This window comes from Rhodococcus sp. IEGM 1307 (genome assembly GCF_030056915.1).
GTDB classification, from domain to species: Bacteria; Actinomycetota; Actinomycetes; order Mycobacteriales; family Mycobacteriaceae; genus Rhodococcus_F; species Rhodococcus_F opacus_D.
This window is the reverse complement of record NZ_JASHKW010000014.1, coordinates 171,788-223,592: the sequence shown is the minus strand read 5'-3', so window position 1 is coordinate 223,592 and position 51,805 is coordinate 171,788. Positions and strand designations below refer to the sequence as shown.

The 51,805-nt window shown below is 67.9% G+C and carries 48 protein-coding genes (1 of these 48 only partly in view); 16 read left to right on the top strand and 32 right to left on the bottom strand.

The features are described 5' to 3' along the window. Positions 1–360: 360 nt before the first annotated feature. On the bottom strand, positions 361–1,638 hold the full coding sequence (gene tyrS, locus QM841_RS26380) for a tyrosine--tRNA ligase (protein ID WP_280782467.1): 1,278 nt from the start codon (positions 1,636–1,638) through the stop codon (positions 361–363). 8 nt (positions 1,639–1,646) lie between these two features. After that, on the bottom strand, positions 1,647–2,318 hold the full coding sequence (locus tag QM841_RS26375; RefSeq protein ID WP_283334331.1) for a DNA-3-methyladenine glycosylase: 672 nt from the start codon (positions 2,316–2,318) through the stop codon (positions 1,647–1,649). A 39-nt stretch (positions 2,319–2,357) separates the two neighbouring features. Between QM841_RS26375 and QM841_RS26370 the strand changes: the two genes are divergently transcribed. From QM841_RS26370 to QM841_RS26360, 3 genes are read left to right on the top strand one after another with little or no spacing between them, the layout of a single operon-like run. Next, the gene (locus tag QM841_RS26370; protein ID WP_280782469.1) at positions 2,358–3,089 is read left to right on the top strand and encodes an ABC transporter ATP-binding protein; all 732 of its coding nucleotides are present in this window, start codon (positions 2,358–2,360) and stop codon (positions 3,087–3,089) included. Continuing rightward, positions 3,089–3,844 carry an ABC transporter permease gene (locus QM841_RS26365; RefSeq protein WP_280782470.1) on the top strand — a complete coding sequence of 252 codons (756 nt, stop codon included), beginning with the start codon at positions 3,089–3,091 and terminating at the stop codon, positions 3,842–3,844. Before QM841_RS26370 ends, QM841_RS26365 begins: the two co-directional genes overlap by 1 nt. Next, a complete protein-coding gene (locus QM841_RS26360; RefSeq protein WP_283334330.1) occupies positions 3,841–4,467 on the top strand; it encodes a TetR/AcrR family transcriptional regulator in 627 nt (208 codons plus the stop codon). Before QM841_RS26365 ends, QM841_RS26360 begins: the two co-directional genes overlap by 4 nt. A gap of 25 nt (positions 4,468–4,492) precedes the next feature. On the opposite strand, the gene QM841_RS26355 is transcribed toward QM841_RS26360, so the two are convergent. The 17 genes from QM841_RS26355 to infC all read right to left on the bottom strand — a co-directional run bounded on the left by QM841_RS26355 (position 4,493) and on the right by infC (position 22,922). Then, positions 4,493–4,705 (bottom strand): Trm112 family protein, encoded by a 213-nt coding sequence (locus QM841_RS26355; protein ID WP_005247353.1) that lies wholly within the window; start codon positions 4,703–4,705, stop codon positions 4,493–4,495. 38 nt (positions 4,706–4,743) lie between these two features. Further along, entirely contained in the window at positions 4,744–7,734 is a 2,991-nt protein-coding gene (locus tag QM841_RS26350; RefSeq protein WP_283334329.1) for an acyl-CoA synthetase, read from the bottom strand. A 106-nt stretch (positions 7,735–7,840) separates the two neighbouring features. Next, a complete protein-coding gene (argH, locus tag QM841_RS26345; RefSeq protein ID WP_280782473.1) occupies positions 7,841–9,259 on the bottom strand; it encodes an argininosuccinate lyase in 1,419 nt (472 codons plus the stop codon). Positions 9,260–9,261: 2 nt separating this feature from the next. Next, positions 9,262–10,461, bottom strand: a complete 1,200-nt coding sequence (locus QM841_RS26340; RefSeq protein WP_283334328.1) for an argininosuccinate synthase — start codon at positions 10,459–10,461, stop codon at positions 9,262–9,264. A gap of 47 nt (positions 10,462–10,508) precedes the next feature. Next, positions 10,509–11,093, bottom strand: a complete 585-nt coding sequence (locus QM841_RS26335) for an arginine repressor (protein ID WP_280782474.1) — start codon at positions 11,091–11,093, stop codon at positions 10,509–10,511. After that, positions 11,090–12,037 (bottom strand): ornithine carbamoyltransferase, encoded by a 948-nt coding sequence (argF, locus tag QM841_RS26330; protein ID WP_280782475.1) that lies wholly within the window; start codon positions 12,035–12,037, stop codon positions 11,090–11,092. Before argF ends, QM841_RS26335 begins: the two co-directional genes overlap by 4 nt. Next, on the bottom strand, positions 12,034–13,233 hold the full coding sequence (locus tag QM841_RS26325) for an acetylornithine transaminase (protein WP_280782476.1): 1,200 nt from the start codon (positions 13,231–13,233) through the stop codon (positions 12,034–12,036). The genes argF and QM841_RS26325 overlap by 4 nt, the downstream gene beginning before the upstream one ends. Next, positions 13,230–14,156: an acetylglutamate kinase gene (argB, locus tag QM841_RS26320; protein WP_283334327.1), complete on the bottom strand. Its 927-nt coding sequence runs from the start codon at positions 14,154–14,156 to the stop codon at positions 13,230–13,232. Before argB ends, QM841_RS26325 begins: the two co-directional genes overlap by 4 nt. Beyond that, on the bottom strand, positions 14,153–15,397 hold the full coding sequence (gene argJ / locus QM841_RS26315; RefSeq protein ID WP_280782477.1) for a bifunctional glutamate N-acetyltransferase/amino-acid acetyltransferase ArgJ: 1,245 nt from the start codon (positions 15,395–15,397) through the stop codon (positions 14,153–14,155). The genes argB and argJ overlap by 4 nt, the downstream gene beginning before the upstream one ends. Beyond that, on the bottom strand, positions 15,394–16,449 hold the full coding sequence (gene argC / locus QM841_RS26310; RefSeq protein WP_280782478.1) for an N-acetyl-gamma-glutamyl-phosphate reductase: 1,056 nt from the start codon (positions 16,447–16,449) through the stop codon (positions 15,394–15,396). Before argC ends, argJ begins: the two co-directional genes overlap by 4 nt. A gap of 68 nt (positions 16,450–16,517) precedes the next feature. After that, on the bottom strand, positions 16,518–16,916 hold the full coding sequence (locus QM841_RS26305; RefSeq protein WP_280782479.1) for a hypothetical protein: 399 nt from the start codon (positions 16,914–16,916) through the stop codon (positions 16,518–16,520). A gap of 44 nt (positions 16,917–16,960) precedes the next feature. Then, entirely contained in the window at positions 16,961–19,447 is a 2,487-nt protein-coding gene (gene pheT, locus QM841_RS26300; RefSeq protein WP_283334326.1) for a phenylalanine--tRNA ligase subunit beta, read from the bottom strand. A gap of 67 nt (positions 19,448–19,514) precedes the next feature. Beyond that, entirely contained in the window at positions 19,515–20,600 is a 1,086-nt protein-coding gene (pheS, locus tag QM841_RS26295) for a phenylalanine--tRNA ligase subunit alpha (RefSeq protein ID WP_283334325.1), read from the bottom strand. A gap of 94 nt (positions 20,601–20,694) precedes the next feature. Continuing rightward, a complete protein-coding gene (locus QM841_RS26290) occupies positions 20,695–21,504 on the bottom strand; it encodes a TrmH family RNA methyltransferase (protein ID WP_283334324.1) in 810 nt (269 codons plus the stop codon). Positions 21,505–21,560: 56 nt separating this feature from the next. Then, positions 21,561–21,950 (bottom strand): 50S ribosomal protein L20, encoded by a 390-nt coding sequence (gene rplT / locus QM841_RS26285; RefSeq protein ID WP_005247385.1) that lies wholly within the window; start codon positions 21,948–21,950, stop codon positions 21,561–21,563. Between the two features lie 63 nt (positions 21,951–22,013). Further along, positions 22,014–22,208 carry a 50S ribosomal protein L35 gene (rpmI, locus tag QM841_RS26280; RefSeq protein ID WP_005247390.1) on the bottom strand — a complete coding sequence of 65 codons (195 nt, stop codon included), beginning with the start codon at positions 22,206–22,208 and terminating at the stop codon, positions 22,014–22,016. Positions 22,209–22,265: 57 nt separating this feature from the next. Beyond that, positions 22,266–22,922: a translation initiation factor IF-3 gene (gene infC / locus QM841_RS26275; protein ID WP_080606194.1), complete on the bottom strand. Its 657-nt coding sequence runs from the start codon at positions 22,920–22,922 to the stop codon at positions 22,266–22,268. A 377-nt stretch (positions 22,923–23,299) separates the two neighbouring features. Here infC and QM841_RS26270 point away from each other — a divergent pair, with 377 nt between their 5' ends. Both QM841_RS26270 and QM841_RS26265 read left to right on the top strand, forming a co-directional pair. Further along, complete coding sequence (locus QM841_RS26270) at positions 23,300–23,683, top strand: DUF1844 domain-containing protein (RefSeq protein ID WP_009473626.1); 384 nt, start codon at positions 23,300–23,302, stop codon at positions 23,681–23,683. Between the two features lies 1 nt (position 23,684). Further along, entirely contained in the window at positions 23,685–24,098 is a 414-nt protein-coding gene (locus QM841_RS26265) for a DUF1801 domain-containing protein (RefSeq protein WP_283334323.1), read from the top strand. A gap of 7 nt (positions 24,099–24,105) precedes the next feature. Here QM841_RS26265 and QM841_RS26260 read toward each other — a convergent pair whose 3' ends face one another. Beyond that, a complete protein-coding gene (locus tag QM841_RS26260) occupies positions 24,106–24,807 on the bottom strand; it encodes a helix-turn-helix transcriptional regulator (RefSeq protein WP_283334322.1) in 702 nt (233 codons plus the stop codon). A 119-nt stretch (positions 24,808–24,926) separates the two neighbouring features. On the opposite strand from QM841_RS26260, the gene QM841_RS26255 reads away from it, so the two are divergent. Next, on the top strand, positions 24,927–25,673 hold the full coding sequence (locus QM841_RS26255) for an alpha/beta fold hydrolase (RefSeq protein WP_283334321.1): 747 nt from the start codon (positions 24,927–24,929) through the stop codon (positions 25,671–25,673). Between the two features lie 6 nt (positions 25,674–25,679). Here the strand turns inward: QM841_RS26255 and uvrA are convergent, their stop codons facing one another. Further along, positions 25,680–28,676: an excinuclease ABC subunit UvrA gene (gene uvrA, locus QM841_RS26250; RefSeq protein ID WP_283334320.1), complete on the bottom strand. Its 2,997-nt coding sequence runs from the start codon at positions 28,674–28,676 to the stop codon at positions 25,680–25,682. Positions 28,677–28,827: 151 nt separating this feature from the next. On the opposite strand from uvrA, the gene QM841_RS26245 reads away from it, so the two are divergent. The 4 genes from QM841_RS26245 (at position 28,828) to QM841_RS26230 (ending at position 33,474) form a co-directional block, all read left to right on the top strand. Further along, positions 28,828–29,517, top strand: coding sequence for an MBL fold metallo-hydrolase (locus QM841_RS26245; RefSeq protein ID WP_283334319.1), 690 nt, complete (start codon positions 28,828–28,830; stop codon positions 29,515–29,517). Positions 29,518–29,685: 168 nt separating this feature from the next. Next, positions 29,686–30,648, top strand: coding sequence for a DoxX family protein (locus tag QM841_RS26240; protein ID WP_280782487.1), 963 nt, complete (start codon positions 29,686–29,688; stop codon positions 30,646–30,648). Positions 30,649–30,808: 160 nt separating this feature from the next. Then, positions 30,809–33,091 (top strand): HelD family protein, encoded by a 2,283-nt coding sequence (locus QM841_RS26235; protein WP_283334318.1) that lies wholly within the window; start codon positions 30,809–30,811, stop codon positions 33,089–33,091. Continuing rightward, complete coding sequence (locus tag QM841_RS26230) at positions 33,088–33,474, top strand: DUF732 domain-containing protein (protein ID WP_280782489.1); 387 nt, start codon at positions 33,088–33,090, stop codon at positions 33,472–33,474. The genes QM841_RS26235 and QM841_RS26230 overlap by 4 nt, the downstream gene beginning before the upstream one ends. Before the next feature lie 13 nt (positions 33,475–33,487). Here QM841_RS26230 and QM841_RS26225 read toward each other — a convergent pair whose 3' ends face one another. The 3 genes from QM841_RS26225 to uvrB form a co-directional block, all read right to left on the bottom strand. Then, positions 33,488–33,940: a universal stress protein gene (locus QM841_RS26225; RefSeq protein ID WP_005247414.1), complete on the bottom strand. Its 453-nt coding sequence runs from the start codon at positions 33,938–33,940 to the stop codon at positions 33,488–33,490. A 188-nt stretch (positions 33,941–34,128) separates the two neighbouring features. Continuing rightward, entirely contained in the window at positions 34,129–35,001 is an 873-nt protein-coding gene (locus QM841_RS26220; protein ID WP_280782490.1) for an SCO6745 family protein, read from the bottom strand. A gap of 30 nt (positions 35,002–35,031) precedes the next feature. Beyond that, a complete protein-coding gene (gene uvrB, locus QM841_RS26215) occupies positions 35,032–37,194 on the bottom strand; it encodes an excinuclease ABC subunit UvrB (protein WP_280782491.1) in 2,163 nt (720 codons plus the stop codon). A 77-nt stretch (positions 37,195–37,271) separates the two neighbouring features. On the opposite strand from uvrB, the gene QM841_RS26210 reads away from it, so the two are divergent. Next, the gene (locus QM841_RS26210) at positions 37,272–37,790 is read left to right on the top strand and encodes a ribonuclease FAU-1 family protein (protein ID WP_105413716.1); all 519 of its coding nucleotides are present in this window, start codon (positions 37,272–37,274) and stop codon (positions 37,788–37,790) included. Position 37,791: 1 nt separating this feature from the next. Here the strand turns inward: QM841_RS26210 and coaE are convergent, their stop codons facing one another. After that, on the bottom strand, positions 37,792–39,006 hold the full coding sequence (gene coaE, locus QM841_RS26205; protein ID WP_283334317.1) for a dephospho-CoA kinase: 1,215 nt from the start codon (positions 39,004–39,006) through the stop codon (positions 37,792–37,794). Between the two features lie 170 nt (positions 39,007–39,176). Here coaE and QM841_RS26200 point away from each other — a divergent pair, with 170 nt between their 5' ends. Further along, entirely contained in the window at positions 39,177–39,395 is a 219-nt protein-coding gene (locus QM841_RS26200) for a hypothetical protein (RefSeq protein WP_283334316.1), read from the top strand. 148 nt (positions 39,396–39,543) lie between these two features. Here the strand turns inward: QM841_RS26200 and rpsA are convergent, their stop codons facing one another. After that, positions 39,544–41,028: a 30S ribosomal protein S1 gene (gene rpsA, locus QM841_RS26195; RefSeq protein WP_005260398.1), complete on the bottom strand. Its 1,485-nt coding sequence runs from the start codon at positions 41,026–41,028 to the stop codon at positions 39,544–39,546. A 249-nt stretch (positions 41,029–41,277) separates the two neighbouring features. Between rpsA and QM841_RS26190 the strand changes: the two genes are divergently transcribed. Beyond that, the gene (locus tag QM841_RS26190; protein WP_283334315.1) at positions 41,278–42,171 is read left to right on the top strand and encodes a class I SAM-dependent methyltransferase; all 894 of its coding nucleotides are present in this window, start codon (positions 41,278–41,280) and stop codon (positions 42,169–42,171) included. Positions 42,172–42,210: 39 nt separating this feature from the next. Here the strand turns inward: QM841_RS26190 and QM841_RS26185 are convergent, their stop codons facing one another. The 4 genes from QM841_RS26185 to QM841_RS26170 form a co-directional block, all read right to left on the bottom strand. Further along, the gene (locus QM841_RS26185; protein WP_005247428.1) at positions 42,211–42,972 is read right to left on the bottom strand and encodes an amino acid ABC transporter ATP-binding protein; all 762 of its coding nucleotides are present in this window, start codon (positions 42,970–42,972) and stop codon (positions 42,211–42,213) included. Further along, complete coding sequence (locus QM841_RS26180) at positions 42,969–43,952, bottom strand: amino acid ABC transporter permease (protein WP_280782602.1); 984 nt, start codon at positions 43,950–43,952, stop codon at positions 42,969–42,971. Before QM841_RS26180 ends, QM841_RS26185 begins: the two co-directional genes overlap by 4 nt. A 20-nt stretch (positions 43,953–43,972) precedes the next feature. Continuing rightward, positions 43,973–44,902 carry an ABC transporter substrate-binding protein gene (locus tag QM841_RS26175; RefSeq protein ID WP_050787246.1) on the bottom strand — a complete coding sequence of 310 codons (930 nt, stop codon included), beginning with the start codon at positions 44,900–44,902 and terminating at the stop codon, positions 43,973–43,975. Positions 44,903–45,050: 148 nt separating this feature from the next. Beyond that, positions 45,051–46,148, bottom strand: coding sequence for an isocitrate/isopropylmalate dehydrogenase family protein (locus tag QM841_RS26170; RefSeq protein ID WP_283334314.1), 1,098 nt, complete (start codon positions 46,146–46,148; stop codon positions 45,051–45,053). A 19-nt stretch (positions 46,149–46,167) separates the two neighbouring features. Here QM841_RS26170 and QM841_RS26165 point away from each other — a divergent pair, with 19 nt between their 5' ends. Further along, the gene (locus QM841_RS26165) at positions 46,168–46,689 is read left to right on the top strand and encodes a 2'-5' RNA ligase family protein (RefSeq protein ID WP_283334313.1); all 522 of its coding nucleotides are present in this window, start codon (positions 46,168–46,170) and stop codon (positions 46,687–46,689) included. Here the strand turns inward: QM841_RS26165 and QM841_RS26160 are convergent, their stop codons facing one another. Continuing rightward, positions 46,690–47,595, bottom strand: a complete 906-nt coding sequence (locus QM841_RS26160) for a DMT family transporter (RefSeq protein ID WP_283334312.1) — start codon at positions 47,593–47,595, stop codon at positions 46,690–46,692. Positions 47,596–47,786: 191 nt separating this feature from the next. On the opposite strand from QM841_RS26160, the gene QM841_RS26155 reads away from it, so the two are divergent. Next, a complete protein-coding gene (locus QM841_RS26155) occupies positions 47,787–48,788 on the top strand; it encodes a helix-turn-helix domain-containing protein (protein WP_280782498.1) in 1,002 nt (333 codons plus the stop codon). A gap of 73 nt (positions 48,789–48,861) precedes the next feature. Then, the gene (trxA, locus tag QM841_RS26150) at positions 48,862–49,230 is read left to right on the top strand and encodes a thioredoxin (RefSeq protein WP_005247443.1); all 369 of its coding nucleotides are present in this window, start codon (positions 48,862–48,864) and stop codon (positions 49,228–49,230) included. A gap of 19 nt (positions 49,231–49,249) precedes the next feature. Here the strand turns inward: trxA and polA are convergent, their stop codons facing one another. Further along, positions 49,250–51,805 carry the 3' portion of a DNA polymerase I gene (polA, locus tag QM841_RS26145; RefSeq protein ID WP_280782499.1) on the bottom strand. 189 nt of this gene lie beyond the right edge of the window, so the window shows 2,556 of its 2,745 coding nt (coding positions 190–2,745); its start codon lies off the right edge, out of view; its stop codon occupies positions 49,250–49,252.

Below are 51,805 nucleotides of genomic sequence, written 5' to 3'. Positions count from 1 at the left end.
AAGAACACGCACACACCATCACCACTGACACACTCGCCAGCCGCTCCGGGGCAACCGTTCCAACTTATCTCCTGCCGCTTCCCGGCGCAAACCGGGGCGATCAGGACATCTCGAAAACATCGAACCAAGTTCGGTATTCTCGGGAAGTTCAGGCGCCTGCGTCCAACCTCGTGTCCCCGGCCTCTCGGTCGGGGTTGGTGTCCGTGTCGCTCTGACCTGGAATAAGTTACGCGACGGGAAACGGAGCGTCAAATCCCCAGGTCACACGCATCCGGCAGGTAAAATCCGCTGGTGGCCCGCGCTGCGCGCGGGCCACCGGACCGGAGTCCGCCGAATTACGCCGGTGTGACCCGCCGCACGCTAGTTCGACAGCACCTTGATGCCGGCGAAGTTGCGCTTTCCCCGGCGAATCACGAGCCACGTTCCGTGCAGCAGATCGGTCGGTGCCGGGGTCCAGTCCTCACTCGAGATCTTCTGGTTGTTCACCGACGCGCCGCCTTCCTTGACAGTGCGGCGGGCCGCACCCTTGCTCTCGCACAATCCGCTGAGAACCAGAAGGTCGACGATGCCCGCGGGCTCCCCCGGCGCAAGTTCCGCGACGGACGCCTCGCGGAGGGCGGCACCGAGGGTCGGCTCGTCCAGGTCCTGCAGTTCCGCGCGACCGAACAGTGCCTGGCTCGCGAGCTCCACCGCGCGAGTGTTGGCTTCGCCGTGCACGAGCGTCGTCATCTCGGCGGCGAGCCTTCGCTGTGCCTCGCGTGCATGCGGCCGCTCGGCCGTCGCCGTCTCCAGTTCCGCCAACTCCTCGGCCGTGAGGAAGGTGAACCACCGCAGGTACTTGATCACGTCGGCGTCGCCGGTGTTCACGAAGTACTGGTACCACGCGTAGGGACTCGTCATCTCCGGGTCGAGCCACAGGCTTCCGCCGCCGGTCGACTTCCCGAACTTCTTGCCGTCCGCCGACGTGACGAGCGGGACGGTCAGACCGTGCACCGACTCGGCGTCGATGCGACGGTTCAGTTCGACGCCCGCGATGATGTTGCCCCACTGGTCGGATCCGCCGACCTGCAGCGAGCAGCCGTGACTGCGCCGCAGGTGCAGGTAGTCGTTGGCCTGGAGCAGCATGTAGCTGAACTCGGTGTAGGACATGCCGTCGGATTCGAGGCGCCGCTTGACGGTGTCTCTCGCGAGCATCACGTTGACGGAGAAGTGCTTGCCCACGTCGCGCAGGAAGTCGATGGCCGACAGCTTGCCGGTCCAGTTCATGTTGTTCTCGATAATCGCGCCGCTCGCCGAGTCGTCGAAGTCGACGAAACGTTCGAGCTGCCCCCGGATCCGATCGGCCCATTCGGCCACGGTGTCGGCGGAGTTCATCGTCCGCTCACCGACGTCGCGGGGATCGCCGATCAGACCGGTCGCTCCACCGGCCAGCACGATGGGGCGGTTGCCCGCACGCTGGAATCGCTTCAGCGCGAGCAGGGGCACGAGATGACCGGCGTGCAAACTCGGTCCGGTCGGATCGAAACCGGCATAGAGCGTGACCGGTCCGGCGTCGAGATCACGGCGCAGCGCGTCCAGATCGGTTGATTGGGCGATGAGCCCGCGCCAGGTCAGTTCATCGATGATGTTCTCAGTCACGGCTCCGATCATCCCATCTGCTCGTCGGCGGGCATCGCACGCGGGCTTCTCCGGTACGCGGACACGGCCGGCGACTCGGGAATCCAGAAGCGCCACGGCCGGTCGGCGGCCGTGCTGACACCGACCCGGGGGCCACTCACCCAGCCGTCCGACTCCCCGACCTCCAGTCGAACCGGTGAATCGGACTCGAAGAGTGCCGCACCGTTCTCCGCGAGGGTCACGCCGGTCGCGGACCCCAGGTTGCCGGGACCGCGCGCCCACTCCGCGGGTCGCGCGACGCGGGGCCTGCGCGCCTGGACCGTCGCGCAACCGTCGAGCACTTCGCCCGCCCGGAGCAGCACCCCGCCCGCGATTCCGACGGGCCCATACGACACGTTCATACAGAAGTGCATTCCGTAGCTGCGGTAGACGTACAGATGCCCGGCCGGTCCGAACATCACCTCGTTGCGCGGCGTCCTTCCCCGGTACGAGTGCGATGCCGGGTCGGGCCACGGGCCGTCCTTCTCCCCGCCGTACGCCTCCACTTCGACGATGCGGATGCGGACGTCTCCGACGATCAGCGTGGATCCGAGGACGATTCGCGCGGCGTCGACGGGTTCGGCCCGGTCAAGTCGATCGATGGTCACGTCCCGATTCTCCACAACCGTTGACGTCGCCACCCCGGCGGTCGCATAATTCATCAAGCAATGAATTCACCCAGTGATGAATTGAGGCCCGCCATGACCGGCAGCCCGGCGATCGACATCCGAGATCTGCACGTGCGAAGAGGCAAGAACGAAGTGCTGCACGGCATCGACGTCCAGGTGCCGAGCGGATCCATCACCGGCCTCCTCGGACCCTCCGGCTGCGGAAAGACCACGCTGATGCGGTGCGTGGTCGGCACGCAGATCGTGGAATCGGGGACGGTCACGGTGCTGGGCTCCCCCGCAGGCTCGGTCTCGTTACGAAGCCGCGTCGGATACGTCACCCAGTCCCCCAGCGTGTACGCCGACCTCTCGGTCAAGAAGAACGTGGCCTACTTCGCCGCGCTCTACGGCCAGCCCTCGGACGCGGTCACCGAAGCCGTCGACGCGGTGGGGTTGACCCGCTTCGCAACCCAGAAGGCCGCGGATCTGTCGGGAGGACAGCTGGGACGGGTCAGCCTCGCCTGCGCGCTGGTGGCACGCCCCGAGATCCTCGTGCTCGACGAGCCGACCGTCGGACTGGACCCACTCCTGCGCGTCGAACTGTGGGAACGGTTCGAAGCCCTCGCCGACGCCGGTACCACCCTGCTCGTGTCGAGCCACGTCATGGACGAGGCCGAACATTGCGCTTCGCTGCTCCTCATGCGCGACGGCTACGTTCTCGCGCAGGTCTCCCCCGGCGAACTCCGGGAGCAGACCGGTGAGACGAGCCTCGAAGACGCCTTCCTGAACCTCATTCGCGCATCACATGTCGGGAGCGAGAACTGATGAACGTCACGATCTTCGCGGCCACTGCAGGACGGATCCTCGCGCAACTGCGAACGGATCACCGCACTGTCGCCATGATTCTGGTGGTACCCAGTCTGCTGATGGTGTTGCTGTACTTCCTGTATCAGAACGTTCCGGCGCCGCCCGGTCAGCAGTCGCTGTTCGAGCGCGTCGCGATCACGATGCTCGGCATCCTTCCGTTCGTCGTGATGTTCCTCGTCACGTCGATCGCGATGCAGCGCGAACGGACGTCGGGAACACTCGAACGCCTGCTCACGACCCCGATGGGCAAACTCGACCTGCTCGGCGGCTACGCGGCGGCGTTCTCCACGGCCGCTGCCGCGCAGGCGGCGCTGGCGTGCGTCGTCTCGTTCGGATTCCTCGGCCTCACCACCGAGGGCAGCGTGACGTGGGTGCTGCTGATCGCCGTGCTGAACGCGATACTCGGCGTCGCCCTCGGCCTGTTGTGCAGCGCCTTCGCACGCACCGAGTTCCAGGCGGTGCAGTTCATGCCGGTGGTCGTGGTGCCCCAGCTCTTCCTGTGCGGTCTGCTCGTTCCGCGAGATCAGCTCCCCACGTGGCTCGAGTGGATCAGCAACGTCCTCCCGCTGAGCTACGCGGTCGAGGCGCTGCAACAGGTCGCCACCCATCCCGGGGCGACGGGGCTCATGTGGCGCGACCTGGCGGTGGTCGCCGCCTTCGCGCTCCTCGCACTGTCGCTGGGCGCCGCGACCCTGAGGCGTCGCACACCATGACCGGCCCCGCGACACGCGCGGACGCCACCCCGGGTCTGCGCACTGGACGACGCCCGGGCAACCCGGACACACGGTCACGAATCCTGGCGAGTGCACGGAAACTGTTTGCACAGAACGGCTTCGACAAGACCAGTGTGCGCTCGGTGGCCACCGGGGCCGGCGTCGACTCCGCCCTGATCCACCACTACTTCGGAACCAAACGAGAACTGTTCCTCGCCTCGGTGGACATTCCCGTGGATCCTACGCAGGTGATCGCCCCGGTGCTGGACATCCCGACGGGCGAGGTCGGCAGTCACCTCGCCCGGGCCGTCTTCTCCGTCTGGGAGTCGCCGCACAGGCCCGCCGTGGTCGCGGCGTTCCGGTCCGCGATGGCGGGAAACGAACCCAACCTGATTCGCACGTTCCTGCTGGAGGTCGTGCTCCGAGACCTCGGACCGCGCGTCGACGAGCCGCCGGGAACCGGGATGCTGCGCATGCAGCTGGTGGCATCCCAGATGGCCGGGGTTCTGGTGACGCGGTACATCCTCGAATTCGAGCCACTCGCGTCGCTGCCCGTCGACGACCTCGTCGCGATCGTCGGACCGACGTTGCAGCGCTACCTCACCGGCGCTCTGCCGGTGTGATCGGGCTCACCCGAGTCAGGTGTGATCAGGCCTCGCCGGCAGCCCGGGCGAGCAACGTCTCGTGCTCGTCCGCGCCGACGTCCCGGGCCTCGTCGATGAGGAGGACGGGAATCCCGTTCTCGATGGGATACGCCCGTCGCAGGCGAGGGTTGTAGAGCAACTCGTCGCCGACCAACAGCAGAGGACCCTTGTCCTGTGGGCACGCGAGAATGCCGAGCAACGTCGGATCAATAACCACGGAAGTCCTCTCCAACCGTTCGGGTGAGCAGTGTCAGGTTACCGCGCACCGGCAGGCACCCCGGCCGAGCCGTTCTGAAACTCCGCGGCCACCGCCTTCGTCAGTCGCTTGTACTGCTGCGATTCCGGATCGACGTACCACACACGGGTTCCCGGCTTGGGCAGTCCGGCCGCGCTCAGCGCCTCGGCGTTCGGACGGTACGAGGACCCCAGCGGGATGTCCTCCACCACCTGGATGATGTCGGGTCGCAGCGCGGGAGGAAGCACCTCGAAGGCGTCGGAGATTTCCGCCAGCCTCGGCGCCCGCCCTTCGCGGAGGGTGAACGCGGCCACGGCCAGTGTCCGGCCTCCGACCTCCACCCCGTAGGCAACAGCGAGGTCGACGCGATCGACGGACACGAGCGCATCGACGATCGGCTGGGTGAACACGGCTCCCCTCGGAGTCGCGATGACGGTCTTCCGGTGGTCGACCAGCCAGTAGTCCCCGTCGGCGTCGCGACGGAAGAGGTTCTCCGTCGGAATCCAGGCGTCGCCCGCGGCAAAGATCCCCCGCATCGCGCCGCCGGACATCTCGGCGTGCACGCCCGCCCTGCCGAGGAGCAGACCGACCTCGTCGTCCTGGCATTCCCGGATGAACCCCTGCTCGTCCTCCAGCAGTCGGCCGGCGATCGGGTCGTAGGCCGCGAGCCGGACCTCCGCGCTCCCCGGGAGGGGGCGTCCCTTTGCCCCGACCTTCGCGCCTGCGACGTTCGCGAGAACCACGTCGCCCTCGGTGGACGCGTAGAACTCGAGGACTTTCGCCGGTGCGAACCGCTCCGTCGTGCGACGCCACAACCCCTGCGGCATTCCGGATCCGATGAAGAGCCGGACGGGGTGACTGCCGTCGAGCGCGAGGTTCTCGGCGTCGAGGATTTCTCGCATCATCGTCCACGTGTAGCTCACCACGGTCACCCCGTAGCGGTGGACTTCCTCGGCGAACCGCTCGGGATCGACTCCGCGTGAGAGCGCGATCCGGGAGCCACCTGCCACGGCACCACCGATCGCTGCCAGCAGACTCGACGAATGATGCAGGGGTGCAAGGCAATATACGGTGTCGCCACGGTCCAGATCGGCGGCCGAGGCCGTTCCGAACGCCGACAGCGCCCACCGGTAATTGGTGATCTGTTTCGTCTCCCAATGGCCGTTGGACTCACTGCAGATGATGAATGCCAGTTCACGAGCCAGACCGGGATCGGGCCGGTACCAGCCCGGCAGTGTCACTGCGGCGGGGTCGATCTTCTCGAGGTCCACGACGTTCGCCGAGGGATCGACGTCGAGGTCGCGCTGGTCGCCACCGCCCAGAACCAGGACCTGCATCCCGGTCGCGATCGCCGCGTCGAGATTCTCCGGGTCGGTGACGATGCGTTCGACACCGTCGATGCGGATCGCGGTGTGGACCTCCCGGCCCGGGGGCAGGAGGACAGCCACGGCACCGAGACGGGACAGCGCCGCGATGGCGGCGAGCGCACTCGGGCGCGTCTGCATCACGACGCCGACGTGAGCGGCGGGACGGACACCGGCCTGGATCAGGCCGCGCACCACGTTGTCGATCCGCTGATTGACCGCCGCGTAGGTGTGGACGCGATTGTCGAAGAGGAAGCACTCGCCGCCCGGCGCCTTCCGCCCCTGTTCGGCCAGCAACCGGCTGAGCGAGATCTGGGTGTGGGGCTGGATCTGACCGAGCCGGGCCAGCCGTGGCAGCGCCCGCGTGGCCTCGCCGGACAGCTCCACCGTTCCCCGCAGCGCCCCCGAAGCGAAATCACTGATCCCCTTGCCGACACCGACGCCGACCTCGGCGACCGACGCCACGGTGTGAATGATGCGGTCGCTGATGGAGACTCCGGATTCGCTGCCGAAATGTTCGTCGTAGCGCATGAGCTCGATATTGGTGGGCCGTGGGCCGAGACCCTCGTTCCACAGCACCCATTTCCCGGTCGTGGGCCACGTGTGGGTCGCCGCAGCCGAACCGACGACGAGGCCGAAATGTCCTGCCCGCAAAGTTGATTCGTACACATTCGCCCGTGGGGCGGCCCGGCGGATACCGCGGACGGCCAACGGCTGACCGATGTCGTCGACTTCCCCGACGAACGCGAGGATGGGGCAGGTCAACTCCGCGAGCGACACGACCTGGTCCTTGATCACGAACCCGCCGGTCATCATGCGGTTGTGCACGATGAACTGCTTGAGCAAATCCGCAACAGCAGGACCGGACCACGCCACCCAGCCCTCCGTCGCGAGGAAGCGCCGCTGCTGCTCCCGCGGCAACAACGCTTCCCGGTCGTGCAACTGACGCAGGAAGTCGAGCCTCGACTTCAGTGTCTTGACGGGATCGAGAAGCTGAAAACCGGTGCGCGCCATCCACCCCGACACCGCGAGCCGGTTGAAGACGTGGTCCGCGAGGAAGCCGGCAGCGTCGGTGGCGAACCCCGCCGGGATGCCGAACGGCAGCCCGGCGAGCGTGTCGACCGGACTGCCGAACGTCACGAGGCCGGCGATGTTGCGACTGCGGCGATAGGCGGCGGCCTGGTAGGCGAACATGCCGCCCTGCGAGTATCCGGACAGGTAGACGTCGCGACCGGTGTGCGCCCGCACCTGGTCGATGATCTCGCTGATCGCGACGATGTGGTCGGCGAGATTCCGATCCCACCCGCCCTCTTCGGAATCCGGCGATCCGAAGTCGACCACCCACGGGTCGATCCCCATCGAGTGCAGGATGCCGACTGCGCCTTGATCCCGGGTCACGTCGTAGACGTCGGCCGACATCATCATCGGCGGGACCAGGACGATGGGGGGCCCGGCGTCGGCAGGGTCGGTGTCGGGGAAATACCTGCGGAGCCGATACATCGGTGCGCGTTCGACCACCTCGAACGGCGACGTGGTGAGATCCGTCTCGAGTCCGCCGAGGCGAACTACCTCCAACCCGTTCTGCGCCGTCGCCACCACGCGACGGATCGGGCCCATCACCGTTTCGGTATTCAGTCCCACGAACACTCTCCCAGACTCTCGAACCGTGACGCACGTCTCACTGCCGCCCGCCCTCACCCTACTGCGCTCGACGCGTCACACAGCCCCTAATCCGGGGCGTCCGACACGGGCGTCATCGACACCACTCACGCAGCGACTCGGACAGCTGACGGACCCCGCCCAACTGTTCGGCCACACGGATACCGGCCGTACCGCCGCGGGCGTTACGCGAGGCGATCGAGCCCTCGACGGTGAGCACCTCCCGCACGTCCGGAGTGAGCGCCGGATCGACCCCGGCAAGTTCGTCGTCGGTGAGATCCTCGAGTCCGACGCCCCGCGCCTCGGCAACGCGGACGCACGCCCCCGCCGCCTCGTGCGCGACCCGGAACGGGACGCCCTGACGAACGAGCCACTCGGCGATGTCGGTGGCCAGCGTGAATCCCGCCGGTGCCAGTTCCGCCATTCGGTCCGTGTGGAATTCGAGAGTGGAGACCAGTCCGGTGATCGCCGGGAGCAGCAACTCGAGCTGCGCCACCGAATCGAAGACCGGCTCCTTGTCCTCCTGCAGATCCCGGTTGTACGCGAGCGGCTGCGCCTTCAGGGTGGCCAGCAGACCCGTCAGGTTACCGATCAGCCGCCCGGACTTGCCGCGGGTGAGCTCGGACACGTCCGGGTTCTTCTTCTGCGGCATGATCGACGAGCCGGTCGACCAGGCGTCGGCGAGCGTGATGTAGCCGAATTCCGGAGTGCTCCAAAGGATCACCTCCTCGGCCATCCGCGACAGGTCGACGCCGATCATCGCGAGCACGAACGCCGCCTCGGCCGCGAAGTCCCGCGACGACGTGGCGTCGATCGAGTTCTCGGCCGACGAATCGAAGGCGAGTTCCGCGGCGATCGCCTCGGGATCGAGTCCGAGTGACGAGCCGGCCAGCGCCCCGGAACCGTACGGCGACACGGCCGCCCGCACGTCGAAGTCCCGCAGCCGCTGAACGTCACGAAGCAACGGATGCGTGTGCGCCAGCAGGTGGTGCGCGAGCAGCACCGGCTGCGCGGCCTGCAGGTGGGTCTTGCCCGGCATCACCGCGGAAGGGTGCGCGGCTGCCTGCGTCGCGAGGGCATCGACGACGTCGAGAACACCCGCCGCCACCCGGCGGACGGCGTCCCGCAGCCACATCCGGAACAGCGTCGCCACCTGATCGTTGCGCGAACGCCCGGCGCGCAGGCGTCCCCCGACCTCCGGACCGACCCGATCGATCAGCCCGCGCTCGAGCGCCCCGTGCACGTCCTCGTCGGATTCGCTCGGGACGAACTCGCCGCTCGCGACGTCCGCCGCGAGCCTGCCGAGACCGTCGAGCATCGCCGCCAGGTCCTCGTCACCGAGCAGGCCGGCCTTGTGCAGCACCCGGGCATGCGCCTGGGACGCGCGCACGTCGTACGGGGCCAGCACCCAGTCGAAGTGGGTGGACTTGCTCAGCGCCGCCATGGCGGCGGCCGGTCCGGACTCGAACCGGCCGCCCCAGAGGGCTCCTTCGTTGGTGCCGTGAGCACTCATACCTAGAGGCCCAGATCGCGCTTCGCCGCGACCTTCGAGGACAGTCCGTGGATCTGCACGAATCCCTTGGCGTAGGACTGGTCGAACGTGTCGCCCTCGTCGTAGGTCGCCAGGTTGAAGTCGTACAGCGACTCGTTGCTGCGGCGGCCGTTGACGATGATCGCACCGCCGTGCAGCACAAGCCGGATGTCGCCGGAGACGCGTTCCTGCGTCTTCTCGATGAACGTGTCCAGCGCGACCTTCAGCGGGGAGAACCAGAGGCCGTCGTACACCAGCTCGCTCCAGCGCTGCTCGGTCTGACGCTTGTAGCGGCCGAGTTCGCGTTCCTGCGTGACGTGCTCGAGTTCCTGGTGGGCGTGGATGAGGACCATCGCTCCGGGAGCCTCGTAGATCTCACGGCTCTTGATGCCGACGAGACGGTCCTCGACGACGTCGAGGCGGCCGACACCCTGAGCGCCGGCGCGGCGGTTGAGCTCCTGGATCGCTTCGAGGACGCTGACCGGCTTGCCGTCGATCGCGACGGGCCGGCCGGCCTCGAAGCTGATGATCAGCTCGTCGGGTGCCTGCCAGTTGACGGTCGGGTCCTGCGTGTAGTCGTAGACGTCCTTGGTCGGCGCGTTCCACAGGTCCTCGAGGAACCCGGTCTCGACGGCGCGGCCCCACACGTTCTGGTCGATCGAGAACGGCGACTTCTTGGAGACGTTGATCGGGATCTCGTTCTCCTCGGCGAACGCGATCGCCTTCTCCCGGGTCCACGCGTAGTCGCGGACCGGTGCGATGACGTCCAGGTCGGGGGCGAGCGATCCGAAGCCGACCTCGAACCGGACCTGGTCGTTGCCCTTGCCGGTGCAGCCGTGCGCGACCGTGGTGCCGCCGTGGGCACGCGCGGCCTCGACGAGGTGCTTGACGATCAGCGGGCGGCTGATGGCCGACACGAGCGGGTAGCGGTCCATGTAGAGGGCGTTGGCCTGGATGGTCGGCAGGCAGTATTCGTCGGCGAACTCGTCGCGCGCATCCACCACGACCGACTCGACCGCACCGCAGTCGAGTGCACGCTGACGCACGACCTCCATGTCCTCGCCGCCCTGGCCGAGATCGATGGCGACAGCAACAACTTCCTTGCCCGTCTCCTTGCCGATCCAGCTGATGGCGACTGAGGTGTCCAGCCCGCCCGAGTAGGCGAGTACGACGCGATCGGCCATGGTCCTTGTGCTCCTTAGGTTGAAGATCTGTAGAGATGATTCAGTTGTCAGGCGAGGGATTCGATCTTGGCCGCGAGTTCCGCCCCGCTCAGCGGCTCCCGTGCCACCACGAGAATGGTGTCATCCCCCGCGATGGTTCCCACGACGTCAGGTAATGATGCCCGATCGAGTGCACTCGCCAGATAGTGCGCTGCCCCCGGGGGAGTTCGCAGCACCGCCATGTTGCCACTGGCATCGGTCGATACCAGTAACTCCCCCAGCAACCGCGACAGCCGGTCGGTTCCGCCGGAGACGCCGCGGACGGGATTTCCGTCCTCGGGCACCACGTAGACCCCGGCGCCGCCGTCTGCGGCGCGAAGCTTCACGGCACCCAGTTCCTCGAGATCCCGCGACAGCGTGGCCTGGGTGGCGTCGATGCCCTCGGCGGCGAGCAGCGCCGCGAGTTCGGTCTGGCTGCGGACCGGGTTGTTCGACAGGATCGCGACGATGCGTGCCTGCCGTCCCGCCCGTGTGGGTGCCGTCGCCGCGTTCGCGGGGCGCTGCGGCGGTGCCGCACTTGCACGCTGCGGCGGTGCCGCACCTGCACGCTGCGGCTGAGCCGCACCTGCACTCTGCGGAGGTGCCGCACTCACGGACGGTCCCCGGTTCGCTGTGCGAGCAGCCACACGAGCAGTGCCTTCTGTGCGTGCAGCCGGTTCTCCGCCTCGTCCCAGACGACGCTCTGCGGTCCGTCGAGGACGTCGTCGGTGATCTCCTCCCCGCGGTGGGCGGGCAGGCAGTGCAGGACCACCGCGTCGGCGTCGGCCTTTGCGAGCAGCGCCTCGTTGATCTGGAACGGGCGGAACGGGCCGACGCGGTCGAGCCCGTCGTTCTCCTGGCCCATCGACGTCCAGGTGTCGGTGACGAGTGCATCCGCGCCGACGACCGCCGTCTGTGGGTCACCGGTGAGGGTGATGGTCGCGCCGGTCTCGGCCGCCCGCGCCCGGGCTGCCTCGACCACCCACGGCAGGGGCGCGAATCCCTCGGGGCTGGCGATGGTCACGTTGACGCCGGCGGTCACACCGCCCAGCATCAGCGAGTGCGCCATGTTGTTGGCGCCGTCGCCGAGGTAGGTGAGCTTCAGCCCCTTCAGCGAACCCTTCCGCTCCACGAGCGTCTGCAGATCGGCCAGGACCTGGCACGGGTGGAACTCGTCGGACAGCGCGTTGACGATCGGGACGTCGGCGCCGGACGCCATCGCCTCGAGCCGCTTCTGCCCGAACGTGCGCCACACCACGGCGTCGACGTACCGCGACAGGACACGGCCCGTGTCCTGCAGCGTCTCCTCGCGGCCGAGTTGGGTGCTGCGACCGTCGACGACGATCGCGTGACCGCCGAGCTGCGCGATGCCCATCTCGAACGAGAACCGGGTGCGCGTCGAATTCTTCTCGAAGATCACGCCGACCCCACGGGGGCCTTCGAGCGGACGCTCCGCGAACGGAGCCTTCTTCAGCCTGGCGGCGAGTTCGAGGACTTCGGCCTGCTGTGCAGGGGTGAGGTCGTCGTCCCGGAGAAAATGTTTCACCACGGTCGTCACTGCTTTCCCGGCTGAGCGGCCGATTGCGCGTTGTCGAGAATCGCGGGCAGCGCCGCGACGAAACCTTCGGCCTGATCGTCCGTGAGGACCAGGGGCGGAGCCAGCCGGACGACGCCCGGTTGCGCGGCGTTGATCAGGTATCCGGCCTCGCGCGCGCTGTTCTCCACCGCGGGGGCCACGTCCTGGGTCAGGACGATGCCGAGCAGCAGCCCGGCGCCGCGAACGTGGTCGATCAGCGGATGTCCGAGACCTTCGATGCCGGCCGACAGCGACTTGCCGAGCGTGTCGGCGCGGGAGATGAGGTCGTCCTCGGCGATCGTCCGCAGCACGGCGAGCGCCGCCGACGCGCAGACGGGGTTCCCGCCGAACGTCGTGCCGTGCTTGCCCGGCCCGAACAGGTCCGCGGCCGCGCCGGTCGCGATGCACGCGCCGATCGGCATCCCGCCACCGAGACCCTTCGCGAGGGTCATGACGTCGGGCACGATCCCGACCGCCTGGTGTGCGTAGAACCAGCCCGTGCGCCCGATCCCGGTCTGCACTTCGTCGAGCACGAGCAGGGCGCCGCGATCGGCGGTAATCCGCCGTGCGCCCGCGAGGTATCCCTCCGGCGGAACGACGACACCGCCCTCACCCATCATCGGCTCCAGGAACACGGCAGCGGTGTCGGCGTCGACGGCGCGATCGAGTGCGTCGAGATCGCCGTACGGCACGTGCTCGACACCCGGGGGCATCGGCTCGAACGGCGCGCGCTTGGCGGCCTGGCCGGTGAGCGCGAGAGCACCCATCGTCCGGCCGTGAAAGGAGTTCTCCGCGGCGATGATCTTCGATCGGCCCGTGGCCCGCGCGAGCTTGAACGCCGCCTCGTTGGCCTCGGTGCCGGAATTGCACAGGAAGACACGTCCGGGGGCGCCCAGGTGGGACAGCAGCTTCTCGGCCAGTTCGATCGCCGGCTCGCTGGCGTACAGGTTCGACACGTGCCCGAGGGTCGACAACTGCGTCGTGACGGCCTCGATGATCGCCGGGTGCGCGTGCCCGAGGATGTTGACGGCGATGCCGGCGAGGAAGTCGACGTACTCCTTGCCGTCGGCGTCGGTCAGCACCGCTCCCTGACCACGCGTCAGTGCCACCCGGGGGACGCCGTACGTGTTCATCAGAGCGCCGGACCAGCGCTGCTGGAGTTCCGGGGTTCCGGTCATGAGGCAACTCCCTCGGTAGGTGAAGTCGGGCCGGGCGTGACCATCGTGCCGATGCCCTCGCCGGTGAACAGTTCGAGCAGAACGGAATGGGCGACGCGGCCGTCGATGACGTGCGCGGTGGGCACGCCGCCGCGGACGGCGCGCAGGCAGGCCTCCATCTTGGGCACCATGCCGGCGTCGAGGCTGGGCAGCAGTTGCGCGAGCGCGTCCACGTCGATCTCGGTGGCCAGCGAATCGCGGTCCGGCCAGTTCGTGTACAGCCCTTCGACATCCGTGAGGACCACGAGCTTCTCGGCGCCGATGGCCTCGGCGAGCGCGGCGGCGGCGGTGTCGGCGTTGATGTTGTGCACCACACCGTCCGAGTCGGGGGCGATGGTGGACACCACGGGAATTCGGCCCGCACGGATCAGATCCAGGACGGCCTCCGGGTTCACCGTCGTGACGTCGCCGACGAGACCGATGTCGGTCGGCATGCCCTCGACCATCACGGTGCGCTTGGTGGCGGTGAACAGGTGCGCGTCCTCACCGGAGATGCCGACGGCGTACGGTCCGTGCGCGTTGATCAGTCCGACCAGTTCGCGGCCGACCTGACCGAACAGCACCATCCGGACGACGTCCATGACCTCGGGAGTGGTGACGCGGAAGCCGCCCTTGAATTCGCCTGTCATGCCGAGCTTTCCGAGCATGGCATTGATCTGGGGGCCGCCGCCGTGCACGACGACCGGCTGAATTCCGACCGTCCGCAGGAACGCCATGTCGGCCGCGAACGCCGTCTTCAGCGCGTCGTCGACCATGGCGTTGCCGCCGTACTTCACGACGACGACCTTGTCACGGAACTGCTGCAGCCACGGCAGAGCCTCCGCCAGGACGTGCGCCTTCTGGTGATCGGTGATGCCGCTGAGTGCCTCGCTGGTCGCTGTCATGACGAATACGCCGAGTTCTCTTCGACATACGCGTGCGACAGGTCGGTGGTCCGGATGGTCACGGCGTGCTCGCCCAGACCGAGGTCGATGTCCAGGGAGATGTCGATGTCGCTCAGGTCCACATCCCGCGCACCCGGTGCGCCGACGCCGTCGATGCAGACGGGGGCGCCGTTGAACGACACCGAGATCGTGTCGGGGTCCAGTTCGATCGGCGCGATGCCGATGGCGGCGAGTACCCGGCCCCAGTTGGGGTCGGATCCGAACAGCGCCGTCTTGACGAGACTGTCCCGCGCCACCGTCCGGGCGCCGATCAGGGCGTCGTCCTCGCTGACCGCGCCGCGGACCGTGATCCGCACCCGCTTGGTGACGCCCTCCGCGTCGGCCATCATCTGATCGGCCAGATCGTCGCAGACGGCCGTCACGGCCGCATTCAGTTCGTCCTGGGTCGGTGTCACGTTGCTCGCACCGGACGCCAGCAGCAGCACCGTGTCGTTGGTCGACGTGGCACCGTCGACGTCCAGCCGATCGAACGTCACCCGGGTGGCCGCCCGCAGCGCAGCGTCGAGTTGCGCCGCGGTCGCGACGGCGTCGGTCGTCACGACGCACAGCATCGTCGCCAGCGCGGGGGCCAGCATGCCTGCGCCCTTCGCCATTCCGCCCACGTTCCACTTGTCCGCATGGTGCAGGGCGGCCTGCTTCGGCACCGTGTCGGTGGTCATGATCGCGTACGCGGCGTCGGTGCCACCCGAGATTCCCCCGGCGAGTTCGTGCACCGCCTCCGTGACCCCGGCCAGGACCTTCTCCATCGGCAGGCGGTCGCCGATCAGACCGGTGGAACACACCGCGACCTCGACGGCTCCGGTCTCGGTTCCCCAGTTGCTCAGCGCGGATGCCACTTCCTCGGCCGTCTTGTGCGCGTCCTGGAACCCGCCCGCACCCGTGCACGCGTTGGCCCCACCGGAATTGAGCACGACGGCGCGCAGCCTGCCCGTGGTGAGCACCTGCTGCGACCACAGCACGGGGGCGGCCTTCACCTTGTTCGCGGTGAAGACGCCGGCCGCCGCGAGCTCGGGTCCCTCGTTGACGACGAGAGCCAGGTCGGCGTTGCCGCTCGCCTTGATACCCGCCTTGATCCCGGCCGCGCGGAAGCCCGCGGGCCCCGACACTCCCTGGGTTCGGACCAGGGTGCCGCCGGCGACCTCCCGGGTCGGGTGCGGATCGATCGTGCTGTCACTGCTCACGGGGCAACTCCCACTGTCGAGAGACCGGCGGTCTCGGGTAGTCCAAGCGCAAGATTCATCGATTGCACCGCTCCGCCGGCGGTGCCCTTCGCAAGGTTGTCGATCACCGCGACCACGACGATTTGACCGGCGTCGGCGTCGACCGTCACCGCGATCTGGACCGCGTTCGATCCGACGACGGCACCGGTCTGCGGCAGCACACCCTGGGGCAGGACGTGCACGAACGGCTCGTCCGCGTACGCCTTTTCGTAGATCGCGCGCACCTCGTCCTCGGACGCCGTGGTGGCCGCGGTGCAGGTGGCGAGGATGCCGCGCGGCATCGGCGCCAGCACGGGGGTGAACGACACGGTGACGCGCTGACCGGCGAGTTCGGAGAGGTTCTGGATGATCTCCGGGGTGTGGCGGTGCACGCCGCCGACACCGTAGGCACGGACCGAACCCATCACCTCGGAGCCGAGCAGGTCGGCCTTGGGTGCGCGGCCCGCGCCAGAGGCACCGGTGACGGCGACGATCGTGACCCGCGGTTCGACGACACCCGCCGCGACCGCCGGGGCCATCGCCAGGCTCGACACCGTCGGGAAGCACCCGGGGACGGCGATGCGTGTGGCGCCGACGAGTTTCTCGCGGGCACCCGGCAGTTCCGGGAGTCCGTACGGCCAGCTACCTGCGTGCGGGCTCTTGTAGTACCGCTCCCAGTCCTCGGCGTTCGTCAGCCGGAAGTCGGCGCCGCAGTCGATGATGACCGTGGACTCGGGCAGCGCCTTCGCGTACTGCGCCGAATTGCCGTGCGGCAGACCGAGAAACACCACGTCGTGCCCGGCGAGCGTCTCGACGGTGGTGTCCTCGAGCACTCGGTCGGCGAGGGGAAGCAGGTGCGGATGGTGCGAGCCCAGAGTCGATCCGGCGTTGCCGCCGGCAGTGAGCGCACCGATGACGAGCGAACCGTCCGCATACGACGGGTGCCCCAGCAGCAGACGCAGCACTTCGCCACCGGCGTATCCGCTCGCGCCGGCGACGGCAATCCTGATCGGTTTTCCCGCGTGCTCAGTCATACGATTGATTATGCATCATCATGCAAGCTAATACACACCGCGGTCTCTCGACGGGACGGAATGCGTGGTCACTGCTTGCCGAGCGACCGCCGAATCTCGTCGAGCTTGGCCTTTCCCGCCTTCTCCCGCTTCTCCCACGCCTCGTCCAGCGACTGCCCCGACGGGCTGTCGTGCGCGAGTTCGGAGGATCCCATCGCCGTCCCGAACCGTCCCTCGATCCGCTCACGCACGCGGTCGAACGTCGGGACCCCGCCCGGCGTGTAGTCCGGCTCGGGCACAGCGGGCGCGATGTGGGGCACGACCTCCGCGGTAACCGGATCCTCGGCCGGAATCGCCGCGCCCACGTCCACCGCCGCGAGGAGCGCCCCGAGACCCGGACGACCCGCGGCCACCGCGCGCACCACCTCGAGGAACTCGGCGTCGGTCAACTGACTCGCCGCCGCCACGACGTCGCGCACTTCGGTCATCGCACTGCTCCTCACCGCCTCGGGCCCTCCACCCAGGCTACGGGTCAGCTGCGCAGTTCGGCACCCACGGCAGCGGACGCCGCGGCCACCGCGGCGTCGCGGGCGGCGCTCGCCTCGTCCTCGGTCAGGGTGCGGTCGACGCCGCGGAATCGCAGCGCGAACGCCAGCGACTTCCGGTCCTCCCCGACCTGCGCACCTTCGAACACGTCGAACAGCCGGATGTCCTCGAGGAGCTCTCCTCCACCCGACCGCAGGGCCGCCTGGACCTCGGCGGCGGGTACCGCCGTGTCGACCACGACCGCCACGTCCTGAAGGACCGCGGGGAAGGGTGAGACCTTCGGCGCGGGCAGGTTCTCCACCAGCGGCAGGGCGTCCAGATCGATCTCCACGGCACTCGTCCGCGGGGGAAGCCCGGCGCGCTCGAGCACGGCGGGATGCAACTCGCCCGCGTGGCCGACGACGACACCGTTCACGAGCAGTTCCGCGCCGCGGCCCGGGTGCCACGGCAGGTATTGCGTCGCGCGGAACTCCAGTTCGACACCGGCGGCGGCAGCGACCGTCCGGGCGGCGGCGAACGCGTCGGTGGCGTCGGCTGCGCGTCCCGCGCCCCACGGGCCGCTCGGCTCACGCTGCCCCGTGAGCACCGCCGCCACGTGCACCGGCTGGTCCGGCAACGACTGCAGCAGTGCCGTGATCTGTTCGTCGGTCGGGCGGCGATCCACCGGCAGTGCCTCGACCGGCTTGGTGTCGGCGCCGGGCAGCACGACCTGCGCGATGCCGAACAGCGACAGGTCGCGCTGACCGCGGGAGACGTTGCGCGCGAGAACCTCGAGAAGTCCGGGAAGGAGCGTGGTGGCCAGTTCCGGCCGATCCGATTCGAGCGGGTTCAGCACCGTGCTGGTGTTCCTGCGCGGATCCTCGGGGTCCAGGCCCCACGTGTCGAATATCGCCGTGGGAAGGAAGACCGGAGGCAGGATCTCGACGTATCCCGAGAACGCCAGAGCCCGGCCGACCGCGCGTTTGCGGCGCTGCGCCGGAGTCAACCCACGACCCGCGGGGGCTGCGGGCAGCACCGACGGAATCTTCTCGAGCCCCTCGAGGCGCAGCACCTCCTCCACCAGGTCGGCGGGCTGCACCAGATCGGGCCGCCAGGACGGCGGACCGGCGACGAGCTGACCGTGTCCGCTGTCGCTGACCCCGACCTCGACGTTGCAGCCGATCTGCGTGAGCCGGCGCGCAGCGGTGCCGGTGGGGTAGTCGACACCCGCCACGCGGTCGGGGAGGTCGATGTCCATGTGGATGGGCTCGTGCGGGGTGACCTCACCGATGTCGGTGAGCGCCGGCTCGACCCGCCCGCCGGCGATGTCGACGAGCAGCGCGGCCGCCCGGTCCAGTGCCGCGACGGGGATCTCGGGGTCGACCACACGCTCGAAACGCTTGCTGGCCTCGCTCGACAGCTTGTGCCTGCGCGCGGTCTTGAACACCGCGAGCGGATCCCACGTGGCCGCCTCGAGCAGGATGTCGGTGGTTTCCGACCCGACCTCGGTGGACGCGCCACCCATGATCCCGGCCAGCGACACGACGCCCGAATCGTCCGAGATCACGACGTCCTCGGGGTCGAGGACGCGCTCGGTCTCGTCGAGAGTGGTCAGCTTCTCCCCCGCCACCGCGCGGCGCACGACGAGTTCGCCGCTGATCTTCGCGGCATCGAACGCGTGCAGCGGCTGGCCCAGTTCGAGCAGAACGTAATTGGTGACGTCGACGGCCGGCGAGATCGGGCGGACCCCCGACAGCAGCAGGCGGCGCTGCAGCCACCACGGGCTGACCGCCTTCGGATCGATACCCGTCACCCGGCGGGCGGCGAAACGCGTCGCCTTCGACTCCGGCTCGACGCGGATCGGCCAGGCCTCCCCCTCCGCCGGGTACGGCGCCACCGACGCCGGGTCGGCGAAGTCGAGGTCGAACCCGCACGCCAGTTCACGGGTGAGCCCGCGGACGGAGAAGCAGTAGCCGCGGTCCGGGGTGATGTTGAGTTCGATGACCGTGTCGTGCAGGCCCATCAACTCGTTGGCGTCCGCGCCGGGGAGCGCGGTGCCCGGCTCGAGGACGAGGATGCCCGAATGGTCCTTGCCGATGCCGAGTTCGGCCACCGAACAGATCATCCCGTCGGAGACCTGCCCGTACGTCTTGCGGGACGCGATGGCGAAACCACCGGGAAGGACTGCGCCGGGGAGTGCGACCACCACGAGGTCGCCTACGGCGAAGTTCCGGGCGCCGCACACGATGCCCTGCGGCTCGGCCGCCCCCACATCCACCTTGCAGAAGCGGATCGGCTTCTTGAACTCGGTGAGCTCGGTGATCTCGAGAACCTTGCCGACCACGAGGGGGCCGTCGACGGGCTCGAGCCGGTCGACTTCCTCGACCTCGAGCCCGACCCGGACGAAACCTGCGTCGAGTTCCTCGGCGGTGACGTCCCAGTCCGGGGTGGCACGCTGCAGGATCTCGGTCAGCCAGGATTGCGCTACTCGCACGTCTGCTCAGCTCTCTCGTTCGTGAAGATGTCGTGACTGTGGTGGGCGGGATTCGGGTGACGCGAAGTCAGCCCTGGACACCGAAGGGCAGCGTGAACCGCACGTCGCCCTCGACGATGTCGCGCATGTCCGGGATCCCGTTCCGGAACTGGAGTGTGCGCTCGAGCCCCATGCCGAACGCGAACCCGGTGTACACGTCGGGGTCGATGCCGGAGGCGCGCAGCACATTCGGGTTGACCATTCCGCAGCCGCCCCACTCGACCCAGCCTGCGCCACCCTTCTTGTTCGGGAACCAGACGTCCACCTCGGCGGACGGTTCCGTGAACGGGAAGTAGTTCGGGCGCATCCGGGTGCGGGTCTCGGGACCGAACAGTGCGCGGGCGAACGCGTCGAGCGTGCCGCGCAGGTGGGCCATGGTGAGGCCCTTGTCGACGGCGAGACCCTCCACCTGAGAGAAGACCGGGGTGTGGGTTGCGTCGAGTTCGTCGGTGCGGAACGTCCGCCCGGGGCACACCACGTAGATCGGCACCTCGCGCGAGAGCATGGTCCGCACCTGTACCGGCGACGTGTGCGTGCGGAGCACCTGGCGCGAGCCCTCCGGTGCGATGTGGAACGTGTCCTGCATCGTCCGCGCGGGGTGATCGGGCAGGAAGTTGAGGGCATCGAAGTTGAAGTGCTCGGTCTCCACCTCCGGGCCCTCGGCGACCTCCCAGCCCATCGCGACGAACACGTCCTCAACCTGCTCGGAGATGATGCTGATCGGGTGGCGGGCGCCCACCGGCTGACGCTGCGACGGCAGGGTCACGTCGATGGCCTCGGCCACGAGCACGGCCGCGTCCCGTTCGGCGAGCAGGACGGCGCGGCGCTCGTCGAACGCCGCACTGATCCGGGTGCGGGCGACGTTCACGCGCTTGCCTGCGTCGGCCTTCTCCTTGCCCGGGAGGGCTCCGAGTCCGCGTCGGGCGAGGGCGATCGGCGACTTGTCGCCCATGTGCTCGACCTTGGCCTTCGCCAGGTCGTCGAGATCCGCCACCGACGCGAACGCCTTCTCGGCGCTCTCCGCTGCCGCAGTCAGAGCGTCCTCGGTGAGCGCACTCGCATCGACCGCGCCGCCTTCGACGCCCGTGGAGGCAGCGCCCTCTTTTTTAGCCACGACCGGTGCCACTCCTTAAGTTCTTTCAGTCAACACTCTCGACGAAACCGAAACAGCTCGCCGTCAAATCCTATGCGATCCGATTTTCGCCGGTTCAGCTGTCGGTTCGCTTGCGATTCTGGACCCGTGCGCTCGAATACAGGCAGATCGACGCCGCCGTCGCCAGGTTGAGGCTCTCGGCTCGACCGTGGATCGGAATCCGCACCCGGTAATCGGCTCGCGCGGACGTGGCCGCGTCGAGGCCGTGGGCCTCGTTGCCGAACAGCCACGCCGTGGGGCGGGCCAGCAGTTCGTCGGCGTCGTCCAGATCGACCTCGCCGTCGGCCGCCGTGGCGAGCAATTGAATTCCCGCCGCGCTGATGCTGTCGAGGACCGCCGCGGTGTCCCGTTCACGCACCACCGGAAGGTGGAACAGGCTTCCGGCGGACGCCCGGACGCATTTGCCGTTGTGCGGGTCGACGCTGTCGCCCGCGAGAATGGCCGCGTCCGCGCCCACCGCGTCCGCGACCCGGATGACGGTGCCCGCGTTACCCGGCTCCGCGACCGCCACCGGGACCGCGAGCAGACGGGTTCCGGGTCCGATCGCCTCCGCCAGCGGAACGTCGAGGAGATCGCACACCGCGACGAGACCCGGCGGGGTCACCGTGTCGCTGAGCGCTCGAACCGCCCGGTCCGTCACCAACGACGTACGGACGCCCGCCGTGTGTGCCCGGTCGATCAGCCTCGCGTACCGCTGCTCGGCGTCCTCGGTGTAGAAGAGATCGTGCACGGGACGGGTGTCGAGTGCCTCGCCGACGGAGTTCTCGCCCTCCACCAGGAAGCGCCCGACCTTGCGGCGTTCCGCGGTGCGCAGCAGCTTGACAGCAGAAACGACCCGTGGAGTGCGCTCGGTGAGCGGGTCCACGGGTCGTTTCCGAGGCTCTGAAGGCCGGGGCTCTGAAGGCCGGGGTGCTGCGAGACTCAGGCCGCTTCTCCGGCCGGAGCGTTCACGTCAGCCGGGAGCGCCGCCTTGGCGAGGGCCACGAGGCCGGCGAACGCCGCCGCGTCGGACACGGCCAGCTCGGCGAGGTTCTTGCGGTCGACCTCGATCTCGGCCAGACGCAGACCCTGGATCAGGCGGTTGTACGTGATGTCGTTCGCCCGTGCAGCAGCGTTGATACGCGTGATCCACAGCTTGCGGAAGTCGCCCTTGCGCGCACGGCGGTCACGGTAGGCGTAGGTCAGCGAGTGGAGCTGCTGTTCCTTCGCCTTGCGGTACAGGCGCGAGCGCTGTCCGCGGTAGCCGCTGGAGGCTTCGAGAATCGAACGACGCTTCTTCTGGGCGTTTACCGCCCTCTTTACGCGTGCCACTGAAAAATCCTGTCAATCTTGGGGCGGTGAGCTGCCCCGGGTGGTCAGTAAAAGGGTGTCGACTCAGATGTCGAGCAGGCGCTTGATGCGAGGAGTGTCAGCCTTGCTGACGACAGCCACGCCATCGAGGCGACGGGTCACCTTCGTGGCCTTGTGCTCGAGCAGGTGGCGGCGACCGGCCTTCTGGCGCAGGATCTTTCCGCTGCCGGACACCTTGAATCGCTTCGCGGTGCCGCTGTGGGTCTTCGACTTGGGCATGGAGTCCTCAGTTCTCTGTATCCGGACCGTGATCCGGGTCGTGCTGGTGTAGTCGGACTAGCTGGTCGGCGCTTCGCCGGGCGCACTGTCGCCCGCCTGCTCCGCAGGTGCCGCCGGAGCCTGTGCCGGTGCGGCCGGCGCGGGAGTTGCCCGCTGCGCCGGCGGCGCAGCGGCGCTTTCCTGCGCCTTCACACGGGTCTTCGCGCCCTTGTGCGGAGCGAGCACCATCGTCATGTTTCGACCGTCCTGCTTGGCGGACGTCTCCACGAACCCGAGATCCGCGACGTCTGCACCGAGACGCTGCAGCAGCCGGAATCCGAGCTCCGGACGCGACTGCTCACGTCCGCGGAACATGATCGTGACCTTGACCTTGGATCCCGCTTCGAGGAAGCGCACGACGTTGCGCTTCTTCGTCTCGTAGTCGTGATCGTCGATCTTGGGGCGGAGCTTCTGCTCCTTGATGACCGTGAGCTGCTGGTTCTTGCGCGACTCACGCGCCTTCTGCGCGGCCTCGTACTTGAACTTGCCGTAGTCCATGATCTTGCAGACCGGCGGGCGAGCGTCGGGGGCCACCTCGACCAGGTCGAGATCGGCCTCGAGGGCCAAGCGGAGTGCATCTTCAACACGCACGATGCCAACCTGTTCACCTCCGGGTCCGACGAGGCGGACCTCGGGAACTCGGATGCGATCGTTGATGCGGGTCTCAGTGCTGATGGGGCCTCCTAGGTTGAACGGTCTTGTCTCGAGACCGCCAGCAGCCCGTACGCCCGGATTCCCAACAAAAAAGCCCCGCGGCGGTGAATGACTCTCACCATGCGGGGCCCGATGTCGACCGATCAGACGAACTCACGGCTCACGCCGATCCCTCATCTCCTCACATTCGAGGAACTCGAACCGAGTAACCTCGGACCGAGCGACCGGACCACTGAACTGCAGTTTTACCTGCCGCGCAGAGGTGGGAGTCGGACTCCACTTGCTGCCCCCGACAAATCCGAAGGCGGTCGTTGCGTCAAGAGTAACATTTGCGCACGTCGCGAGCTAATCGATACCGGGACGTTGCGCCACAGGGCCCTGGTGGAATCCTCTAAGGCATGACGGACAACATCGATGACACCCCGAACGACGGCACCCCGACCGGCGGTGACCAGAATACCGACGTCCGGGAACTGGCCGACGTTCCCTCGGTCGAGGTCATCAGCCGCGCCGCGGTCATGCTCATGAGTTCGGCAGCCGAGAAGCTCGGCCTGTCCGACGCCGACCCCGACTCCAGCCCGCACCGCGACCTCGACGAGGCCCGGCGGGTCATCACCGCCCTCGCCGGCCTGGTGACCGCGTCCATCGAGTACCTCGGACCGCACGCGGGACCGATCCGCGAAGGCCTCCAGGCGCTGCAGCGGGCGTTCCGCGAGGCGTCCTCGCACCCGGACGAACCGGGCAAGGGTCCGGGCGAGAAGTACACCGGCCCCGTGTACTGACATGGCGAGGCGCAACAAGACCGCGCAGACGCCTGCCGGCGTCGACGAGTTCCTCGCCACGATCGCCGACCCGGTCAAGCGCGCCGACAGCGTACGACTGGTGGAGCTGCTCACCGCTGCGAGCGGAGAGCCCGCCGCGATGTGGGGCACGAGCATCGTCGGGTTCGGCTCCCGCCACTACAGGTATGCCAGCGGACACGAGGGCGATACCGCACTGATCGGCTTCTCGCCCCGGGCCGCGGCACTCACCCTGTACCTCTCGCTCGACTTCACCGAGCACGAGGCCGAATTCGCCGCACTCGGCAAGCACACACTCGGCAAGGGCTGCCTCTACGTCAAGAAGCTCGCCGACGTCGACGAGTCGGTTCTCGTCGCATTGCTGAACCGATCCGTGGCCGCCGCCCGCGCGCTCTGATCGAATCTCACCGTTCGAACACGCTGCGCGCGTCGGCAGGCGGTTCGCCGAAAAGGCTCGGATCGCGCGGGACGAACGACCGGCCGGTGAGGGTGGCGTCGGACACCCGGTCCAGCCGGAACCACCGCACACCCGCCCGGCTCAGGCACCACGCGATGAGGAACCACGATCCCCTCGTGTGAGCGAGAAGGTGCGGTTCGACGACCCGTTCGGTGCGCTCGCCGTCCCGGTCCACATATCGGAGCGACACCATCAGTTCGCGCTGCAATCCGTCTTCGACGACGCGGCGGACGCGTGGTTCCGCGCTCGCCGTGTCGGCGTCTCGGCGGATCCACACCTTCGCGCCGAGGCGCTCCACCCGCTCCCTCGACTCGGAATCCATCACGTCGAGCAGCTTGGCCAGCGCGGCGCGGCCGTCGGTCGCGAACGGAGCATCGCGAAACGCCGTCAGGGCCAGTGCCACCGAGACCGCTTGAGCGGGAGTGAAATTCACGGGCGGTAACGTGCCGTTCCCGATGATCCCGTATCCCCCACCCGGCCCGGCACTGGCCCAGATCGGGGCGCCCGAGGACTGCAGCACGGCGACGTCCCGCTTGATCGTCCGGGCGGTCACCTCGAACTGCGCCGCCAACTGCTCCGCGGTCCGGCCCCGGTCCCCCGCGCGGCGTAGTTCTTCCGTCAGGGCGTGAAGGCGGGCTGGACGGTCCATGAGGGCAGTCTGCCGAACGACCGCGGCAAAGTCCCGATTCTCGCCGACCGATTCCGTTATACGACTGTGACACTTACGGTGACACGCAGATGTCACCGTTGCGGGTTCACTCTTGTCCCATGACCCAGACAAACGAATCACACGACAGCACAGGCACTCACATCATCCTGGCTCCCGGATTCTGGCTCGGCGCATGGGCGTGGGAGGCAGTGGCTTCCGACCTGATCCGGCGAGGACACCACGTCACCGCGGTGACCCTGCCCGGGCTTCACTCCGCGGACAGCGACCGCGCCGGCATCCGACTGGACGATCACATCTCCGCAATCGCGGACGTCGTCGCGGACACACCGTCGTCGGAGCGGGTTGTGCTCGTCGCGCACAGCGGTGCGGGACCGGTGGCCTACGCGGCGAGCGACCGGGTGCCCGGCCGCCTGGCCCGCATCGTCTACGTCGACTCGGGGCCATTGCAGAACGGCACCGCACTCCGGGAGGATCTCGATGCGTCGGTCACCGAGATCCCGCTCCCGTCGTGGTCCGAACTCGAAGCCGACGGCAGCAGTCTCGACGGACTCGACGACGCCATGCTCGAGACGTTCCGCAGCCGCGCGGTGCCGGAACCCGCCGGTCCCGCGAGGGACAGGCTCGAACTCCGCGACAGCAGCCGTCTGGACGTGCCGACCACGGTGATCTGCACCAGTTTCCCGTCGGAGGTCATCCAGCAGATGGCCGGCGCGGGCCATCCGATGGCCGCCGAACTCGCGCAGATCGCGAAGGTCGACTACGTCGATCTGCCGACCGGCCACTGGCCGATGTGGTCGCGGCCCGCAGACCTCGCGACCGCGATCGACACGGCCGCGAGGGACTGACCGAACTCAGCCGACTGCTGCGGCCTTCTTCGGCGCCCGCTTGCGCGGTGTCGCCGTGGCGGCCGCGGCAGTCTTCTTCGCCGAAGCGGACTTCCGCGTCGACGACGACTTGGCCGCCTTCGACTTCGCCGCAGCGGGAGGCGCCGTCACCTCGAGGACGTTTTCGAGGAACCGCCCCGTGTAACTCTCCGGAACCTGCGCAACCTCCTCCGGGGTGCCCTGTGCGACGACGGTTCCGCCGCCGGACCCGCCCTCGGGCCCCATGTCGACCACCCAGTCGGACGTCTTGATCACGTCGAGGTTGTGCTCGATCACGATCACCGTGTTGCCCTTGTCGACCAACCCGTTGACCACCCCCAGCAGCTTGCGGATGTCCTCGAAGTGCAGACCCGTCGTGGGCTCGTCGAGGATGTACACCGTGCGGCCCGTCGACCGTTTCTGCAGTTCGGCGGCGAGCTTCACGCGCTGCGCCTCACCACCGGACAGCGTGGGCGCGGGCTGACCGAGCCGCACGTACCCGAGACCGACCTCGACCAGGGTCTTGAGGTAGCGGTGGATCGAGGTGATGGGCTCGAAGAACTCCGCGGCCTCCTCGATCGGCATGTCCAGGACCTCGGCGATGGTCTTGCCCTTGTAGTGGACCTCGAGCGTCTCGCGGTTGTACCGGGCGCCGTGGCAGACCTCGCACGGCACGTACACGTCGGGCAGGAAATTCATCTCGATCTTCAACGTGCCGTCTCCGGAGCAGGCCTCGCACCGGCCGCCCTTGACGTTGAACGAGAACCGGCCCGGCTGGTAGCCGCGCACCTTCGACTCGGTAGTGGCGGCGAACAGGGTGCGAATCTTGTCGAACACCCCGGTGTAGGTGGCCGCATTGGACCGCGGGGTGCGGCCGATCGGCGACTGGTCGACCTGGACGAGCTTGTCCAGCTGGTCGAGCCCGTTGATGCGGGTGTGCCTGCCCGGCACCTGGCGGGCGCCGTTGAGCTTGTTCGCCATCACCGTCGCGAGGATGTCGTTGACGAGCGTCGACTTACCGGACCCGGACACGCCGGTGACCGACGTGAGCACGCCCAGCGGGAAGCTGACGTCGATGCCCCCGAGGTTGTGTTCGCGCGCACCGATGACCGTGACCTGCCGCTTGCGGTCGACCGGTCGGCGAATGGCCGGAATCTCGATGTGACTGCGGCCCGACAGGTACGCGCCGGTGAGGGATTCCTCGCAGTCGAGTAGTTCCTCGTACGGCCCGCTGTGGACGACCTTGCCTCCGTGCTCGCCGGCGAGCGGTCCGATGTCGACCACCCAGTCGGACGTGCGAATGGTGTCTTCGTCGTGTTCGACCACGATGAGCGTGTTCCCGAGGTCGCGCAGGCGCGTCAGGGTCTCGATGAGACGCCGGTTGTCGCGCTGATGCAGACCGATCGACGGCTCGTCGAGCACGTACAGGACGCCCACCAGGCCCGAACCGATCTGGGTGGCGAGGCGGATACGCTGCGCCTCACCACCGGACAGGGTGCCGGCGGCGCGGGCGAGCGACAGGTATTCGAGGCCGACGTCGAGCAGGAAGCCGAGACGTGCCTGGACCTCCTTGAGCACCTGACCGGCGATGGCCTCCTCGCGGCTGCCCAATGTGAGGCTGTTCAGGAAGTCGGCGCAATCGGAGATCGACAGTTCGCAGACCTCGGCGATCGACTTCATACCGAACTTCTCGTTCGCGATCGTGACCGACAGGATCTCGGGGCGCAGACGCGCACCACCACACGCGGGACAGGGGGTGTCGCGCATGTAGCCGTCGTAGCGTTCCTTCATCTGGTCCGACTCGGTCTGCTCGAGGCGGCGGTGCAGGAACGGCATGACGCCCTCGAACTCGGCGTAGTAGGAACGGGTACGCCCGTACCGGTTCTTGTACCGGACGTGGACCTGCTCCTCACTTCCCTCGAGGATCGCGCGGCGCGCCTTCGCGGGCAGCTTGTTCCACGGCGTCTTCATGTCGAAGCCGAGAATGTCGCCGAGCCCGGACAGCAGGCGGCCGAAGTATTCGGAACTCTGCCCCATCGACCACGGCGCGATGGCTCCGTCCTCGAGGGACAGCTCGGGGTCGGGGACAACGAGGTCCGGGTCGACCTCCTTACGGATTCCGAGACCGGTGCACTCGGGGCAGGCGCCGTACGGGGAGTTGAACGAGAACGACCGCGGTTCGAGGTCGTCGATGGAGAGCGCGTGGCCGTTCGGACACGCCAGCTTCTCCGAGAATCGGCGTTCCCGGTCTGCGGCGTTCTCTTCGCGGTCGACGAAGTCGAGGACGACGATGCCCTCCGCCAACCGCAGCGCGGTCTCGACGGAATCGGTGAGTCGCTGCTTGGAGCTGGCCTTGACGGTGAGGCGGTCGACGACGACCTCGACGTCGTGCTTCTCCTGCTTCTTGAGCTTGGGCGGATCGGAGAGCGGATGCACCACGCCGTCGACTCGCACACGCGAATAGCCCTGCATGTTGAGCTGGTCGAACAGGTCGACGAATTCACCCTTGCGGGTCCGCACGACGGGAGCGAGCACCTGGAAGCGGGTGCCTTCTTCCATGTCGAGGACCTGGTCGACGATCTGCTGCGGCGTCTGCCGCGCGATCTGCTCGCCACACACCGGGCAGTGGGCGGTGCCCGCCCGGGCGTATAGCAGACGGAGGTAGTCGTAAACCTCCGTGATGGTGCCGACCGTCGACCGCGGGTTGCGGTTGGTCGACTTCTGGTCGATGGACACCGCCGGCGACAGACCTTCGATGAAGTCGACGTCGGGCTTGTCCATCTGGCCGAGGAATTGGCGCGCGTACGCCGACAGCGACTCGACGTAACGTCTCTGGCCCTCGGCGAAGATCGTGTCGAACGCCAGACTCGACTTGCCCGAGCCCGACAGCCCGGTGAACACGATCAGGCTGTCGCGGGGCAGATCGAGATCGACCCCTCGCAGATTGTGCTCACGGGCACCCCGCACGATAAGGCGATCCGCCACTCCAAGTCCCTTCATTGTTCGACAGCCGAGGACGCGCATGAACGCTGGGCCCTCTGGCCGTGCCATGGTAAGCCGGGGCACCGACACGTTCTGTGGGACGCATGGCCGCCCTGCCACTCACCTGCCTGTATTCGACGGTAGCCTCCCCATCATGACCGAGCAGCCCATGGTGATAGAAGACTCGTACTCCGGCCACGTCTCCCCCGGTTCGGCGCCGCAGCGCCGCACGGTTCCGGGAGCCACGATCACGAAGATGTCCGTCGGCCCCATGAACAACAACGTGTACCTGGTCGTCTGTTCCACAACCGGAAAATCCGTCCTCATCGACGCCGCCAACGAGGCGGACCGCGTCAACCAGTTGATCGGCGAACACGCTCCATCCCTCGAGCTGATCGTCACCACGCACCAGCACGGCGACCACTGGCTGGCGCTGGAGGACGTCGCGGCCGCCACCCGCGTGAACACCGCCGCGCATCCACTCGACGCCGACGCTCTGCCCATCCGGCCCGACCGTCTCCTGGAAGACGGTGACACGGTCACCGTCGGCGACGTCACTCTCGACGTGATCCATCTCGCCGGCCACACCCCCGGCTCCGTCGCGCTCGCGCTCACCGAGACCGGCGGCACACGCGTCCATCTCTTCACCGGTGACTCCCTCTTCCCCGGCGGCGTGGGCAAGACCGCCGACGCCGGCAAGTTCGCATCACTGCTCACCGACGTCGAAACCAAGCTCTTCGACCGCTACGGCGACGACACGGTCGTCTACCCCGGCCACGGTGACGACACCACCCTCGGCACCGAGCGCCCCCACCTCGGGGAGTGGCGCGAGCGCGGCTGGTGACCGCATCCGATCGCCGATTGCGCACCGGACGGTCCGCGATTGGCGATCGGCCTCCCTGGGTACTGGTGAATGGGCAGCCTGTCGGTTCGGCAACATGGTCGTACGCCGACGACTGCCCTGAACTCTCGTTAGTGTGAGACGGGAGAACTCGAGATTGGGAGGCCAGGAATGCTTGTCCGTCGTATCGCTCGCCCACTGCTGTCCGCAGTCTTCATCAGCGGAGGGATCGATGCACTTCGAAATCCGGCGCAGAGAGCACAGGCCGCCGCACCACTGATCGACAAGTCCACAGAGACGCTCCCCGAGTCCGTCACCCAGAAGATCCCGTCCGACCCGGAGACGTTGGTCAAGATCAACGCCGCCGTGCAGATCGGCGGCGGAATTCTTCTCGCCACCGGGAAGGCGCCGCGACTCGCATCGCTCGCGCTGGCCGGCAGCCTCGTGCCCACTACCGTTGTGGGGCACGACTTCTGGAACGAGACCGACCCGGCGAAGAAAGCGGCGCAGCGCACTCAGTTCCTCAAGAACGTCAGCCTGCTCGGCGGACTGCTGATCGCCGCCGTCGACACCGAGGGCAGGCCGTCCCTCGGCTGGCGTGGCCGTCGCGCCGCCCGGCACGCACAGGAGGCCGTGGCCGCGGCTCTGCCGCTCGGATCGGGTCACGACCATCACGGTCCCGAGATCGGGGAGGCTTTGGCCGCGGCGTCGGAGCGCGCACGCATCCTGTCCGGTGAGGCCGCCGAGCGCGGGTCCGAAATCCTCGAGGTCGCGAAAGACCGTGGCGCCGAATTCGCGAAGGTCGCGGCGGATCGCGGCCCCGAATGGGCGGACGTCGCGAAGGAACACGGCTCCGAGTGGGCCGAGGTCGCCAAGGAACACGGCTCCGAGTGGGCCGAGGTCGCCAAGGAGCGCGGCGCGGAACTCGTCGAACTGGCGAAGGAACGCGGAGCGGAACTCGTCGACGTCGCGAAGGAACGCGGCCCGGAGTTGGCCGAGGTCGCCCGCGAGAAGGGCGGCGAATGGGCCGGCACCGCCGCAGAACGCGGCGAGGTGCTGAGCAAGCGGGCCCGCAAGCAGGCGGAAGCCGCGCTCGAGAAGGCCCGCGCGAAGCGGGACGAACTGTCCCACTGACCCCGAGCCGCGGCGCCGACCTGCGCCGGATAATCGATCTGATCGGCCCCGGAGATCACCCCTGACCTGCAATGTCAGCGGGCGGCCTCCGGGGCCGACTAGACTGTCCAGGCACTTTTGCAGCCGATCCGGTTGCAGCCGAACCAGTCAAGGAGACCTCTTGCCCGACGAGGACACGTCACGCGACGAGCGCGAGCTCGAGCAGCAGTACGTGACGATGCTCTACACCCGACTGGACGGCCTTCGCCAGTACGCGGCGAACCGGCTGAGCCGTGTACTGCTCGAAACCGGCGGGACCCCGCAGGCCCGCAGCGAGCGGGAGTCGTTCAACCAGCTCTACACCGAAGACCTCGCCAAGTACGACGCCGCCGAGAACGGGCTGTGCTTCGGACGCATCGATCTCGACGGCGAGCACCGCTACATCGGCCGGCTCGGCATCCTCGACGAGGAGAACGACTACGAGACGATGCTCCTCGATTGGCGTGCGCCCCTTGCCCGCCCGTTCTACCTCGCCACCCCCGCAGCCCCCGACGGCGTCTCCCGTCGGCGGCACATCCGGACGCGGAGCCGCCGAGTGACGGCCGTCAACGACGAGTATCTGGATCTGGCGGCGGCAGAGGCCGCGGGCACGATCACCGGCTCGGACGGCGTCGCGGGTGAAAGTGCACTGCTCGCCGCGCTCAACGCGGCCCGCACCGGTCAGATGAACGACATCGTCGAGACCATCCAGGGTGAGCAGGACGCCATCATCCGGTCGGAGCACAAGAGTGTGCTGGTCGTCCAGGGAGGACCGGGAACCGGCAAGACCGCGGTCGCTCTGCACCGCGCCGCCTACCTGCTCTACACCTACCGGCAGCAGCTCGCGAAGGCCGGCGTCCTCATCATCGGCCCCAACGCCACGTTCCTCGACTACATCGGCCAGGTGCTGCCGTCGCTCGGCGAGACCGGTGTGCTGCTCTCGACCATCGGCGACCTCTACCCCGGCGTCCGCGCCACCGTCGAGGACAGCCTCGACGCCGGCGAGATCAAGGGCTCGCTCGACATGCTGGACGTGCTCAAGAAGGCGGTCCGGGATCGGCAGGAAGTGCCGTCGCGTCCCGTCGAGCTGACGTTCGACACCTACCGGATCACCCTCGACCGCAAGGTCGTCACCCGCGCTCGTGGCCGGGCGAGGTCGTCGCGGCGCCCGCACAACCTGGCACGGCCCATCTTCGTCTCGTCGGTCATCGAGGCACTCGCCCAGCAACTCGCGGACACACTGGGCGCCAACGTCGTCGACGGCGGGAACCTGCTGAGCCGGGACGACATCGCCGACATGCGGGACGAGATGCGTGAAGACCCGGAGATCATGACGGCGATCAGCGCGCTGTGGCCGGAACTGTCGCCGCAGCAGGTCCTCGCCGAGCTGTACGCCTCACCGAAGCGGCTGGCCGATGCCGCGCCGAATCTGACCGAAACCCAACGTGAGTCGCTGCGACGCCCCGTCATGCGCGGCTTCAGTGCCGCCGACGCGCCACTCCTCGACGAGTTGGCGGAACTGCTCGGCGTCGACGACGCCGCCGAACGGGAGCGCGCCCGCCGCCAGTGGCGGGCACAGATCGCGGATGCCCAGGGCGCCCTGGACATCCTGACCGGTTCGGCGCCGCAGGATCTCGAGGACGAGCTGGACCCGGAAATTCTGATGGCGTACGACCTGATCGACGCCAGCCAGCTGGCCGAACGCCACGACGTGGGACAGCACCAGACCACCGCGGAGCGCGCAGCGGGCGACCGAACCTGGACCTACGGCCACGTCATCGTCGACGAGGCGCAGGAACTCTCGGAGATGGCCTGGCGAATGCTGATGCGGCGCATACCGAATCGCTGGATGACGCTCGTCGGCGACACGGCGCAGACCGGCGACCCGGCGGGTACGTCGTCGTGGCAACGGATCCTCGAGCCGTACGTGGCCGCACGGTGGAAGCTCACGGAATTGACCGTCAACTACCGCACTCCGGCGGAGATCATGACGTCGGCACGGCGGGTTCTCGCCGAGATCGACACAGAGCAGACCGTGCCGCGGTCGGTGCGCGAATCCGGATTCGCGCCGTGGGCGCTGCAGGTGTCCGAACCCGATCTCGCGGACACCGTGCGCACGTGTGTGTCCCGGGAAACCGGACCGGGCACGACTGTCGTGATCGGGGGCCACGACCTCGTCGCCGCACTCGCCGATCTGAAGTCGGACACCGTCAGCGTCCTGACGGTGCGGGACGTCAAGGGGCTGGAGTTCGACTCGGTGCTCATCGCCGAGCCACAGGACATTCTCGACGAGTCGCCGCGGGGGATGAACGACCTCTACGTCGCCCTGACCCGCGCGACGCAACGACTCGGTGTGGTGCATACGAAGACGTTGCCCGCGGTGCTGTCCGAACTCGGTCCGGCCGAGGTCGGGATCCTGTCGTGACACCGGGCGGTCGCGGTCGGCTGATCGGGTGTGGGCTCGTCCTCACCGCGATCGTGTCGACCGCGTGTTCGGAGGCCACCGCCTCCGACCCGCCGTCGACGGCCTCGGTTGCCGCCACCACTGCCGCATCACACCTCGACGCCCGTGGCCTGCGCTACAAGGAGTCGCTGACCGGGGCCGGCATACCGGCGCTGCCTGACGACACGGTCATGGCTCTCGCCAACGGGATCTGCGGCCAGCTGTCCGAGGGGACGGACGAGGCCACGATCCTCGCGCATCTGACCCCGATGGCGCAGTTCGCCTCGGCGACGTCGGATATCGGCCTCACCACCGAACAGGTGGCGCAGGTCTATCTCGATGCCGCCGAGGCGAATTACTGCTGATCCGCGTGGTGCGTCAGCGCACCGTGTGGACGATGAGGACGTCGGACGTCGACTTGCGTGCGGCATCCGACGGAACGGAGCCGAGGAGACGCCCGGTAAGGGTGTTGAGTCCGCGGTTGCCGATCACCAGAAGACCGGCCTCGACCTCGTCGACGAGGTTCAGCAGCGACTCGACGGGCGCACCGACGACGGCGCGTTCCACGACCTCCTTGGCGCCGGCGGCGTGGGCGCGCTCCTTCGCGGTGCGGAGGATCTCGTACGTCGGGGCGGAACCGGTGATCTGGTAGGCCTCGTCACCGAGCGCGTCGGCGGCCTGCCCGACGTCCTTCGGATCGGCCGGGTAGTACGCGCAGGCGATGATCAGCTTGGCACCGGCGTCCCCCGCGATGGCAGCAGCCTTCTCGACGGCCAGAAACGACGACTCGGAGCCATCGGTTCCGACGACAACGGTCCGGTAGGCGCTCATTCATTCCTCCATGTCTGCGGTGGTCAATTGGCCGGGGTCCGGACATACGTCATGCCTGGACCCAGCAGCCACTGCGCTGACCCTAGCTGTATCGGTGCCCGCATAGGTGCATTTGCAACACATGCCACAGGGGATATCCCCAGTGCATGACGGATCACATTCCGGAGGCGCTTCGGCTGTGATCAGCGTCAGCGTGACGTGCCGACCTTGGGACCGAACACGCCGGCGGGGAACACGCCCGCCGCGACGATCGCGTCGCGCCACGGGGTTGCGAGTTCGACGAGCCGGGCCGCCCCGTCCTCCCCCAGCGCGGCCCACGGAGCCAGCGCGAGATCGTCGGTGAGATCCTCGACCAGTTCGCGCAACTCCTTGCCGTCGGCGGTGAGTTCGCCCCGCGCATCCAGGATCTCGCGGTCACGCAGACTGTCGCTCGCCGAGTCCCACTGGTCCTGGGTCCAGGCGCGGCGCGTCATCGCGAACTTCTTCTGGAAGCCGAACCCGGTCGCGGTGTGCGTGATCAGCGATTCGAGTCCGCTCAGTCCCGCCGTCTGCAGGGCGGCGACGTGACCGTCGCCGCGGTACTCCCGCAGCAATGTGAGGGCATGCCAGAAGGCGAGGTGCGGTGTGTCCGGCCACTCCACCCCCGCGTACCCCGCGTACAGCGGCCGTCCCTCGACACCCGGGATTCCGCGGGCCGCGATCGACGCGAGTTCGGCGGCCTCGGCCATCTCCGGTGAATTCGTCACCGATTCGCCGAGAAGTCGCACATACGCCTCCCCGACCGCCCGGTACCGCGCGTCGACGACTGCCGCGGGCGTGGCCAGACCCCAGGCACGCGGAATGACCGACTCGATCACGGCCGGACTGAAGTTGTAGAAGGTCGCAGTGACGACGCCCGCACCTACCGCGCCCATCGGCGCGGAGCGGCCCGCGAAGTAGCCCATCCGACCCGGTGCGAGGCCCGCCTCGACCAGACGATTCTCGACCTCGGGAACGAAATAGCTGAGCGAATGAAGCAACTCCAAGGACCGGGCGGTACGACCTGCGTTGTGTGCATCCATGCTTCAGACCGTACTGCCTGGGCGCGCCCGCTATTTCAGGCCCGCGGCATCCATGCCGCGCAGCTCCTTCTTCAGGTCGGCGATCTCGTCGCGCAGTCGTCCGGCGAGTTCGAACTGCAGATCTCGGGCGGCGTTCATCATCTGATCGGTCAATTCCTTGACCAGATCTGCCAACTCCGCCCTCGGCATCGACTTCGTATCGCGGCCCTCGTACACCCCGGCGCTGACCGAGCGCCCGGCCTCGCCCTGGGCGCGGCGCCCGCGAGTGGCGTTGCGGCCGGAACCGCCGACGTCGACTCCGCTGGCCGTGTCCTCGGCTTCCTCGTAGACCTGGTCGAGGATGTCTGCGATCTTCTTCCGCAGCGGCTGCGGATCGACGCCCATCTTCTCGTTGTAGGCGATCTGCTTCTCACGCCGCCGCTCGGTCTCCTCGATCGCGTGCTGCATCGAGTCGGTGATCTTGTCGGCGTACATGTGGACCTGGCCGGAGACGTTACGAGCCGCGCGGCCGATCGTCTGGATGAGGCTGGTCGAGCTCCGGAGGAAGCCCTCCTTGTCGGCGTCGAGGATGGCGACCAACGACACCTCGGGGAGGTCGAGGCCCTCCCGCAGCAGGTTGATACCCACCAGGACGTCGTACTCCCCCAAACGAAGTTGCCGGAGCAACTCGACCCGTCGCAGGGTGTCGATGTCCGAGTGCAGGTACCGCACCCGGATACCGAGTTCGAGGAGGTAGTCGGTGAGGTCTTCCGCCATCTTCTTCGTCAACGTGGTGACGAGGACGCGCTCGTCCCGGTCGGCACGTTCGCGGATCTCGTGCACGAGGTCGTCGATCTGCCCCTTGGTCGGTTTGACGACCACCTGGGGGTCGACGAGACCGGTGGGGCGGATGACCTGCTCGACGAACTCCCCGCCTGCCTGCCCGAGCTCGTACTTGCCGGGTGTGGCCGACAGGTACACCGTCTGCCCGATGCGCTGGGTGAACTCCTCCCACGTCAGCGGGCGGTTGTCGGTGGCGGACGGCAACCGGAACCCGAACTCGACGAGATTCCGTTTGCGCGACATGTCGCCCTCGTACATCGCGCCGATCTGCGGGACCGTCACGTGGGACTCGTCGATGACGAGGAGGAAGTCCTCCGGGAAGTAGTCGATCAGCGTGGCGGGCGCTGTACCCGGCCCGCGACCGTCGATGTGACGCGAGTAGTTCTCGATGCCGGAGCAGAACCCGACCTGCTTGATCATCTCGAGGTCGTACTGGGTGCGCATCCGGAGACGCTGCGCCTCGAGCAGCTTGCCCTTGTTCTCGAGGTCGGCGAGCCGTTCCTCGAGTTCGGCCTCGATGTCCTTGACGGCACGTTCCATCCGCTCGGGACCCGCGACGTAGTGCGTGGCCGGGAAGATGCGCACCGAGTCGACCTTCCGCACCACGTCCCCGGTGAGGGGATGCAGGTAGTACAGCGCCTCGATCTCGTCGCCGAAGAACTCGATCCGGACCGCCAACTCCTCGTACGAGGGAATGATCTCGACGGTGTCGCCACGCACCCGGAAGGATCCGCGGGTGAACGCCAGATCGTTGCGGGTGTACTGCACGTCGACCAGCAGCCGCAGCAGAGCGTCGCGCGGAACCTCCACCCCGACCTCGAGCTGCACCGAGCGGTCGAGGTACGACTGCGGGGTGCCGAGACCGTAGATGCACGACACGGACGCCACCACGACCACGTCCCGCCGCGACAGCAGGCTCGACGTCGCGGAGTGGCGCAGCCGCTCGACGTCGTCGTTGATCGACGAGTCCTTCTCGATGTAGGTGTCGGTCTGCGCGATGTACGCCTCGGGCTGGTAGTAGTCGTAGTACGAGACGAAGTACTCGACGGAGTTGTTGGGCAGCATGTCGCGCAGCTCGTTGGCCAACTGCGCGGCGAGCGTCTTGTTGGGCGCCATCACCAGGGTGGGCCGCTGCACCTTCTCGATCAGCCACGCCGTGGTGGCGGACTTGCCGGTACCGGTGGCGCCGAGCAGGACCACGTCCTTCTCGCCGGCGTTGATGCGGCGTTCCAGATCGGCGATCGCGGTGGGCTGATCGCCGGCCGGCTTGTGGTCGCTGACGACCTCGAACCGCGCTTCCGACCGCTCGATCTCCCCGATGGGACGGAACTCGGAATGTGCCACCACGGGGTGCTCGGATGCAAACGCCATACAACCAGGGTAGGCGCAGGTACCGACAAACTCTCCGACGATCTCCGTCAGCTGAAAAACCCGGTAGGTTCCCCACCATGGCAGGCGCGAGTCACGACATCCACCCACCGAAGGTCGAGTACTTCGACCTACGAGATCACACCAACACCGACCCCAAGGGGTTCGTCCGCCACGTCGATCACTACCGCGTCGAACCGTGGGGGCTGTACATGGCGCGCACCTCCGACCACCGGCAGTTCCACTACCTGGAATCGTGGCTGCTCCCCGACCTCGGCCTGCGGGCGTCGATCTTCCACTACCACCCCTACCACCAGCGCGATCAGGACCACTACGTCGACATCGGCAGCTTCACCCGGGGTGACGACGTGTGGAAGTCCGAGGACCACTACCTGGACCTGGTCGTCCGCACCGGCCGCGACACCGAACTCCTCGACGTCGACGAGCTGATGGAGGCGCACACCACCGGCCTGCTCGACACGGCGACGGCCGAGCGGGCGATCCTCACCGCCACCACGGCGATCGACGGCATCGCCGCGCACGGCCACGACCTCGGCCGCTGGCTGGCCTCGATCGGGATGCCGATCGACTGGCGGTGATCTACGCGCTCCAGCCGGTCCGCTCGGCCCATTCCCACGCCCGGTGATAGGCACGGTCGAACCACGGGGTCTTCGCGTCCACATAGGCGGTGATCGCGTCCCGGTAGTCCGTGTGACCGGCCGCCTTCTCCGCCGCACCTTCCTTGACCGCGAGGTACTCGGTCCGGGCCTCGGTGTCGGCGCGGAGCCAGTCGCGGAAGACGAGCGCGAACTGCTGTCCGGGCCACCCGTCGACGCGAATGTGGATGTTGACGGGCCGTCCGGGATCGGCACCGCCGTGGATTCGCTTGCCCCACAGGGCCGGGTCGGTCTCTCCGCCCTGGTACGAGGGCTTCGGGTCGTCGGCGGTGATGTGCTCGATGCGGGGGAACCCGGCGTCGGCGAGGGATTCGGCGAGGTCGTCCGCGGTCTCGAGGTTCGCGACGGTCACCTGGACGTCGATGACGTCCTTGGCGGGCAATCCTTCGACGGCCGTCGACCCGATGTGGTCGATCCGGATGGCGCGGTCGCCGCACACCAGTTTCACGCGAGCGATCAGCCGGTCGGCCTGCGCCGGCCACTGCGGATTCGGCGGAGCGAGTTCGGGCAGGACCCGGACGACGGTCCGCGTGCGGATGTTGGACTCGAAGGGCACGAGACGCTCCGACCACAGTGCCCGGATCGCCGGCTCGAGCGCGCCAGGGGCACCGCTGTTGTCGAGCCAGACGTCCGCCGCCGCCCGCCGCTGATCGTCGTCGGCCTGGGCTGCGATCCGCGCGCGCGCATCGGTCTCGGGCATTCCCCGCGATCCGACAAGCCGCCGCACCCGCTCCTCGGCATCGACGAACACGACGACGACCAGGTGGAAGGCCGCGCCCATTCCGCCCTCGACCAGCAACGGAATGTCCTGGACGAGGATGGCGTCCTTGGGCGCCGATTCGATCGTCTCGGTGGTGCGCGCCCCGACGAGCGGGTGAACGATCGCATTCAGCCCGAGCCGCGATTCGTCGTCGGCGAAGGCGCGGGCAGCCAGGGCGGGCCGGTCGAGTGTGCCGTCCTCCGTCAGGATCTCCTCGCCGAACCGGTCGACGAGCGCGACGAGGCCGGGTGTTCCGGGTTCGACGACCTCCCGCGCAATCAGATCGGCGTCGACGATCACTCCCCCGAGTTCGGCGAGGACCTTCGACACGGTGGACTTACCGGCTCCTATGCCTCCAGTGAGGCCGATTCTCAACACGCCTCCCAGTGTTGCACCCGCCGCGCACCGAGTACGCACGTCCCTCGCCGATCTCCACCCTCTCCTCCCTCTGCAGACTCACCTGCCCCAAATACCACAGATGTCCGACACGGTCGGTTATGTTCTAGCGAACGCACCCGACCTGCACCTTCTCGAAGAAGAGGAACGCCATGCGCGATCACCGCAACCAGTACGGTCGGCACCGCCTCGGCATTGCGGGCGGGGTGCATTGCATGGAGATCCCCGAGGTGGCCTCCGCGCTCGCCGACCACCGCCGGACCTGGCTCACGGCACTCACCAGCCAGGGCAGGCACAGCTTCGCAACGATGCGCAAGCGCGCCGACGTACAGCCGTCGTCCGGTTACTGGATTCCCGCCACCGCGAACTGAGCACCAGCCTCACCCCCCACACCACTGTGGCCCAACCTCCGGAGAGGTTGGGCCACAGTCATGTTCGGACGTCCTGCAACGACGAGACCCCGCCCCTGCAGGGCAGGAGCGGGGTCTTCGGCTTTGCCTGACGAGTCAGGCGGACTTGCTAGGCGTTGCCCGACAGCTTCTCGCGCAGAGCGGCGAGCTGTGCGTCGCTGGCCAGCGATCCGCCGGCAGACTCGGACGACGAGGTGCTGGCAGCCGAAGCGGCGTCGGCGTCGCCGGCACCCGACTCGGAGGAGTAGCCGGCAGCAGCGGTGGCAGCCTCGGCGGCCTCGTCTGCAGCGGTCTTCTCCATCTGAGCGGTGTGCATCTTGTGACGACGCTCAGCCTCGGCGTAGCGGTTCTCCCACTCTTCACGCTGCTTGTCGAAGCCCTCGAGCCATTCGTTGGTCTCGGGATCGAAGCCCTCGGGGAAGATGTAGTTGCCCTGCTCGTCGTAGCTGTCCGCCATGCCGTACTTGGACGGATCGAACTCGGCGTTGTAGTCCTCGTTGGCCTGCTTCAGCGACAGCGAGATGCGACGACGCTCGAGGTCGATGTCGATGACCTTGACGAGCGCATCGTCGTTGACGCCGACAACCTGGTCCGGGACCTCCACGTGGCGCTCGGCCAGCTCGGAGATGTGGACGAGGCCTTCGATTCCCTCTTCGACGCGCACGAAGGCACCGAACGGAACCAGCTTCGTGACCTTGCCGGGCACGATCTGGCCGATGGCGTGCGTGCGGGCGAACTGACGCCACGGGTCTTCCTGCGTCGCCTTGAGCGACAGGGAGACGCGCTCGCGGTCCAGGTCGACGTCGAGAACCTCGACGGTGACCTCGGTGCCGACCTCGACAACCTCGGACGGGTGGTCGATGTGCTTCCAGGACAGCTCGGACACGTGCACCAGGCCGTCGACGCCGCCCAGGTCCACGAAGGCACCGAAGTTGACGATGGAGGACACGACGCCCTTGCGGACCTGGCCCTTCTGCAGCTGGTGCAGGAACTCGCTGCGAACCTCGGACTGCGTCTGCTCGAGCCATGCACGGCGCGAGAGGACGACGTTGTTGCGGTTCTTGTCGAGCTCGATGATCTTGGCCTCGATCTCCTTGCCGACGTACGGCTGCAGATCGCGGACACGGCGCATCTCGACGAGCGAAGCGGGAAGGAAGCCACGCAGGCCGATGTCGAGGATCAGGCCGCCCTTGACGACCTCGATGACGGTGCCCTTGACGGCCTCGTCCTTCTCCTTGAGCTCCTCGATGGTGCCCCAGGCACGCTCGTACTGAGCGCGCTTCTTCGACAGGATCAGCCGGCCTTCCTTGTCCTCCTTGGTGAGGACGAGAGCTTCGACCTCATCGCCCACGGAGACGACCTCGTTGGGGTCGACGTCGTGCTTGATGGAGAGCTCACGGGAAGGGATGACGCCTTCGGTCTTGTAACCGATGTCGAGCAGGACCTCGTCGCGATCGACCTTGACGATGGTGCCTTCGACGATGTCGCCATCGTTGAAGTACTTGATCGTTGCGTCGATGGCGGCGAGGAAGTCCTCGGCGGAGCCGATGTCGTTTACGGCTACCTGCGGCGAGGTCACGGTGGTGGAGGGCATGTGTTGAGTTGCTCCGGACGGGTTGTGGTCGGTTGATGGTGTTCTGTCGGACAAGCAACCTGAACCGACGAAACACTCCGCCGAATCAGATCACCGCAAGCGCAGTGAACGACACCCGACTGGAACCGAACAAACTCGAACTGAACCGAATCCGATGCCGCACACATAGATACTCGCGTGCAATAGGCTACGCGCCCGTGGGCAAGCTGGGCAAACCCGGGCACGTTCCCACGCTCTACTCTGTTGCCCATGCCCGATCCTCGCCCGTCCGATTCTCCTCTCTCCCCGGAAGACGACCGACACGGCACCGCCAACAGCGTGCTCGGAACGTCCGGGGTGAGCCGCGTCCGCGTCGATTCCGAGTCCAGCGAACGCGCGAGCCGTGCCTGGTGGGACGCCGATGCGGACGACTACCACCGCACCCACGGCGAGTTCCTCGGCGTGGACTCGTCCGAGGGTGAGTTCGTCTGGTGTCCGGAGGGACTCCACGAGGGGGACTACCACCTTCTCGGTGACGTGGCAGGCAAGGACGTCCTCGAGGTGGGCTGCGGTTCCGCGCCCTGCGCGCGGTGGCTCGCCGGCCGGGGCGCCCGGGCAGTCGGGCTCGACCTGTCCATGTCGATGCTGACCCGCGGGGTCGAGGCCATGCGGGCGGGCGGCGCGACCGTGCCGCTCGTTCATGCGGGAGCCGAGCACCTCCCCTTCGCCGACGCGAGCTTCGACATCGCATGTTCGGCTTTTGGAGCGGTTCCGTTCGTGGCGGACTCACAGCAGGTGATGAGTGAAGTGGCCCGGGTACTCCGCCCGGGCGGTGTGTGGGTGTTCGCCGTCAACCATCCGATCCGCTGGATCTTCCCGGACGACCCGGGCCCACGAGGGCTCACCGCGTCGCTCCCCTACTTCGACCGCACCCCCTACGTGGAGGTCGACGGCGACGGCGTCCCCACCTACGTCGAGCACCACCGGACCATCGGCGACCGGGTGCGCGAGATCGTGTCGGCCGGACTGGAGGTACGCGACATCATCGAGCCGGAGTGGCCCGAGTGGCTCGACCGAGAATGGGGGCAGTGGAGCCCGCTGCGGGGACAGATCTTCCCCGGCACCGCCATCTTCAGCTGCCGCAAACCCGTGAGTACTTCTTAACCGCCCGCGGTTGAGAAGTACTCACGGGGCCGGAGGCCACTACAGCAGCTTCGACAAGAACAACTTGGTGCGGTCGTGCTGCGGATTGGCGAGCAGCTCGCGGGGGTTGCCCGATTCGACGACGACGCCGGCGTCCATGAACACGAGCTGGTCGGCCACCTCGCGTGCGAAGCCCATCTCGTGCGTGACGACGACCATCGTCATGCCGCCGGCCGCGAGATCCTTCATGACGGTCAGCACCTCCCCGACCAGCTCCGGGTCGAGGGCGGACGTCGGCTCGTCGAACAGCATCAGCTTGGGGTCCATCGCCAGCGCGCGGGCGATCGCGACGCGCTGCTGCTGACCACCCGACAGCTGCGCCGGGTACGCGTCCGCCTTCTCGCTCAGGCCCACCTGCTCGAGGAGGTCACGTCCTCGCTCGAGCGCCTTCTTCTTGCTCAGCCTCTTCACCTGGATGGGCGCCTCGATGATGTTCTCGAGTGCCGTCCGGTGCGGGAAGAGGTTGAAGTGCTGGAAGACCATCCCGATGTCGCGGCGCTGCTTCGCGGCCGCTCTGGGATGGAGTTCGTAGAGCTTGCCGCCCCGCTCGGAGTACCCGACGATCTCGCCGTCGACGTACAGCCGCCCGGCGTTGACCTGCTCGAGGTGGTTGATGCACCGCAGGAACGTCGACTTCCCCGAGCCCGAGGGCCCGACCAGGCACAGGACCTGACCGGCGTCGATCTCCAGCGACACACCCTTGAGTACCTTCAGCGCCCCGAAGTTCTTGCAGACCCGGTCCGCCTTGACCATCGGCGTCATCGTCGTTCCCCTCCGGGAGTGTCGGGCAAGGTCTCGGGCCCGGGTTCGATCACCAGCGGCTTGCCCTGCGCGTCGGCGAGCGCCTGCAGTTGCCGCGGGGTGAGCTTGCGGGACGCACCCTTCGAGTAGTAGCGCTCCAGGTAGAACTGGCCGATCATCAGCAGGCTGGTGATGGCGAGGTACCAGGTGGCGGCCACCATCAGCAGCGGGATCGGCTGGAAGTTCGCACCCGAGATGTCTCTGGCACGTCCGTACAACTCCAGGCTGTACGGCACCGCGGTGACCAGCGATGTCGTCTTCAGCATGCTGATCAGCTCGTTGCCCGTGGGCGGGATGATCACCCGCATGGCCTGCGGCAGGACCGTGCGGCGCATGGTCTGCGACCATGTCATGCCGAGCGCCACCGACGCCTCGGTCTGCCCCTCGGCCACCGAGTTCACGCCGGCCCGGACGATCTCGGCCATGTACGCGGCCTCGTTGAGTCCCAGACCGATCACCGCGAACAGGAACGCCGCGTTGATCCCCTGCAGGTCGATGTGCACGAACTGGTGGACGAACGGGATGCCCAGATCCAGCTGCTTGTAGATGGACGGGAACAGTCCCCAGAACACCAACTGCACGTAGACCGGGGTCCCGCGGAAGATCCACAGGTAACCCCACGACGCCGCCTTCAGCACCGGGTTCGGCGACAGTCGCATGACGGCGAGGACGACACCCAGGATGATGGCGATCGCCATCGACAGGATCGTCAGCTGGATGGTGTTCCACGCCGCGGCCGAGATCCGTGCATCGAACAGATACCGGGCGTAGACGTCCCAGCGGTACGCCTCGTTGGTGCGCGCACCGTTGACGAACAGCGCCAGCAACAGACCGACGACGATCGCGGCGATCCAGCGGCCGGGCCGCCGCAGCGGGATCGCCTTGATCGGTTCCGGTTCCTGCCCCGCCTCGGTGCCGGACCGGTCCGGAGCCTTCTCCACGTCAGACACTCGTCAACCGCTCAGCTCGTGGCGCCGTTGATCTGGGACGTGGTGATGACGCCCGCCTCGACACCCCAGTTCTCCGCGATCGTCCGGTAGGTGCCGTCGTCGATGAGGTGCTGCAGCGCCTGCTGGAGGGTCTGCGCGAGCGGCGAACCCTTCGCGACGGGCCAGCCGTACGGCGCGGCGTCGAAGACCTCGCCCGCGGCCTCGATCTTGCCGTCGCTCTGCTTGATCGCGTACGCGGTGACGGGCGAATCGGCGGACATCGCGTCGACCTTGCCGAGCGCGACGGCGTTGGCCGCGTCGTCCTGGCTGTCGAACTTCACGATCTCGATGGGCGGCTTCCCGGCCGCCACGCACGCCGCGCTCTTGGCGGGCACCTCCTCGAGATCCTCGATGGTGGTGGTCTGCACGCCGACCCGCAGGCCGCAGGCGTTGGTGGGGTCGACGGACTTGCCTGCGGGCTGCGCCCACTGCACTCCGGCGCTGAAGTAGGTGGTGAAGTCGACCGACTGCTCGCGTTCCTTGGTGTCCGTGAACGACGACATACCCATGTCGTAGCTGCCGGCCTGGATCGACGGGATGATCTTGTCGAAGTCCGCCTCGGTGTACTCCGGTGTCACGCCGAGCACCTTGCTCACGGCGTCCACGAGGTCGACGTCGAAGCCGACGATCTTGCCGCTCGGATCCTTGAACTCGTTGGGCGAGTAGGGAATATTGACACCGACGATGATCTTGCCGGACGACGCGATCTTCTCGGGCAGTGTCGCCGCGATGGCATCCACCTTGTCGACTTCCACGGCGACGGTCTCTTCTCCGGAAGGCGTACCGCCGCCCTCGGTGTTGCTGGCGCATCCGGCGAGCAGCAGAGCACTGCCGCCCGCCAGTGCACAGATGGTGCGGGCCACTCGGCCTCGCGCGAAGACGGATCGACCAGACACTGGCATGTCCTCCAAGGAAATCGTGGTACACCGAGCGAGCTACGGCGACGGAGAACTCTCGAACTCCGAATAGTCGAACGGTAGGTTACGGCACCCGCATCTGCGGACGTCGTTACCGAACATTAACGGCCTGTCCCGGCCCGTGGCGGCGGTTTCAGCGACGCAGTGTCCGGGCGAGGACCGTCTCGGTGAATTCACCGGTCGACGCGAGTCCACCCAGGTCAGCCGTGGCGACTCCGGACGCGATGGTCGCACGGACCGCGTCGCGGATCCGGTGTGCCGCGCCGCCCAGATGCCGGTCCGCGCGGCGGTCCCCGAGCCATTCGAGCATCATCGCGGCCGACAGCATCAGCGCCGTGGGATTGGCCCGGTTGTGGCCCGCGATGTCGGGGGCGGCTCCGTGCGCCGCCTGCGCCATCACCTTGGTCTCGGAACTGTTGATCGACGGGGCGGTGCCGAGCGAGCCGGACAGCTCACCGGTCAGGTCCGACAGGATGTCCCCGAACATGTTCTCCGTCACCACGACATCGAAGTCGCGCCCCCTGCGGACGAGGTGCGCGGTCATGGCGTCGACGTGCTCGTCGTCGATCCGCACGTCCGGGTAGTCGCGCTCCCCCACCTCCCGGCAGACGTCGCGGAACAGTCCGGTCGTCATCGACAGGACGTTGGCCTTGTGCACGATCGTGACGTGGCGGCCGCGGGTGCGCGCCAGCGCGAATGCGGTGTGCGCGATGCGCTCACACGCCTTCCTCGTCACGACGCCGACCGCCAGCGCCACGTCGGGGGTCGGCATGAACTCGCCGCTGCCGGCGAACATGTTCCGGTCCGCGTACAACCCTTCGGTGTTCTCCCGGACGATCACCAGGTCCATGTCCGGGACCGTCGAGGCGACGCCCTCGAGCGAGCGGGCGGGGCGGATGTTCGCGAAGAGGTCGAATCTCTTGCGCACCACCCCGCCGGGGGTCAGCCGGCCGCGGAACGGTTCCGGGTAGGCGGCGCTGTCGTGCGGGCCCAGGATCCAGGCGTCGAGTTCGTCCAGCGCGGAGAGCGTGGAGTCGGGGATCGGCGTTCCGTGCGACTCGATGGCGCCCAGGCCGAGGGGCAGTTCCACCCAGTCGACGGCGCCGCCGCCCGCCGCGGTCACCGCGGCCGAGACCACCCGCTGGGTTGCCGGGACGATCTCGTGACCGATGCCGTCGCCGAGGAGTACGCCGATCCGGGTATCGGAAATGTTTGCCGTGGCACCGCTCATGAGGCCATCATTGCCTACCATGGTCCAGTCGGTGGAACTGCTGTTCGACGAAGCGACCGACGTTGCCGTGCGCGCGGAGTGGCAACGCCTGTGGGATGCCGGGATGCCCAGCCGCACTCGCGTTCGCGCCGAATCGAATCGGCCCCACATCACCCTGTTCGTGGCACGCCATATCCCACCCGAGATCGACGAACTGCTGGGCCGCCGGATCGCGACGCCCTCGTTCCACATCAGGCTGGGCGGGCTCGTGATGTTCGGCGGCAGGCACGTCACGCTGTCGCGGTTGGTGGTGCCGTCGAAGTCCCTGCTGTCCCTGCACCGCAGCGTGTTCGATCTCGCGGCGCACGCCACGGAGATCACGCCGCACATCCGCCCGGGCGAGTGGACGCCGCACGTGACTCTCGCGCGGCGACTGCCTGCCGATCAGATCGCGGAGGCCGCGCGGCTGCTCGACGGTGGCGACATCGTCGGCCGGGCGTCGGTGGTGCGCCGGTGGGACGGGGACGCCAAACGCGAGTGGGTGGTCACGGCACCGCCGTGATCACGGTGCGTCCGCGGCGACCGTCTCGGCGGCCTTGCGCGAAGACCGTTGGGTGACGACGATTCCCGCGATCACCGCAAGTGCCCCGACGGGTTGGTTCCACGAGATGTGCTCGTCGAGCGCGACCGCGCCGAGCACGACCCCGACCACCGGCGTCAGGTAGGTGACGGTGGAGGCCGCAGTGGGCCCCCAGCCGCGCACCACGTTCGTGTTCCACACGAACGCCAGCCCGGTGCCGAACGCCCCGAGCCCGATCATCGAGGCGACGATCGCGGGGGTCAGGTGCATCGGCGTGCTCGCGACCCACGGGGTGGCGAGGAGCATGGCGGCCGCGGCGATCGACACCTGCATGAACGCGATGGTGGGTGTTCCGACACCTCGCGGAAGGATGAACCGCCTCAGGTAGACCAGTGCCACGCCGTACGACGCGGTCGCACCGAGGCACGCGAGCTGGGCGGGGACGCTACCGATGATCCCCGCCTGCCACGGCGCCAGCACCACGACCACCCCGGTGAATCCGAGCAGGAGGCCGAACAGCTTTGCGTCCGTAAGCTTCTCCCCCGGCAGGAACGCCAGTGCCACCGACATCGTCATGAGCGGTGTGGTCGCGTTGTAGATGCTGGCCAGGCCCGAACTGATGCTCTGCTCGGCCCAGCTGAACAGCAACCACGGCACCACGCACTGGGCCACCGCCAGTACCGACAGGTGCGCCCATGTCGACGCTTCGCGCGGCAACCGCGTCCGGGTGAGTCCGAGGACGGCACCGAGGGTCACCGCCCCGAACACGAGTCGCCACAGCACGACCTGTGTGAAGGACAGGCCCTCGAGCCCGACCTTGATGAAGAGGAAACTCGCGCCCCAGGCGAGCGCCGTGCCCGCGTACTGGACCGCCAGGTTCCCTCTCAAAACCGGAAGTCCCCGTGCTGGATGACTTCGTTGTGCGTGTCGGGCGTGCGGCCGGCGAGCGCCAGCGCGTCGAGCGCCAGGAACACGAGGAGTACCACGACCAGGATTGTCATGTCTTCAGCCTCGTAGCATCGGCGTCCGAGAAATAGTGGCAGAAACGACATTGTTGACCATATTTCTGCCATAGTGGGATGGTGCTGAAAAAAGTCGTAGTCCCGCTCATGCCGCTCACCGAAGCGTTCGAGCTCGGAGTCGCCTGCGAGGTGTTCGGTTTCGACCGATCCGACGACGGACTCCCCACCTACGACTTCTCCCTCGTCGCCGGCTCACGGGAACCCATCCGCACCCGATTCGGTTACGGCATCGACGTCCCGTACGACCTCGACCGGCTCGACGACGCCGACCTCATCGTGGTTCCCGCGGGCGGAACCTACGCCGAGGCGGACGGCACCTTCGTCTGCGCGAAGGACCCCGACCCGTGCATGGACCCCCTCCTCGATAAACTCCGGGCCGCGGTGGACCGGGGCGCCAAGGTCGCCAGCCTCTGCAGCGGCGCCTTCGTGCTCGGCGCGGCCGGACTACTGGACGGACGCAAGTGCACCACCCACTGGCGGCACGCTCAGCGGCTCGCCGACCTCCACCCGGCTGCGACGGTCGACCCGAATGTCCTGTACGTCGACGACGATCCCGTCCTGACCAGCGCGGGCACCGCCGCGGGTATCGACCTGTGCCTGCACATCGTGCGCAAGGAGCAGGGCAGCCGGGTGGCCAACGGGATCGCGCGGCGCATGGTCGTCCCGCCGCACCGGGACGGCGGTCAGGCGCAGTACGTGGCGATGCCGCTGCCGTCGACGACGATCGACACCCTCGGCCCGCTGCTCGACTGGATGACCGAGCACCTCGCCCTCGACCTGTCCGTGACCGCGGTGGCGGCCAAGGCCAACCTGTCGCCCCGCACGTTCGCGCGGCGGTTCCAGGCCGAGACCGGAACCACCCCGGCCCGCTGGCTCAGCGATCAGCGGGTGCTGGCCGCGCAGCACCTGCTGGAGAACTCGGACCTGTCGGTGGACGTGATCGCCGAACGGGTCGGTTTCGGCGGCGGCGCCGTGCTGCGGCAGCATTTCCTGCGGCTGCGGCACACCACCCCGCAGGCGTACCGCCGCACGTTCCGGGACACGGAGCGCACCGGCTGACGGCGCCGCAGGGAAGAATCGACGGCGGCGCGGCGTTGCACACGCAAAGCAGTCACCGAACGAAAGGACCCTTGTGGCCACCAAGACTCTGACTCAGCAGAACTTCGACGAGACCGTGACCGGCAACGACGTCGTTCTGGTCGACTTCTGGGCATCGTGGTGCGGTCCGTGCCGCTCCTTCGCCCCCACCTTCGAGGCCTCGTCCGAGCAGCACCCCGACGTCGTACACGCCAAGGTCGACACCGAGGCGGAACAGGGCATCGCCGCCGCCGCGAACATCCGGTCGATCCCGACCATCATGGCGTTCCGCGAGGGTGTGCTGGTGTTCAGCCAGCCGGGTGCGCTGCCGCCTGCGGCGCTCGAGGATCTGGTCACGCAGGTCAAGGCCCTCGACATGGACGAGGTGCGTAAGCAGATCGCCGAGCAGGCCCCGGCCGAATAGGGCGGAGGACCGCCGCCGCCTAGTGTGCGGCGGCGTCCCAGCTGCGACCGGTGCCGACGGACACGTCGAGCGGCACCGACAGTTCGATGGCCGAGGACATCTTGTCGCGGACCAGCTGTTCGACCTGTTCCCGTTCCGAATCGACGACCTCGAGCACGAGTTCGTCGTGGACCTGCAGCAGCATCCGCGACTTCAGGCCCGCGTCGCGCAGTGATCGCTGCACGTTGATCATCGCGACCTTGATGATGTCGGCGGCCGTGCCCTGGATGGGGGCGTTGAGCGCGGCGCGCTCGGCGACCTCCCGCCGCTGGCGGTTGTCACTGGTGAGGTCGGGCAGGTAGCGGCGACGCCCGTACAGCGTCGACGTGTAGCCGTCCTTGCGGGCCTGCTCGACGACCTCGTGCAGGTAGTCGCGGACCCCGCCGAACCGGGCGAAGTACGCCTCCATCTGCGATTTGGCCTCTTCGGTCGAGATCTTGAGCTGGGCGGCCAGACCGAACGCGCTCAGCCCGTACGCCAGCCCGTACGACATCGCCTTCACGCGGCGGCGAAGCTCCGGTGTGACCTCCTCGATCGGCACGCCGAACGCACGCGCGCCGACGAAGCTGTGCAGGTCTTCGCCGGTGTTGAACGCCTCGATCAGGCCCTCGTCGCCGGACACGTGGGCCATGATCCGCATCTCGATCTGGCTGTAGTCGGCCGTGAGCAGCGAATCGTAGCCCTCGCCGACGACGAAGCCGTCCCGGATCTGCCGGCCTGCATCCGTGCGCACCGGGATGTTCTGGAGGTTCGGCTCGGTCGACGACAGCCGGCCGGTGGCCGCGACGGTCTGGTTGAACGTCGTGTGGATCCGCCCGTCCTCGGCGACCGTCTTGAGCAGACCGTCGACGGTGACCTTCAGCCGCGTCGCGTCGCGGTGCGCGAGCAGGTGCTCGAGGAACGGGTGCGACGTCTTCTCGAACAGGTTCTGCAACGCCTCGGCGTCCGTGGTGTACCCGGTCTTCGTCTTCTTCGTCTTGGGCATCTCCAGCTCGTCGAACAGCACGACCTGCAGCTGCTTGGGCGACCCGAGGTTGATCTGCTTGCCGATGACCCCGTAGGCCGCCTCCGCCGCCGCGGAGACCTCGGCCGCGAATCGGCTCTGCAGGTCGTGCAGGTGGGTGCCGTCGACGGCGATACCGGACGCCTCGATGTCGGCCAGCACGTCCAGCAGCGGCAACTCCATCTCGGACAGCAGAGCCGTCGATTCGATGTTGTCGAGTTCGGTGTCGAGCGCGGCCGCGAGGTCGAGGACGGCGCGGGCGCTGAGAATTTCGGTCTCGGCGGCTTCCGCGTCGACCTGGTCGGCGTCGTCGAGCAGCGACAGCTGCTCCTGGCCGGTCTCCTCCACCCGCAGCTCCCTGCGCAGGTACCTCAGCGACAGGTCGTCGAGGTTGAACGTCCGCTGCCCGGGACGCACCAGGTAGGCCGCCAGCGCGGTGTCGCTGGTGAGACCACCGAGCACCCAGCCGCGTCCGCGCAGCGCGTGCATCGCCCATTTGGCCTCGTGCAGGGCCTTCGGCTGACCGGCGTCCGCGAGCCAGTCGCCGAGCGCCTTCTCGTCCTCCGGGGTGGCGGACGCGGTGGCGATGTAGGCGCCCTCGCCGTCTGCGGCGGCGATGGCGATCGCCGTCACGTCACCGCCGTACGGGGTGCGGGTGCCGACCACCGACACGCCGGATCGCTCGCCCGTCGACGCGTGCGCCGACAGCCAGTCCGCGACGGCCCCGGGATCGAGCGCGCTCCCCCGTACCTCGAAGCCCTCCTCGGCCTCGGCTTCGACGGGGGCCAGCGTGGCGAACAGCCGGTCGCGCAGCACCTTGAACTCGAGGTCATCGAACAGCGCGTGGATCTTCTCCCGATCCCACTGCGCGAGCATCAGCTGGTCCGGGGTGTACGGCAGCGGGACGTCGCGCACCATTTCGGTGAGTTCCCGGTTGAGCAGGACGTTCGGCAGGTTCTCGCGCAGCGCGTCACCGACCTTGCCGCGGACCTTGTCGACGTTGTCGACCAGGCCGACGAGATCGCCGTATTCCTTGATCCACTTGGTGGCGGTCTTCTCCCCCACCCCCGGGATGCCCGGCAGGTTGTCGCTCGGGTCGCCGCGCAGCGCCGCGAAGTCGGGGTACTGCGCAGGTGTGAGCCCGTACTTCTCCTCGACGGCCGCCGGTGTGAACCGGGTGAGGTCCGAGACGCCCTTCTTGGGGTACAGCACCGTGACCCCGTCGGTGACCAACTGGAGCGAGTCCCGGTCGCCGGTCACCACCAGGACGCGGTACCCGAGCGCCTCGGCCTGGGTGGTGAGCGTGGCGATGATGTCGTCGGCCTCGAAGCCTTCCTCGGCCATCACCGGGATGCCGAGGGCCCCGAGGACGTCCTTGGTGATCTCGACCTGCCCCTTGAACTCGTCCGGTGCCTTGCTGCGATTCGCCTTGTACTCGGGGAACTTCTCGGCCCGGAACGTCTGCCTGGACACGTCGAACGCCGCCGCCACGTGGCTGGGCTGTTCGTCGCGCAGCAGGTTGATCAACATCGA

Coding starts and splice junctions, on each gene's coding strand:
- QM841_RS26360 (WP_283334330.1), top strand. CDS start 3,841: ATGACCGGCCCCGCGACACGCGCGGACGCCACCCCGGGTCTGCGCACT.
- QM841_RS26190 (WP_283334315.1), top strand. CDS start 41,278: ATGCCCGATCCTCGCCCGTCCGATTCTCCTCTCTCCCCGGAAGACGAC.
- QM841_RS26370 (WP_280782469.1), top strand. CDS start 2,358: ATGACCGGCAGCCCGGCGATCGACATCCGAGATCTGCACGTGCGAAGA.
- QM841_RS26260 (WP_283334322.1), bottom strand. CDS start 24,807: ATGGACCGTCCAGCCCGCCTTCACGCCCTGACGGAAGAACTACGCCGC.
- QM841_RS26365 (WP_280782470.1), top strand. CDS start 3,089: ATGAACGTCACGATCTTCGCGGCCACTGCAGGACGGATCCTCGCGCAA.
- argH (WP_280782473.1), bottom strand. CDS start 9,259: ATGAGTGCTCACGGCACCAACGAAGGAGCCCTCTGGGGCGGCCGGTTC.
- QM841_RS26175 (WP_050787246.1), bottom strand. CDS start 44,902: ATGCCAGTGTCTGGTCGATCCGTCTTCGCGCGAGGCCGAGTGGCCCGC.
- QM841_RS26305 (WP_280782479.1), bottom strand. CDS start 16,916: ATGACCGAAGTGCGCGACGTCGTGGCGGCGGCGAGTCAGTTGACCGAC.
- QM841_RS26165 (WP_283334313.1), top strand. CDS start 46,168: ATGGTCCAGTCGGTGGAACTGCTGTTCGACGAAGCGACCGACGTTGCC.
- QM841_RS26265 (WP_283334323.1), top strand. CDS start 23,685: ATGGCGAGGCGCAACAAGACCGCGCAGACGCCTGCCGGCGTCGACGAG.
- QM841_RS26155 (WP_280782498.1), top strand. CDS start 47,787: ATGGTGCTGAAAAAAGTCGTAGTCCCGCTCATGCCGCTCACCGAAGCG.
- uvrB (WP_280782491.1), bottom strand. CDS start 37,194: ATGGCGTTTGCATCCGAGCACCCCGTGGTGGCACATTCCGAGTTCCGT.
- QM841_RS26210 (WP_105413716.1), top strand. CDS start 37,272: ATGGCAGGCGCGAGTCACGACATCCACCCACCGAAGGTCGAGTACTTC.
- QM841_RS26245 (WP_283334319.1), top strand. CDS start 28,828: ATGACCGAGCAGCCCATGGTGATAGAAGACTCGTACTCCGGCCACGTC.
- argC (WP_280782478.1), bottom strand. CDS start 16,449: ATGACTGAGCACGCGGGAAAACCGATCAGGATTGCCGTCGCCGGCGCG.
- argB (WP_283334327.1), bottom strand. CDS start 14,156: ATGACAGCGACCAGCGAGGCACTCAGCGGCATCACCGATCACCAGAAG.
- QM841_RS26340 (WP_283334328.1), bottom strand. CDS start 10,461: ATGGCCGATCGCGTCGTACTCGCCTACTCGGGCGGGCTGGACACCTCA.
- QM841_RS26270 (WP_009473626.1), top strand. CDS start 23,300: ATGACGGACAACATCGATGACACCCCGAACGACGGCACCCCGACCGGC.
- QM841_RS26200 (WP_283334316.1), top strand. CDS start 39,177: ATGCGCGATCACCGCAACCAGTACGGTCGGCACCGCCTCGGCATTGCG.
- rpmI (WP_005247390.1), bottom strand. CDS start 22,208: ATGCCCAAGTCGAAGACCCACAGCGGCACCGCGAAGCGATTCAAGGTG.
- QM841_RS26325 (WP_280782476.1), bottom strand. CDS start 13,233: ATGACCGGAACCCCGGAACTCCAGCAGCGCTGGTCCGGCGCTCTGATG.
- QM841_RS26185 (WP_005247428.1), bottom strand. CDS start 42,972: ATGACGCCGATGGTCAAGGCGGACCGGGTCTGCAAGAACTTCGGGGCG.
- QM841_RS26375 (WP_283334331.1), bottom strand. CDS start 2,318: ATGAATTATGCGACCGCCGGGGTGGCGACGTCAACGGTTGTGGAGAAT.
- QM841_RS26240 (WP_280782487.1), top strand. CDS start 29,686: ATGCTTGTCCGTCGTATCGCTCGCCCACTGCTGTCCGCAGTCTTCATC.
- QM841_RS26170 (WP_283334314.1), bottom strand. CDS start 46,148: ATGAGCGGTGCCACGGCAAACATTTCCGATACCCGGATCGGCGTACTC.
- QM841_RS26255 (WP_283334321.1), top strand. CDS start 24,927: ATGACCCAGACAAACGAATCACACGACAGCACAGGCACTCACATCATC.
- QM841_RS26220 (WP_280782490.1), bottom strand. CDS start 35,001: ATGGATGCACACAACGCAGGTCGTACCGCCCGGTCCTTGGAGTTGCTT.
- rpsA (WP_005260398.1), bottom strand. CDS start 41,028: ATGCCCTCCACCACCGTGACCTCGCCGCAGGTAGCCGTAAACGACATC.
- QM841_RS26225 (WP_005247414.1), bottom strand. CDS start 33,940: ATGAGCGCCTACCGGACCGTTGTCGTCGGAACCGATGGCTCCGAGTCG.